The sequence below is a fragment of the Flavobacterium xizangense genome, assembly GCF_054075145.1.
On the sequence record NZ_JBSIPG010000007.1, the window covers coordinates 1 to 56,096 of the forward strand.

The window sequence follows — 56,096 nt, forward strand, 5'->3', positions numbered from 1 at the left end:
ATTGGAGCGGATAGCGGGAAACAGCTCCTTATATGCAATCCAAAATTCCGTTTTTTTACTCTTATATATAGTATAGCGTCCTATACACATATATATGTATAGAAAAAAAACAAACCCGGCAGGTTTTCAAAAACTGTCGGGTTGCATGAATAAAATATACCATTCTGTATAGTAATCATTTTATACATATATAATAGAGCAATCTTCTCAATATATATTGTGTGTATTTTTGTAATACGTTATATTTGCATTCACAAAATTATAAACAATGATCAAGATTACTTTACCCGATGGGTCAATTAGAGAGTTCGCTCAAGGCGTAACTCCAATGGAGGTCGCTAAAAACATTAGCGAAGGTTTTGCACGAAATGTGATTTCTGCATCTTTTAATGGTACAACTATTGAAACCGAAACTCCATTAACGACCGATGGTAATCTTATATTATACACTTGGAATGATGCTGAAGGCAAAAAAGCTTTCTGGCATTCGACTTCACACGTAATGGCTCAAGCTCTTGAAGAATTATACCCAGGAATCAAACTAACTCTTGGACCTGCGATTGCTAATGGTTTTTACTATGATGTAGATTTTGAAGACCAAAAGATCTCTGAGGCTGATTTTAAAAAGATTGAAGATCGCATCTTAGAAATTTCAAGAGGAAAGTATGATTTCAAAATGCGTCCTGTAAGTAAAGCAGAAGCTTTAGAAATGTACAAAGACAATGTTTACAAAACTGAATTGATTTCGAATTTAGAAGACGGAACTATTACATTTTGTAACCATGCTACTTTTACTGATTTATGCCGTGGAGGGCATATTCCCAATACTGGAATTATAAAAGCTGTCAAAATCATGAGTGTTGCTGGTGCATACTGGCGAGGTGATGAAAAAAACAAACAGTTGACTCGTGTTTACGGAACTTCTTTCCCGAAACAAAAAGATTTAACGGAGTATCTTGAACTTCTTGAAGAAGCAAAACGTCGTGATCACCGTAAATTAGGAAAAGAATTAGAATTATTCGCTTTCTCACAAAAAGTTGGACAAGGTTTGCCTTTATGGTTGCCTAAAGGTGCTGCACTTAGAGAACGTTTAGAACAATTCTTAAAGAGAGCTCAAAAGAAAGCAGGTTACGAGCAAGTTGTGAGCCCACATATTGGTCAAAAGGAACTTTATGTTACTTCTGGACACTATGCAAAATATGGCGCTGACAGTTTTCAGCCAATTCATACTCCGGCAGAAGGTGAAGAGTTTTTATTAAAACCAATGAATTGTCCTCACCATTGTGAAATCTACAATGTGAGACCTTGGTCATATAAAGATTTACCTAAACGTTATGCTGAATTTGGTACTGTATATAGATATGAGCAATCTGGTGAATTACACGGGTTAACTCGTGTTAGAGGATTTACTCAGGATGACGCTCACATTTTCTGTACTCCAGAGCAATTGGATGAAGAGTTCAAGAAAGTAATTGACCTTGTATTATACGTATTTGGTTCGTTAGGTTTTGAAAACTTTACAGCTCAAATTTCTTTGAGAGATCAAGAAAATAGAGAAAAGTACATTGGTACAGACGAAAACTGGGAAAAAGCTGAGAATGCTATTATAAATGCCGCAAGAGACAAAGGCCTAAATACAGTTGTTGAATATGGTGAAGCTGCTTTCTACGGTCCGAAACTGGATTTCATGGTAAAAGATGCACTAGGAAGACAATGGCAATTAGGAACAATTCAGGTGGATTATAACCTACCTGAGCGTTTTGATTTGACTTATAAAGGTGCTGATAATGAATTACATCGACCAGTTATGATTCATAGAGCTCCTTTTGGATCTATGGAACGTTTTATAGCAATTTTACTAGAACACACTGCAGGAAATTTCCCACTTTGGCTAATGCCTGAACAGGCTATTATCTTGTCTTTGAGCGAGAAATATGAAAATTATGCTAAAAAAGTTTTAGATTTGCTAGAAAATCACGAAATTCGCGCCCTAATTGACAATCGAAACGAAACAATTGGCAAGAAAATTAGAGATGCAGAAATGCAAAAAATCCCATTTATGCTGATTGTAGGCGAGGAAGAAGAGAAAAACGGTACTATTTCTATTCGCCGACACGGACAAGAAGGAAAAGGTAACATTACAGTTTCTATTGAAGAATTTGCTTCGATTGTAAACGAAGAAATAAAAAAGACATTAAAAGTTTTTACAGTTTAACTTAAATTATAAAGCCATAGCAATAAGAAGCAACAGAGGTTTTCAACCTCGAGTAGAAAAAAAGGACGCACACAGGATAAATAACAATATTCGTGGTGTACAAGAAGTAAGACTAGTGGGTGAAAACATCGAACCAGGTGTTTTTAAACTTGCAGATGCTTTGCGATTAGCAGATCAGTTCGAATTAGATTTGGTTGAAATCTCACCAAACGCTGAGCCGCCGGTTTGTAAAATCATGGATTACAAGAAATTTGTTTACGAACAAAAGAAACGTGATAAAGCTCTAAAAGCTAAGTCAACTCAGGTTGTAGTAAAAGAAATTCGTTTTGGTCCTCAAACAGATGAGCATGATTATGAATTTAAAAGAAAAAATGCTGAAAAGTTCCTTAAAGAGGGAGCTAAATTAAAAGCATTCGTATTCTTTAAAGGACGTTCTATCATCTATAAAGACCAAGGGCAAATTTTATTATTGCGTTTGGCTACAGATTTGGAAGAACATGGTAAAGTTGAAGCAATGCCAGTTTTGGAAGGAAAGAGAATGATTATGTTCATTGCTCCTAAGAAAAAGAAATAAGTCTTAAAGTACAAAGTCTTAAAGTCGAAAGTCATAAACTGACTTTTGACTTTTGCTTTGAAAACTTTCTGATAAAGAAATAAGTAAGTAAGAATAAATTAAAACACTAGGAAAAATGCCTAAAATGAAAACTAAATCTAGCGCTAAGAAACGTTTTAAAGTTACTGGTTCTGGAAAGATTAAAAGAAAGCATGCTTTTAAAAGTCACATCTTGACTAAAAAATCTAAAAAACGTAAATTAGCTTTGACTCACTCAGCGCTAGTTCACTCAACAGATATGAAAAGCATCAAACAACAATTAAGAATTATCTAATAATTCTTTAGGTTAAAAAATTATTTATATAACCTTGGAGTATGGCCATTAAGTTCCTTTGATTCAATTCAGGACGCCTGCTACAAAAACACATTAAAATTATGCCAAGATCGGTAAATTCAGTTGCTAAAAGAGCAAGAAGAAAAAAAATAATGAAGCAAGCCAAAGGTTTCTTTGGAAGACGTAAAAACGTTTGGACAGTTGCTAAGAATGCAGTAGAGAAAGCAATGTGCTACGCTTACCGCGATAGAAAACAAAACAAAAGAAATTTCCGTTCATTATGGATTCAACGTATCAACGCTGGAGCTAGATTAGAGGGAATGTCTTATTCTCAATTCATGGGGAAAGTTAAAGCTAACGGAATCGAATTGAACCGTAAAGTTCTTGCAGATTTAGCTATGAACCACCCAGAAGCTTTCAAAGCTATTCTTAATAAAGTAAAATAAAACGTTTTATAAACTCAATTTAAGATTACTTACTTATTATAGAAAACCATTCGTTAACGCGAATGGTTTTTTGTTTTTGTAAAGCCTTCAAATATACCCGATATATAAAAATAAAATTAAAAAGTAACTTTGCACAAACCAAACCAGTATTATGTACCAACAGCTTTTTGATCATATTGGAAAATTCATTGTTTTAGAATCTTCAGAAATTGATAAATTAGAATCAACTCTTAATCTTTCGAAAATTAAAAAAAAAGAACATGTATTAAAAGAAGGTCAAATCTGCAACACTATATATTTTATAGTTAAAGGTTGCATGAGACAATATATTATCAACTCAAAAGGTGCAGAACAAACATTACAATTTGGCATTGAAAACTGGTGGATTACAGATTACCTGAGCTACCACAATCATATTCCATCCAGCTTTTATTTACAGGCAGTAGAAAACACAGAAGTGATTGCTATCGAGAAAACTGTATTGGAAGCACTTTTGATTGAAATTCCGAGTCTAGAGCGATACTTTAGAATTGTATCTCAAAAAACATTTGGCGCAATGCAAATGCGCATTAAATTCTTATTCACCATGTCGGCTGAAGAAAGATATCATCATTTTAACGATCACTTCCCAGAATTTGTTCAACGCGTTCCTCAATATATGATTGCATCTTATTTAGATTTTTCAGCAGAATTTATGAGCAAAATTAGAGCAGGAAAAGTCTGATTCGTATTTCTTGAAGTAGTTCAAGTTTTTACAAGCATACATTACTAACCTTTGTAATGAACTTTTAAAACATATAAAAATGAAATCAAGAATCGTTATTCCGCAAGTTGCACCTGAAGCTTACCAAGCCATGTTAGGTCTAGAAAAATATATTGCTTCTACTTCTCTATCTCCAGTGCATAAAGAGTTAATCAAAATTAGAGCATCGCAAATAAACGGCTGTGCTTACTGTATAAACATGCATACGGCAGATGCAAAAAAAATAGGCGTAACAGAACAACGCATTTATTTGTTAAGCGCTTGGCGTGAAGCTGATTTTTACAGTGAAGAGGAAAAAGCAATATTAGCACTTACTGAAGAAATAACATTAATTAGTAATCACGTTTCAGAAGAAGTTTATCAAAATGCTGCAAAGTTATTTGACGAAAAATATCTTGCCGAAATCATTTTAGCTATTATTACAATTAATGCCTGGAACAGAATTGGAATTGCTACTGGAATGAGAGCAGAATAATTTTATAAAGATAAAATTTACAACAAATTCACACGTACACGCCCTTCAATTGAAGGGCGTGTTTGTATATGCCTGTAAATGAGATTTCGAAATTTATTTTTTTTAACCTAAAACAAAATACCGTATTTATACGTGGTCGTAAGAAATATAATTTTCTATTTTTGGCGCATGGTTTCAAAAAGAATACGATTTTCTTGGCCTATTTTGTTTGTCCTTCTGTTGGTTTTTGCTTGTCAGAAGAAAAAAAACAGTACAGAGAAAATCACAAATAATAAGGTCGAAATAGAAAAAATAATTAATGCTGCTGATTTATTTTATAAGAATAAACAGCTCGATAGCGCATTTTATCTTTACAATAAAGCAAGAGCAAACTGTAACCAAAACGAAGATGCTAAAAACTATGTTTACTGTATGTATTACATGGCCGAAATTCAACAAGACCATGAAGACTTTATTGGAAGCACTATCACAGCGACAGAAACATTTCCTTTTTTAAATAAAATTACTGATTCTGAATACGTATGGAATATCTATAGTGTTTTAGGCAGAAATTATTATTATACGTATGATTACCCAAATGCTATCTACTACTATTCAAAAGCATTTGTTTTAAAAAGTAATCAAATTAATAGACTTGAAGCAAAAAATAATATTGCCGTTATTTATACAAAACAGCAAAAATTCAATAAAGCCCTGCAAATTTTTCTTTCAATAAGTAAAGAAAAAATCATACAACAAAACCCTGCATATTATTCAAAAATACTCGATTATATTGGGCATTGCTATTATAGACTTAAGGATTCTAGAGCACTGTCTTATTTTCAAAAAAGTATTAAAATAAAGTCTAAAGCAAAAGATCAAGATGGCCTTGGCCGAACTTATTATAATCTTGCTGACTATTATGAAAAAGAGAATACTGCTTTATCGATGAAGTATGCAAAATTAAGTTACGAAAATTTCACTTCGGCCGGCAATATTGATGATTGTTTACTTGCCCTGAAATTGATCATAAATAATAGTTCAGAAATAGAGACAAAGAAAAACGCACTTATTTATATAAAATTAGTAGATAGTATTTATGAAGTCAGACAAAAGGCAAAAAATAAATTTGCAAAAATTAAATATGATTCTAAAAAAGAAAAAATTGAAAACTTAAAGCTCAAAGCTCAGAAAATTAAAAATGAACTTCAAATAGAAAAACAAGAAAGAAGAAATATCATTTCATACGTCATAATCACAGTAGCATTATGCCTTATTACCTTTCTTTATTTTTATTTAACCGCACGAGCAAATCGCGAAAAAATCAAAGCGACCTATCAGAGTGAAACTAGAATGTCAAAAAAATTGCATGATGAATTAGCTAATGATGTCTATCATGCTATGGCATTTGTAGAAAACAGAAACCTTTCTGTTGAAGAAAACAGTACTCATTTACTGAAAAAGTTGAATGATATTTATTCCCGAACGAGAAATATTTCAAAGGAAAACAATCCCATTTTAAATGATCAAAATTATACTTTCCAGCTTAAAGAAATGATTTCGAGATTCGACACTACCAATGTAAATCTTCTAATAAATGGTTTGGACGCAATTTCGTGGAGCAAAGTCGATAAAACAAAAAAAATATCAATTTACAGAGCCATACAAGAATTACTTGTAAATATGAAAAAACATAGTGAGGCCAGCTTAGTTACAATAACTTTTAAAGAAAAATACAATACTATTATAATCAATTATACCGATAATGGGAAAGGAATAGACACAACCAAAATGATTTTGAAAAACGGCTTGCACAATATGGAAAATCGAATTCATAGTATTCAAGGTGAAATCGATATTCATTCAGAGTTTGGAAAAGGTTTTAAAGTTCTAATTAAATTCCCATTATGATGATTAAGAACTTGATTCGTTTTTTTCAAAAAACATACATTGCTTTTTACTTGCTATTCTTTTCTATAGTTTTGGCAACAATTTTTTCTATACAATTTTCTCAGGCAAAAGATCTGCAGATAAAATACATCAAAAAAGACCGTACAGCCGAAATAAAACAAATGCAAGAAAAAGCATTTACTTTTTTTAATTCAGGAAAACATGATAGCGCATTTTTTTATTTCAATAAAACACAGTTATTATGTGAGCCAAAAACAGATTATGCAGATTATTATGTTGAATCACTAAACTATATGGTAGAAATATTGCAGCGATATGGCAATTATTATGAAGCAGAAACTACACTTATAAAAGCATTTCCTTACTTAGAAAAAACAAGCAATATAAAATATGCTGTTAATGCTTATACATTTATGGGCTATAACTATTTGTATACATACGATTACGAAAAGGCATTATATTACCATAAAAAGGCATTAAAAAAAGCAGTATCCACCTTCAGAAAATCACGAATATTATCTGAAATTGCTTTTGTCTATATGCAACAAAAAAAATATCAAGAGGCTATAAATTTATTAGAACCAATAGTTAAATATAAAATTGAAGATAAAATAACCCCTTCAAAGACAAATTATCAACGTTCAGCTATTTTATATAATCTAGGACTTTCCTATTTATATCTCGGAAATCATAAAGAACAAGCATACAAATGCTTCAATGAAAGCTTAAAAATAACACTAACACTGAACGATGATTATGAACTAATTGGCAGTTATCATTCTTTTTATAAATATTATGAAAAGTACAACAATCCAAAGCTGAAAAAAATTAATGCCGAGAAAGCTTACTATTGTGCAAAAAGAGCAAAATCCTCGACAAATGAAATTAATATGTTAGCCCAACTTATTGAGGCTGATGATGCCAAAAACTCTAAAAAACATTGGAAAGTTTATATTAGAAAAATTGACAGTCTTATTGTTAGCAGAAAAAAAGCCAAAAATCAATTTGCTGATATTATATACAACTCAAAGAAAGATAAAGAAGAAAATCTAGAATTAAAAAATCAAAAAGCAGAAAAAGAACTACAACTAGAAAGGCAAAAAAATCGCAATATTATTTTATATATTTCTATTGGATTTGTTCTTTCAGCATTCCTATTTTTATTATTGCATCTTTTCAGAAAAAGTAAAAAAGAAAAAAACGAAGCTATCTATATAAGTGAAGCCAGAATTTCTAAAAAATTAGATACTGAACTTGCTAACGACCTGTATCAAACCTTAATTTTAATCAAAAAAGGAAATTTGGAACGGAATGAAAATAAAGATCAGCTTTTAAATAATCTTGAAAATATATATTCCAAAACTAGAAATATTTCTAAAGAAAACAGTTTTATTACCACTGATGAAAATTATGTTTTTGAATTAAAAGAAATGATTTCAGGTTTTAAAAGTGAAAAAGTGAATATTCTGCTCCAAGGTTTTGATTCTGTTCGCTGGCATCAAATTGAGAAAAACAAAAAAATAATTCTCTACAGAGTGCTTCAGGAAATACTTCGCAACATGAAAAAACACAGTGAAGCAAGTTTGGTTAGTATTACAATGAAAATATCTAATAGTATTCTAACCGTTTTATATGCAGATAACGGTGTCGGAACAACAAATAATCCTCTAATTCTTAAAAATGGTCTTCAAAATGTGGAAAACCGTATAAAAACTATAAAAGGAACTATTACTTTTGACAAAAATTCTGACAAAGGTTTTAAAGTAAGTTTTACATTCCCAATTTAAAAGAAAATTATATGTTCAAAAAAGTTTTAGTTGCCGAAGATTTAGACAGTATAAGCATAGCTGTAATTCAAGTACTTGAAGACTTAAAAGTTCCTGTAATCGATCATGTAAAATATTGTGATGATGGTTTATTAAAAATAAAAAAAGCAATTGCTGATAATGCTCCTTATGACTTATTAATTAGCGATTTATCATTCAAGCCTGACCATAGAAAAAATCAGCTGATCAGTGGCGAAGACCTTGTTGAAGCTGCTAATAAAGTACAGCCGAATTTAAAAAAAATCATTTTTTCAATAGAAGATAAATCCTATCGCATAAAATCGTTATTCAATGATTTGGGCATTAATGCATACGTATCTAAAGGCCGAAATAGTATAGAAGAACTAAGAAAAGCTATCGAGAAAGTTTATCAAAATGAAGAAAAAATAGTGTCATCAGATTTATCTTTTAGTTTTAACGACAAATCTTTAATCGAAATTGAATCGTATGATATTTCAATTTTATCGCTTTTAGCAAAAGGCTATATTTTAGAGCATATTTCAAATGAATTCAAAGCGCTGTCGATAACTCCAAACGGAACCAGCAGCATCGAAAAACGAATCAACAAATTAAAAATATACTTTAAAGCCAATAATAATGTTCATTTAATTGCTATTGCAAAAGATTTTGGTTTGGTTTAATTAACATTCTGATTACGGTTTTCCGTAAGGAAATGCCCTTTTATACTCATAAATTTGTGTACAAATCTAGTAACCAACCAATGAAACCTAACTATCGCATTAATTTTTTAGCAAAAATTAATACAACCAAAAACAGAATTATTATGAAAACAATGCTTCTTTGTATCTTTTTATCAGTAAGTTTTGCATTTGTATCTGAAAAAGCAGGTGGTTATGAAATTGAATGGAAATTGATTTTTATACCGGCACTACTCGTTTTGCAAATCATCATTATTTCGACCGCATTAAAAAACCGATACAAAAAAAATTAATCTCTTTTAGTCAAAACTTGTAATGCTTATATTTGAATTTTTAAATTTCAAATGAAAACCATTTTAAGCATTGTTCTTTCTTTTTTTACGTTCCTTTCTTTTTCACAAACAAAAATTTTGTCGTGGAATTTAGAAAATTATGGAAAATCAAAATCTGAATCTGAAATTAACTTTATTGCAAATGTAGTTCTCGACTACGATATCATTGCCATTCAGGAAGTTGTTGCCGGTTATGGCGGTGCTCAGGCCATTGCAAAACTTACTTCTGTTTTAAATGAAAAAGGCTCAAAATGGACTTATGCAATTAGTGACCCAACAAGCAGCAGCAGTTATAAAGCCGAACGTTATGCTTTTATCTGGAAAACAAGTAAAGCAAAATTAAGAGGAAAACCTTGGCTTGAAAAAAAGTATAGTTTAGAAATTGATCGCGAACCCTATTACGCCACATTTGAAATTGGCAAAAAGACTATCACTTTAAGCAACTTTCACGCCATCACCAAAAGCAAAAACCCAGAAACCGAAATAAAATATTTTAAATTTATACCTAACTCCTACCCTGATTCGAATTTGATTTTTATGGGTGATTTTAATTGTCCGCAATCACATACGGTATTTTTTCCATTGAAGAAAATGGGATATACTTCTGCTTTAATAAATCAGAAAACGACATTAAAACAAAAATGTAAAAATACCGAATGTCTTGCCTCTGAATTTGACAATATATTTTACAAAACAGCAAATCTTAATCATATAAATTCAGGCATAATTCCATTTTACAAAAAGTTTAATTCATTGGCAGAAGCCCGAAAAATATCCGATCATCTACCAATTTGGCTAGAATTTTCTTTAAATTAATTTAAGTCTTAAGTTTTTTCTTTTTTGCCGCAGGAAACAAAACGTTGTTCAAAATCAATCGGTAACCCGGAGAATTAGGGTGCAAATCTAAAACCGTTGGCGGGTCTCCAACTTGGTGTTGGAAATCTTCAGGATCATGTCCTCCAAAAAAAGTAAACATTCCTTTTCCTTTTTCTCCATGAATATATCTTGATTCGCCATTTAATTCGCAGGTTCCCATTATTAAAACATTAGATTTAACTAATGCTGTATCAAACGAAGTCGTCTGTCCCATAAATCCTTTAACCAGCTGAGTGTGGTTTTGACATAACATACTCGGAATTGGGTCCCATTTTGCTGAAAACTCCATCAATGTAAAATAATCTTTTTCCATTGGAATTTTGCGTTTTAGTGTCATATCAATATCCGAAAACTCATAAACTTCAGGCCTTCTTTCTAAAGTGAAATTTTTAAAAGCAAATGAATTTCCATAATCTAATTTTGACTGATAATTAGAATCACTAGGATCACCATCAAACATAGCTTCACAAATATCAACACCATCCGCAGCAAGTGCAATATCAAAACTATCTGTTGCTGAACACATAGCAAACATAAAGCCGCCTCCAATTACAAAATCCCGAATTTTCTTGGCAACTGCACCTTTTTCCTGCGAAACTTTAGCATAACCTAATTTTACAGCCAAAGCCTCGGCATCTTTTTTCTGATCAATATACCAAGGCGTATTTTTATATGCTGCATAAAATTTACCATATTGACCTGTAAAATCCTCATGATGCAAGTGAAGCCAATCATATAATAAGAGTTGATCACTCAAAACTTCTTCATCATATATTGGGGTAAAAGGAATTTCGGCATAAGTCAAAACTAAAGTTACGGCATCATCCCAGGGCTGTTTTCCTTTTGGAGTATATACCGCAATTTTTGGAGCTTTTTCCAAAATAACCGATTCCATATTTTGAGACGGACTGGAAATTTCATTTAAAATTGCCGCCTCTTCACTATCAGATAAAACTTCAAAGCTTACTCCTCGAATTTTACATTCCTTTCTAATTTCTTCGGCATCAGGCAATAAAAACGAGCCTCCTCTATAATTAAGAAGCCAGCTTGCCTTATAATCTTTACTCAAACACCAATAGGTAATTCCGTAAGCTTTAAGGTGATTTTGCTGAGTCGTTTCGTCCATGGGAAGTAAAATAAAGGACGCCTTTGCAGAAAACGAAAGCAATACTATAAAGATAAAAACTAAACTCTTCTTCATTAAAAAATTATTTTAGTAAAGATATAAAGGAAGCTTGTAAAATACTATAGTTCCCCTTGTTTTATGATTGGAGAATAGTTAAAAAAAATAACTTTTTAAGTGCAAGAATATAAAAACAGGTATAAACACCTATTTCACAAAACCAAATTCTGATTACATTTGGTATCCCAAATCATTGAGATATAAATCAATGAAAACGAAAAATATGAAATTTAACGAAAGTAATAACCAGCCAAAAGGATTAAATGTCATTCAAAAAATTGGGATCTGCGTACTAGTTCTTACTATCATTTTGTATTATGTTCTGTCAATACAATTTCTAACAGCCTAAAAAAATTAGAGCGTCAAAACAGCAATTTCATTTTGTATTGCATAGACAACTAATCCAGCAATATTTCTTGATTCAGTTTTAAGAAGCAAATTATTGCGATGCCCTTCGACAGTTCTTGGACTTAAAAAAAGATGTTCTGCAATTTCAGTAGTTGTTTTTTGCTGACAAATGAGTTGAAGAATTTCAATTTCACGAGGAGAAAGAAAACTCGTTTCCAGATTGACTTTAGATGTTTTAGACGAAACTATCGTTTCCTGAATTATTTTTAATACATTCTCATTATAATAAAATCCTTTTTTTGCAACTTCATTAATCGTATGTATCAAATCCTTTGGGGTTGTGTTTTTTATAAGATAGGCAACAGCGCCAACCTGAATCATATTTGCTATAAATGATTTTGTATCGTAGCTGGTAAGGGCAATTATTTTAATATCCGGATAAGATTTACGAATAATTTTTGTTGCTTCGACACCATTGAGAACTGGCATCTTTAAATCCATTACAATAATATCCGGTTTTATTTCGCTTTCTTCTAAGCTGGCAAGAAGTTCTTCACCATTTGATGCTTCAAAAATAATTTCGATATTTTCTTCTCTCTGCAACAAAAAGGCAATTCCTTTTCGAAATAAAACTTCATCATCAACTAAAGCAATTTTAACAGCAGCTTTCATTTTTTATTCTGTTTTTTGGTCATTTGGTTTGCCGAATTTACAAAATATGTAGCAAACAATAACTTATGAAAGCCAATATGTCGATTTAAAACTACAAATAACACAACATTTTAACTTAAAATGTAAAACTTGCAACAAAACCTTTGTTTTTTTCTGAAGAAATTTGAATAGTTCCTTTAAGGAAAGAAATACGGCTTTCAATATTTTTCATTCCAAGGCCTTTTTGATTTTCCTCATTTTTACTATCAAAACCAATTCCGTTATCTTGATAATTGCAAGTCGAAATCCCATTATCATTAGAGAAAGAAATTTTGATTTCAGTTGCCTTACCGTGTCGAAGTGAATTATTCATAAATTCCTGAAGAATTCTAAAAATATGCAAATGACGGTCAAGATCTTTTTCATCAAAATCAATTTCATTTTTATAATACACTTTTACAGCTTTACTGGTTTCAAACTCTGCACATAATTCTTCCACGCCTGCGTTAAGTCCAAATTTTTCAAAAACAGGAGGCAATAAATTGTGTGCGATTTTTCGGGAATTTTCTAAAGCTTTAGCAGTAAGGTCAATAATATTTTCCGTTATTTCTCTAATTTCAGATTCCGTTAAATTTGGCGCAGATAATAAATGGGTATTTAAAGAAACAATATTTAGTTTAGAACTAATATCATCATGAAGATCTTGTGCAATTCGTTTTCTTTCTTCTTCCTGAGTAACAATAATGGCGTGTAATTGTTCTCTTTGATGAAAAATTTCAAGGTCTCTTTTTTCTAGTTCTTTCTGAGTTATTTTTTTTCGCGAAAAATAAAAAAACAAGATCAAAACAAGGCCCATTAAAAAAAATGAAACACAGCTGAATATTGCGGTTGCAACAATTTCGGATTCTGGGATTGCTTTTGGACTCATAAGTTTTAATTAAATTGTTTTTTCTTAAAAAAAAACCTTTAGCATAATTTAATAAGCCAAAGGTTTTAAATTTTAATCTATGATTTGCGCTTTTTTCCCTTTAAAATAACTTACTTTCCATTCGTACAAGAAAAACAAATGATAAACTATTACGAAGATCGCATTTAAGGTCCAAGTTATCATATTAAAATCTTTACTGAATTTCGTTGTTAGGTTTCCTATCAGAAATAAAATTGTACTCGCAAAGAGATACAATAAAATACCCATATTGATAAAATAGAATTCTTTCTTTTCATCCAGCATATTGTAAAAATGGAATACAGCGTAAATAATCAATAAGAAAGAAGTAATAAAAATTTCATATAAATTGAATTTTAAAAACATCTCCGGTTTTAATATATATTGAATTATTAAAGTTGATAAAACCAAAACAAAAGCAATTTTAATTATTTTTTGTTGAAAGGGATCTTTTACCAATTTTAAATAAAAAAGACTTAAAACGCTAAATTGTCCAATGAAATATACATGAGATAAAAACAAATTTCCTATACCTTTTAAAAGGCATATTTTTGCAGCTATCTGTACGCATAAAATAACAAACAGATAAATTGTAAAGACTTTATAAGCCTTATTTTTTTCGGGAAACTTTATAGCATATAAAATAAAATTGAGCAATAATAAGATGTATCCAAAGTTTATAAGAAATGAATGCATATTATTGATTCATTGGGCTGTTTGGATCAGCGGTAGCAGGTGGGCTTGGCTCTGAAAAATCATAAATACCATCTCCTCCATCATAAGCTTTGGCAGCATCTTTATAACCTGGAATTTGGTCTTCATAAATGCCCGTTTCTTCATTATAAGTTGTTCCAACGAACATTAAAGTTTGTAGGCCTTTATCGTTAATTCCAATATAAGCTCTAGCAGCATCAATTCCTTGTGCTAAAACTTTTTCTAAATTAACTTTCGGAATTAAAAACGAATTAACACGCTTCTTAGCAGCTTCTTCGTCAGATTGTTTTTTCCAACTTGCTACCCAAGTTTGAGCTACTTCTAGAGTAATTTCAGTGTCTCTTTCAGGTAATCTTTGATTTGCCATAATATATAATTTGTTTATTGGTTACAGTTAATTATGCGATTGTTTAGCAATCGATTCGCTAATCTACTGAATTTTATTAATAAATTTAACATTAAGACATAAAAAAAACCTTATGAAAAGGTTTTAAATTGTATTTAGAATGGCACATCACTGTCATCGTCGTCGTCATTCAGATTGCTTCCAAAAGCTTCGTTCGCAGAAGGAAGATTTTTAGTGATAAATGGATTATCGTCATGATTCATTTTTGAAGGTAAATCATCAAATCCACCGGTAAATTCTTCAAGGTTGTCGAACTTACCTAAATGTCCTAAGAATTTCAAACGAATATTCTCAAGTCCACCATTACGGTGCTTGGCTATAATAAACTCAGCCTGACCAGCTGTAGGTGATGCCTCATCATCATCCCATTCTTCAATTTTATAATATTCAGGACGGTAAATAAACGATACAATATCGGCATCCTGCTCAATCGCTCCAGATTCACGAAGATCTGAAAGCAAAGGGCGTTTGCTAGATCCACGCGTTTCAACAGCACGCGACAACTGCGAAAGTGCAATAACCGGCACGTTTAACTCTTTTGCCAATGCTTTTAAGTTTCGGGAAATTGTCGAGATTTCCTGCTCACGGTTTCCTCCGCCTTTACCGCTTCCTCCGGCAGTCATTAACTGCAAGTAGTCAATAATAATCAATTTAATTCCATGCTGAGAAGCCAAACGACGACATTTTGCACGTAAGTCAAATATCGAAAGCGAAGGTGTATCATCAATAAACAGTGGAGCTTTTTCTAAATTTTTAACTTTAGTACTTAATTGCTCCCATTCGTGTTTTTCTAATTTTCCAGTTCTTAATTTTTCTGAAGACAATCCTGTTTCCGAAGAAATAAGCCTTGTAATTAACTGAACCGATGCCATCTCCAGAGAAAAAATCGCAACCGCGTGTCCAAACTGAATACTGACATTTCGCGCCATCGAAAGTACGAAAGCCGTTTTACCCATACCCGGACGAGCTGCAATAATAATCAAATCCGAAGGCTGCCAACCGGAAGTTACCTCATCTAATTTTTCAAAACCAGTGGCGATACCACTTAAACCTTCTTTTCCAGCAATCTCTTCAATACGCTTTTTCGCTTGAAGAACTAAACTCTGCGCAGTTTCAGAACTACGCTTGATATTTCCCTGAGTTACTTCATATAATTTAGATTCAGCCTTATCAAGCAAATCGAAAACGTCGGTTGTTTCATCATACGATTCTTCGATAATTTCAGAAGAAATCCTAATCAAACTTCTTTGAATGAATTTCTGAAGAATAATACGTGAGTGGAACTCGATATGCGCAGAAGAAGCAATTTTCTGTGTAAGCTGAATCAAATAAAAATCGCCTCCCGCTACATCTAATTTTCCATTTTTCTTTAACTGCGTCGAAACAGTCAATAAATCGATTGGCTGTGTTTCAGTGAAAAGCTGTAAAATCGCCTCAAAAATATGTTTGTGAGCGTCTTTATAAAAAGCATCAGGCTGCAAAATATCAATTACATCATCTACCCCCTTTTTATCAATCATCATAGCACCAAGAACAGCCTCTTCAAGATCAATTACTTGCGGAGGAAGTTTTCCTTTTTCAAGATTAATAATAGTGGTTTTATCTACCTTTACAGGGTTTACATTTTTGAAATTTTCCATATAGCGAAAGTAACAAAATTTAAAAAAAAATTGTTATCGAGTTATAACTATTAATTGTTTATAAATATGCTTTTTTTGTTCATAACCAAAAAAAAATCCGAAACTGTAAGGCTTCGGATTTTTAACTAAACTGTAAGAATTTACTCTTTATACTCGCCCATATTACTATATTTGTCCATTCTTTGGGCAATTAGCTCGGCTGTTGATAAGTCTTTCAATTCGTTATATCCTTTGGTAATGTATTCTGCTACTGTTTTAAAAGTAGTTTCGCGATCATAGTGCGCTCCGCCTAGTGGTTCAGGAATTACATCATCAACTAATTTTTGTTTTTTCATGTCAGATGAAGTCAATTTCAAAGCATCAGCAGCACGTTCTTTGTACTCCCAGCTTTTCCATAAAATTGAAGAACAAGATTCTGGTGAAATTACAGAATACCAAGTATTTTCTAACATGTAAACTTTATCTCCAACACCAATTCCTAAAGCTCCTCCAGAAGCACCTTCACCAACAATAATGGTGATAATTGGCACTTGTAAACGAACCATTTCGAAAATGTTTCTTGCAATTGCTTCACCTTGACCTCTTTCTTCAGCTTCAAGTCCTGGATATGCACCAGGAGTGTCAACTAGAGTAAGAACCGGAATCCCAAATTTCTCTGCCATTTTCATTAAACGCAAAGCTTTACGATATCCTTCTGGGTTTGCCATACCAAAATTACGGTACTGACGTGTTTTTGTATTAAAACCTTTTTGCTGTCCAACAATCATAAACGACTGACCGTTTATTTTTCCAAGACCACCAACCATCGCTTTATCATCTTTAAAACCTCTATCTCCATGAAGCTCTAAAAAAGTATCACCGCAAATTGCTCTGATATAATCTAAAGTATAAGGTCTGTTTGGGTGCCTTGACAATTGTACACGTTGCCAAGCCGTAAGGTTTTTATATATTTCTTTCTTAGTTTGCTCTAATTTTTTGTTGATTTCCTTGCAAGTTGCTGTAACATCAACCTCAGATTCTTTTCCAATTACAACACACTTTTGCAACTGTTCTTCAAGTTCTTTGATTGGAAGCTCAAAATCTAAATATTCCATGGATTTTTGAATTTTGTTTTTAAATCGAACCGCAAATATAAAAATATTATATCATTGGCATAGTTAATTGTTAGTAAAGTATCAAATTGTGATTTAAAAGATAAGTAAACTATTACACTTCTTTCTTATTTTTATAATGTTTAAAAACACCATTTAAGATAACTGTAATGATGATTATTACGGCTCCTATATAAAACTCAGTGCTCATTTTTTCTTTTCCGCCAAGAATAAAATAGGCCAGCATAATTCCGTAAACTGGCTCTAAATTAGTCGTTAACATTACTGTATAAGGCGTTAATCGCTGCATAACTTTTACAGATGCCGTAAAAGCATAAGCAGTACAAACTGATGCCAAAATAAACAGCCACATCCAGTTATTTAATGACAAAGAAAAAAAATCAGCAGAAAATTTTCCTTGCACTAAAAAATACAAAGTGATAAAGAAAACTCCTGCGCCAAATTCATAAAATGTAATTACAGAAGGTTCATGATCTGAGATTAATTTTCCGTTCATTAGCGTAAATAACACGCCTAGAATTATTGCTGCCAAAGCATAATAAACACCTGTAAGATATTTAATTTCAACCTGCAAGATCAAAGCAAGGCCTGCAATAATAATCAATCCGAAAAAAACTTCATAAAACAATATTTTTCTTCCGTAAAAAAGCGGTTCCAGTAATGAGGCAAAAAAAGCGCCTAAAGAAAATATCGAAAGTGTTATAGATACATTGGAAACATGAATGGCTTTGAAAAAGAAAATCCAGTGCAATGCAATCAATAAACCAACAAATATCAACTTAAAAAGCTCTTTTATTGGAACCTGAAAAGATTGTTTTTTGTAAATAATAAATGCTCCCAAAAAAATCATGGCAAGAAGCATTCTGAACCAAACCAAATTTTCAGCATCAATGGTGATTAAAGCGCCTAAAATGGCTGTAAAACCCCAGATAAAAACAATTAAATGAAGATTTAAATAACTTTTTAAATTATCGTTTCGCATTACGTAGTAGGTAAACTGCTAAAATTCCAAAAACAATATTCGGGAACCAAACAGCTAATAAAGGTGAGAATGTAGATTTTTCGGCGAGGGTTCCAAATATTTTATCGAAGAACACAAATGAAAAAGCAATTGCAATTCCGATAGCCAAATTAGTTCCCATTCCGCCACGACGTTTCATAGAAGAAACTGCAACGGCTATAATAGTTAAAATAAAGGCAGAAACCGGTACACTGTATTTTTTATAAAGTACCACCAGATAAGTATTAATATTTCCTGAACCTCTTTTTCTTTCTTTATCAATAAAATCAATCAATTTACCAAGAGAAAGTGTTTCGGCGATATAAACAACCGGTGTCAAATCGGCCAATTCAAATTTGAATTTCTGCTCTTTTTCGGGAACTTTTTCGATTATATCATTTAGTTCACCAACCGTTCTTTTGGTGTAATCGTATAAAATATATGTTTTCTTTTTTGGATCCCATTTAATTCGGCTTGCTGAAATTTTATAGGTCATTTTTTCTTTCTCAAAATGTTCCAGCGTAAAATTAAATGCTGTTTTTGACTCCTCATTGAAGCTATTTACATAAATAAAATCATGATCATTAAGCTGGCGGTAAACGTTTGTGTTTTCGCCTCGCATTAATTCTTTTCCGTTTCCTTTTAAATAGGTATATCTAAAATTATTAAAACCTTCACTTGCAGCCGGGACAATAAAAAATCCCATCAAAAGCACAAAAATCGAAACTATTGAAGCTCCAATAATATAAGGTCTCAAAAAGCGGGTAAATGAAATTCCTGAACTTAAAATCGCAATAATCTCTGTGTTATTTGCCAATTTTGAAGTAAACCAAATTACCGATAAAAACAAAAATATCGGAAAAAGTGAATTTGCAAAATAAATAGTAAAGTTGTAGTAATAGAACGCAATATCCATAAACGGAATCTTGTTCTCCAGCATTTTATTCACCTTTTCAGAAACGTCAATTACAATTCCAATCGGAATAAATAATAAGATCATCACCGAGAAAGTGGCTAAATATCTTTTTAAAATATACTTATCTATTATTGTCAGCATATATTTTTTTGTTTCAAGTTTCAGGTTTCAAGTTTCAAGTTACATACAGCAACTTGAAACTTGAAACCTGAAACAATTTTGAACTTTTTTAGAGCCTTTGGCTCATATTTTTAACCATCATTTCTTTCCATGGTCTAAAATCTCCGGCTAAGATATGTTTTCTCGCTTCACGAACCAACCACATATAAAAACCAAGATTATGAATCGTAGCGATTTGCTTTCCTAAATATTCGTTAGCAGCAAATAAGTGACGTAGATATGCTTTTGTATATTCTGTATCTACAAAAGTATGCCCCATTTCATCGATTGGAGAAAAATCAGCTTCCCATTTTTTGTTTTTGATGTTGATTGTTCCGTTTGCTGTAAACAACATTCCGTTTCTTGCATTACGCGTTGGCATAACACAATCAAACATATCAATTCCTAACGCAATATTTTCTAAAATATTAATTGGAGTTCCAACACCCATTAAATAGCGAGGTTTATCTTCTGGAAGAATTTCGCAAACTACTTCTGTCATTGCGTACATTTCTTCAGCTGGCTCACCAACTGAAAGCCCACCAATTGCATTTCCTTGCTGACCAGAGTTAGCAATATATTCAGCCGACTGACGACGTAAATCTTTATAAGTACTTCCCTGAACAATCGGGAAAAATGTTTGTTCGTAACCGTATTTATAAGGTACTTTTTCCAAATGATTAATACAACGATCCAACCAACGGTGTGTCATGTGCATTGAACGCTGTGCATATCTGTAATCGCAAGGATAAGGTGTACATTCATCAAATGCCATAATAATATCAGCACCAATGGTACGCTGAATTTCCATTACATTTTCTGGAGTAAAAAAGTGATATGAACCGTCAATATGCGATTTAAACTTCACTCCTTCTTCTTTAATTTTTCTGTTTGAAGAAAGAGAATACACTTGATATCCGCCAGAATCAGTTAAAATATTACGATCCCAATTCATGAATTTATGCAATCCTCCCGCTTTTTCAAGAATTTCTGTCTGCGGACGCAAATATAAATGGTAGGTATTTCCAAGAATAATATCCGGATTAATATCATCTTTTAACTCACGCTGATGCACCCCTTTTACAGAAGCCACCGTTCCTACAGGCATAAAAATAGGAGTTTCTATAACTCCATGATCAGTAGTAATACTTCCCGCTCTCGCTTTCGACTGCGGATCTTTTTGTAATAAATCGAACTTCATCTGTTTCTTTTTTCAGTCGGCAAAGATAAGTTAATTTCAGGGAAATTTAAGTAATTAGATCATTTGTCGATTATAAAATTGAGTTAATTAAAAAACAATATGAAACCTAAACTTCAGAAAAATTTAAATTTGAATAAAATCAATTAAAAACAGTGTGCAAATCGGTCAGATTGAACGAAGTCAAAGTCCTCGCAATGCATATCCATCACAATAATAAAACAAAATGAGAATGGCGTCAAATTGACTTTGATTTTTTTTTACAAGCCCAGAATGCAGAGCAAAATTAAAAGAAAACAATATTCAATTAATAACATGGAACGAGATTGCTGCAATTAGATAATTTGTCAATTAGAAAATGAGATAATTCTTTATACTTAATGTAAATATTGCAATTTTCTGATTTCTAAAATATAACAAATCAAATTCATTGATTTCATAACTTTATAAAACACTTAAAATTTAGAAATCATGATAAATTCAGAAGATAAAAACACCGCAAACGAAGATCAAATTGAAAGAAATCTGGAGAATTTAGATTATCCAGCAAACGAAGATATTTATAATCAGGAAGACAAACTTGAGGATATTGATCCAGAAGATATTTCCAGCGAAAGAATCATTAATCAGAACAATCACGAATGGAAACAAAACAGTGACAAACTCGGCGATGATCTTGATGTCCCAGGAGCTGAACTTGATGATGATGAGGAAGAAATTGGTTCAGAAGATGAAGAAAACAATTTTTATAGCGAAAGCGATTCAAATTAATTTTCACATCAAATTTTCTGCAACTATTTTTACGCCGCAAATTAAGTGTGTTTACAACATTTAAAATCGTTGTCATGCATTTAATTCGCGGTTTAATTTTTATGTACAATTATCAATATCTCGAATTTTACCTGAATCTGATAAAAAAAGCGCAAAAAAATTTAACAATTGGAGCAAACTAAAGCAAAAAATGATTTGTCTCCCCGCAAAATAACCTTTACTTTTGCTTCAGTTTAAAATTTTACATATAAAATGAAGCCTAACACACAACAATTAAGCGATTTAACGATCCAAGTAAGAAGAGACATTCTTAGAATGGTACATGCTGTAAACTCTGGACACCCAGGTGGTTCATTAGGTTGTACTGAATTTTTGGTAACACTATATCAAAATATTATGGACCGCAAAGAAGGTTTTGATATGAATGGAATTGGAGAAGATTTATTTTTCCTTTCAAACGGACATATCTCACCTGTTTTTTATAGCGTTTTAGCACGCAGCGGTTATTTTCCAGTTTCAGAACTTGCTACTTTTAGATTATTAGATTCTCGTTTACAAGGACACCCAACAACTCACGAAGGCTTACCTGGAGTTCGTATTGCATCTGGTTCATTAGGACAAGGTTTATCTGTAGCTCTTGGAGCGGCGCAAGCAAAAAAATTAAACAACGACAATCACATTGTATATAGTCTACACGGAGACGGAGAATTGCAAGAAGGTCAAAACTGGGAAGCTATCATGTATGCTTCTGCTAAAAAAGTAGACAACATTATTGCAACTATCGACTTAAATGGAAAACAAATCGACGGAACAACTGACGAAGTTTTGCCAATGGGAAGTATTCGTGCTAAATTTGAAGCTTTTGACTGGGATGTTTTAGAAATTAAAGAAGGAAACAGCATTGATGCAATTCTTGCTGGTTTAACTGATGCTAAATCAAGAACAGGAAAAGGAAAACCAGTTTGTATTTTATTACATACAGAAATGGGTAATGGAGTTGATTTTATGATGCATACTCACGCATGGCACGGTAAAGCACCAAACAATGACCAATTAGCAAATGCTTTGGCTCAAAACATTTCAACTTTAGCGGATTATTAAAAAGTGCTCAGTCTCAGTAGACAGTTTTCAGCTTAAACTTGTCAATTAGAAACTTAGCATCTCAAAAGAAACAAAATGAAAAAATACGAAAATACAGGAAGTAAAGATACTCGTTCTGGTTTTGGAGCGGGAATGACTGAACTAGGTCAAAAAAATGAAAACGTAGTGGCGTTATGCGCAGATTTAATTGGATCATTGAAATTTGATGAATTCAAAAAAAATCACCCAGAGCGTTTTTTCCAAATCGGAATTGCGGAAGCTAACATGATTGGAATTGCTGCAGGTTTAACAATTGGAGGGAAAATTCCGTTTACAGGAACTTTCGCGAACTTCTCTACAGGAAGAGTTTACGATCAAATTCGTCAATCTGTTGCTTATTCAGACAAAAACGTAAAAATCTGTGCTTCTCACGCTGGTCTTACTTTAGGAGAAGACGGCGCAACTCACCAGATCTTAGAAGATATTGGTTTAATGAAAATGTTACCAGGAATGACTGTAATCAATACTTGCGATTACAACCAGACTAAAGCTGCAACTTTAGCTTTAGCAGATCACCATGGTCCTGCTTATTTGCGTTTTGGACGCCCAGTTGTACCAAACTTCACTCCTGCTGACGAACCATTCGTAATTGGGAAAGCAATTATGCTAAACGAAGGAACTGATGTTACTATTATTGCAACTGGCCACTTGGTTTGGGAAGCTCTTATTGCTGCTGAAAAATTAGAAGCAAAAGGAATTTCTGCAGAAGTAATCAACATTCACACTATAAAACCTCTTGATGAAGAAGCTATTTTAAAATCGGTTGCAAAAACAAGATGTGTAGTTACTGCAGAAGAGCATAACTATCTTGGAGGTCTTGGAGAAAGCGTTTCGGGAGTATTAGCTTTACACAATCCAACTCCACAAGAATTTGTGGCAGTACAAGATAGTTTTGGAGAATCTGGAACTCCAGAGCAATTAATGGAAAAATACAAATTAAACAACCAAGCGATTGTTGAAGCTGTAGAAAGAGTTATTAAAAGAAAATAATTTTTACTTTTCTTACTTTATAAAAAAAACCTCGAAATTGAATTTCGAGGTTTTTTTTTGTATTTCTATTTTATCGTAATTATTTTACGCTATGGTGATTTTTATCAACATGAATCCTTAATCTTCCTGGAGAAGTATAATCACCTCCAAATGCAGGAATACCATATGTTTCAGTCTCATCAATATTTGGTGTACTAGGATTATCCGGAATTGGGTCAAAAGGATAATACTTGCTTATACCGGTAACTGGAGCGTCAGCAGGTTTTGTAGTTTCAAAACGAGTAGTATAACCATCTCCATCATCATCAACATCCAAGAAATCTGCGATTCCGTCTCCATCAGTATCATCAGCCAATCCTTCTGGTGTTTTTGGGAATCTTACTAAATCTCTAAAATCATAAAGATAGCCATCATGATTAATATCCTCAAAGTAGTCAGGAATACCATCTGGATCGGCAGTCACAGTCGTTCCTACAATTTTTATATCGTGATCCATTCTTTGGAGACCAAATAATTTAAAACTAAACACCAAAGGAGAATATGCAGGTATCTTATCTTGTGCAGAGGCATAATACGCTAATCCTGAAGGCAAGAACATTACACCTGCTCCAAAATTATCATACGTTATTTCACCATTTGCTGCTGTAGTAGATGTTCCTGTTTTAAACTGAGGAAAAATTTCTCCCCAACCATCAATTACAGCGCCTTGCGTGTACACAAACAAATCAAAGCTAACACCATATCCATATGAAGTATCAAACACAGTTCCATCTAACAAAGTACCTTTATAAGAAGCAAAAATCTTATCTGTATTTGCTGGAGAATCGCCAGTTCCTTTTCTTAATTCTAAATAATAAACCTCGTAATTTACATCACGATTATAGACTTTTCTAATTTTCAAAGGATATGTCTTCTGATCCCAGATTGAAGTCTGCGTACCACCTGCTGGAATTTTTTCTATTACAACATCATAGTTAGCACTAACATCCTTAATATAATTCGTCTTTAAATATTTAATTATAGAGTCATTATCTTTCAAATATTGTTCTTTATAATCTCTTACTTCAACTGTAGGTTCATCATCATCACTCTTATTACAAGAAACCATGGCAATACCAGCGAGCAATAAAATAAAATAATATTTAAATTTATTCATTATTGTTAATTTTTTAGGTGCGCAAGATACAATATTGATTTATTTTTGTAAAGAATTTAACTTCGATTTTAGAAAAATTATGAGAATAGATAAATACTTATGGTGCGTGCGTTATTACAAGACCCGAAACATGGTCACTGAAGCATGCAAAAAGAACCACATCACAGTAAATGGGCAAGTTGCTAAACCTTCTAAAGAAGTTTTTCCGACAGACAAAATCACCTTTAGAAAAGATCAGATTACGCAAATAATTACTGTACTTGACATTCCAGAAAGCCGCGTTGGCGCAAAACTTGTTGATATATACCGAAAAAATGAAACTCCACCTGAAGCTTACGCGCATTTAGAGTTACTAAAACTTTCTAAAGAACATTATAGAAAAAGTGGAACAGGAAGACCAACAAAAAAAGACAGAAGAGATATTGACGAATATGGAAATGAAATTTTTGATGAAGACGAAGAAAATGACATTTAAATTTTAATTCTAAACTTCAATTTCCAAAAAACATAAAAAATTAATTTTCCAAAATTGGAATTTGGAATTTAAAAACCGCAATTCATAAATTTGTACATTAGCAAAAAATAAAATCATGAGCAAAAACATCATCTTAACAAATCAGGAAATCGAACACAAAATCAAACGTATTGCCTATCAAATTTACGAGACATTTGTTGACGAAGAAGAAGTCGTTATTGCCGGAATCGCTTCAAACGGATCTGTTTTTGCCCAAAAAATCGCCACTGCCCTAAGCAATATTTCGACGCTGAAAGTTTCAACCTGCGAAGTTAAAGTTGACAAACAAAATCCACAATTGCCAATTCATACTTCTTTAACTAAAGAAGAATATCAAAATAAAGGATTAGTATTAGTTGATGATGTATTAAACTCAGGCACAACCTTAATATATGCTGTTCGTCATTTCTTAGACGTTCCGCTTAAGAAATTCAAAACAGCAGTACTTGTTGACAGAAATCACAAAAAATATCCTGTAAAAGCAGATTTTAAAGGAATTTCCTTATCAACTTCTTTATTAGAGCATGTTCAGGTTGTTTTTGATGAAAATGGCGATAATTACGCTTTCTTAAGCTAGGATTTCCAAAATATCCTCAACCGTTTCTTCGACTGATTTATCATCAACCGACACTTTATGCTGTGCATGGTTATAATAAAAACTTCTGTCGAACAAATGTTTTGCAATAAACTCTTTCATTTCGTCCTTTTCCATATTCGCAATCAGCGGACGTTTGCTTTTGTTTTGGGCTAATCTATTATATAAAGTATCAATTGATGCTTTTAAATATATAGATACTATATCATCATTTTGAAGCAGTAAATGATTATTAGCATAACATGGGGTTCCTCCACCAAGACCAATAATATAATTTTCTGAAGATTTTAATAATTCCAGAAACATTTCATGCTCTAATTTTCTAAAATAAATCTCTCCATGTTGTTCAAAAATCTCATTTATGGACAAATTTGTTCTTTTTTCAATGCAAGTATCTAAATCGAGAAACGGAATTTTTGTAATTTTTGACAAGTTTTGGGCAATTGTTGACTTTCCGCAACCCATATAACCTAACAACACTATTTTTTTCATATTAATAAAACCTTATAAACTAAGACATTGGCAACTTTTCGTAAAAAAAGACAAATTTATAATAAAAATGCTTGGAAACTTCGAAAATAACTCCTTATATTTGCACCCGCATTCAAGAAACGAATATGACTCGATAGCTCAGTCGGTAGAGCACATCACTTTTAATGATGGGGTCCTGGGTTCGAGCCCCAGTCGGGTCACAAAATTTGTGATTAACAAAATAAGTTTCTTGAAAGCAATGACTCGATAGCTCAGTCGGTAGAGCACATCACTTTTAATGATGGGGTCCTGGGTTCGAGCCCCAGTCGGGTCACAAAGGTCGGGTAAATTATTTTACTCGGCCTTTTTTCTTTTTAGGCCACGTGGAGAAACGGTAGACTTGCCATCTTGAGGGGGTGGTGCTCGTAAGGGCGTGTGGGTTCAAATCCCACCGTGGTCACTAAAAAACATTAAGCTTATTTTACTGTAAAATAGACTTTTACAAATTATTGTAAAAAAGCATTAAAAAAAGGCTTCATAACCTAAATAAAGTGCTTATATTTGCACCCTCATTAGAGAAAACAATGACTCGATAGCTCAGTCGGTAGAGCACATCACTTTTAATGATGGGGTCCTGGGTTCGAGCCCCAGTCGGGTCACAAAACAAAAAAACCTATTTCATTTCGAAATAGGTTTTTTTTATGTCTTTTTTACTTTTACAAAAAATCTATTTTTCATTTCCAACTACTCCTTGCAATGAATCCGGAATAGCAATATTTTTTATCATATTTTCCCTCACTAACTTTTATGATCAAAACTCAAAACCTCTTTCAAAACCCATTCGTTATTGATCAAAAGATAAACATGAGTAAATTTTGCTTCACTTGTAAATACATCTGGCTTATTTATTTCTCTCAAATAAAAATCATGAATTCCGGTCTGAACAACTCCGTAAAGCTTTCCTTCACTATAAAGCGGATACACGTCTAAACTTTCCGGCTTTACTTTTCTGATTGGCTTTTGCGAACCTTTTCCACAAATATTCTTTTTTACATTTTCTAAAAAAGTCTTTTTATCCTGAATACCTCCCTGATCATGATAAAAAACCAAATCGGGATGAATCGCCTTTTCCAAAAAAGCAATATCACATTGATTGAAACTCTTTTCAAAAAAAATACTGTCATGTTTTTTCAAGGTCAAAAACAATTCAGAATCTTTTGCTGCCTGAGCAGAAACACCCACCGAAATATGGAATAAAAATAATGCGAGAATCTTTTTCATATCTAAATTTCTTAGTTGTTATTATTTATAAAAACTTTCATTTCAATAATTTCTTTAAAAGTAAAACAAACCAATTAAAAACAATTTTTTAGAAGCAAAATTTTTCATTTCTCAACAATTTCAAGGATCCACTACACATCCTTCATCATTAACAACACATTTTCAAATAATTACAAAAAAAATATTTGTTAAAGTATTTGCGTAGCCAAATGACTTCATATATATTTGTAGCCAAATAACTTCATAAAATGAATTTAAGACGAGATGTATTTCAGGCAATAGCCGATCCGACAAGGAGAACTATTCTACTTTTAGTGACTTCACATTCAATGACTGCCGGTGCAATCGCATCAAACTTTGATACGGCACGCCCAACAGTCTCAAAGCATTTAAAAATTTTGACCGAATGCGAATTATTGCAACAAACGCAAAATGGACGAGAAGTTTATTACACTATAAATGCAAAAAAAATGAAACAAATAGCCGATTTCATAGAACCCTTTCGCCAAATGTGGGATGATAGATTTAACAAACTAGAAGATATTATGAAAAACTATAAACCAGAAAACTAACTATTATGGAATTAAAAACAAAAATAGAGGCACAGGAAAGCAAACAGGATTTAGTGATTACACGAGAATTTGATTTACCTGTTGCATTGCTTTTTAAAGCTTATGAAGAAGCCGAAATTGTAGCACAATGGATGGGAACGAAAGTTTTAAAACTAGAAAGTAAAAAGCATGGCGCTTATCAATTTGAAACAAGCGATGCAAACGGAAATGTGGTTTTTAGCGCAAATGGCGTAATTCATGACTTTGTTTCAAATCAAAAAATCACCAGAACATTTGAAATGGAAAATTCTCCTTTTACTGCACAATTAGAGTTTTTAGAATTTGAAGCATTAAAAGATAACCGCAGTAAACTTACTATGCAAATAGTCTATAAATCTAATGAACTTAGAGATCAAATGTTGCAATTACCATTTAAACAAGGCTTGAATATGGCTCATAATCGATTAGAAGAAATTTGCAATAAACTAAAATAACTTATCATGATAAAAAGAAACAAGATTATCTATTGGGTTGCTACGCTTTGGCTAGCGTTAGGAATGACAGCAACCGGAATCGTACAATTAATGCAGTCAAAAGACGAAACAGATCGAATGTCGCATTTGGGTTATCCAATTTATTTGTTAACTTTATTAGGCTTTTGGAAATTATTAGGTGTTATGACAGTTCTAATTCCTAAATTTCCATTATTGAAAGAATGGGCTTATGCTGGCTTTTTCTTTGTAATGTCTGGAGCAATATTTTCGCATTTTGCAGCAAATGACAACGCAAAAGATTTTTTTGGACCAACACTTTTAATTGTCCTAACAGTAATATCCTGGTATTTTAGGCCAACGGACCGAAAACTCATTAACGCTTAAACTTATAAAAATGAACCCGAAAGTTGATTTTTTCTTTGACAAAGCCACAAAATGGCAAGAAGAATTGGAACAAATGCGAACCATTGCGCTTGAATGTCAGCTTACTGAAGAATTAAAATGGGGCAATCCTTGCTATATGTACCAAGATAGCAATGTTGTTTTGATTCATGCTTTTAAAGATTATTGCGCTTTTTTATTTTTCAAAGGCGCTTTGCTAAAAGATACTGACGGAATTTTGATCCAACAATCTGAAAATGTTCAGGCAGCACGTCATATCCGATTTACAAGTTTGAAAGAAATTGTTGATTTGAAACCTATTCTAAAAACATACATTTATCAAGCAATTGAAATTGAAAAAGCAGGTTTAAAAGTTACTCTGAAAAAAACTTCAGACTTTCCTGTTTCAGAAGAATTTCAAGCCAAACTAGATTCAGATCCAAAACTTAAAAAAGCATTTGAAGCTTTGACTCCGGGCAGACAAAGAGCTTATTTGCTTCATTTTTCTCAACCAAAACAAGCGAAAACGCGAGAAGCAAGAGTTGAAAAACACACTCAGAACATTCTTGACGGAAAAGGTTTAAATGATTAATTTTCCATTGCAACAAAACCAAATCAAAATGACATCAAAAGATATTTTAACACAGCTAAAAGCTCTTGGCGACGAAAAGGTATTTGCCCAAAATAAAAAACGTGGCGCCAGCGAAAATCAATTTGGCGTTAAAATGGGCGATATTCGAACATTGGCAAAAAAAATCAAAATTAATCACGACTTAGCGCTTGAACTTTGGGACACTGAAAATGCCGATGCCCGATTTTTAGCTATTTTGATCATCGATCCCAAAAAGCTTTCAAATGAACAAATTGCCAAAATGGTTTCTTCTGAAAAATTCGTTCATATTGCCGATTGGTTTTATTCGTATATAATTAAAGATTATTCAGATAGAGAAACATTGCGCAAAGCCTGGATGCATTCAGCTGATGTGATGCTCGGCCGCGCTGCATGGAGCCTTACCAGCGGATGTGTTGCCCGTAATCCTGATGTTTTAGATTTACCAGCTTTGCTAAACCGAATTGAAAACGAAATGCCGACCGCTGCACCAGAAGTTCAATGGACTATGAATAGCACATTGGCACAAATTGGAATCAAATTTCCCGAATATAGAGCTCGTGCTTTAGCCATTGGAGAAAAACTGGGCATTTACAGAGATTATCCAACTTCAAAAGGCTGCACATCTCCTTTTGCTCCAATATGGATCAACGAAATGGTGCGCCGACAAGAATAAAAATCAAAAAACATTGAAATGAAAAATAAAATTTCGCAAGAAGAACAAGAACAGATCATTAGTATTTTGAAAGCTCGTTTTGAAAAAAACTTAAGCCGTCATGCCAATATTGAATGGACAAAAGTAGAAACAAAACTTATTGCTAATCCAGAAAAACTTTGGTCGCTTCTTCAAATGGAAAAAACCGAAGGCGAGCCTGATGTTGTAGCTTACGATAAAAATACTAACGAATACATTTTTTTTGATTGTGTTACCGAAAGTCCAAAAGCACGAAGAAGCCTTTGCTACGACAGAAAAGCGCTTGATTCAAGAAAAGAGCACAAACCCAAAAATAGTGCTGTAGAAATGGCTGCAGAAATGGGAATTGAAATTTTGAACGAAGAACAATATCGCCAGTTGCAGGAACTTGGGAATTTTGACAACAAAACTTCGAGCTGGATTGCAACACCTGAAGATGTTAGAAAATTAGGAGGTGCTGTATTTTGTGATTTCCGTTACGGAAGAGTATTTCTTTATCATAATGGTGCCGAATCTTATTATGCGGCAAGAGGATTTCGTGGTTGTTTAAAAATATAATTTATATTACAATTATTTTACAAAAGTAGTTCTCTCACAAAACAAATCTTTCTTAAATTCGTTTGGAAATAATTAATCACTAATCCCAAATTAGTTTATGAAAAACCTACTACTAGTATCTTTTGTTATGATCACCTGCGCTACATGGGCGCAATCTGCAACGGCTTATTTTGACAAAGCCATGAAAAAAGCTGAAGCCGGAAACACAAAAGGTGCCATTGCCGACTACACAAAAGCCATCAGCATGAATTCTAAATTTGTTGAAGCTTACCAAAATCGAGGTGTAGCCAAACTCAAACTTAATGATTTGAAAGGCGCTTTGGCCGATTTTAGCAAAACAATCGACTTAGACAGCATGAATGCCGATGCTTTTACAGGAAGAGCCAACGTAAATTATAAATTATTGAATTATCAGGATGCTATTAACGACTGTACTTCATCACTTGGCTTAAACCCAAAAGATTATATTGCTTATAATTTAAGAGGCCTTGCTTATAATAAACTTGGTGACAAAAAAAATGGCTGCAAAGATTTTTCAAAGGCTATTGAATTAGGCAGTCAGAGTGCTATAAAAAACAGAGCTACATTTTGTAAATAAAACGCAAAACAACAGAAGCCATTTGTAAAAACCAAAATACAAATGGCTTTTGTTTTAGAAAGACTTCAAAATTTAAAAATATTCCACAAAAGATATTTATAAATTTGCTCTTCAATTAAATTTCTATGGCGCTTCTTAAAAAAATAAACAACAACGTTCAAACCGATAAAAATTCTGGATTTGGAACAAATGCAGAAAGCTACGGCGGAAGATTTGTAAATAAAAACGGAACTGCTAATGTTGAAAAAAGAGGCATGCATTTATTGCAACGCATCAGCTGGTACCACACCATGATTGATATGCCAAATTGGAAATTCATGCTGATCCTATTTAGTTTTTACATTGTCATCAATTTTATTTTTGCCGTTATTTATTATGTTATTGGCATTGAACATCTTAACGGAATCGAGCAGTCACAAAGTCTTTTGACGCAATTTGGACAAGCTTATTTTTTTAGTGCACAAACTTTTACTACGGTTGGTTATGGACATATTAGTCCGACAGGATTTTTAACGAGCGCCCTGTCTGCCGCCGAAGCATTAATTGGATTATTAAGCTTTGCAATTGCAACAGGTTTATTTTTTGGAAGATTCAGCAAACCTACCGCATTTTTAAAATTTTCTCATAATGCTTTAATTTCGCCTTATGGAGAAAACAAAGGTTTAATGATTCGACTTGTACCTTTTAAAAACACCAATTTTACTGATGCCACTGCAAAAATAACTTTAGGATTGAGCCTTGAAGAAAATGGCGAAAGAGTAAATAAATTCTACAATCTGGAACTGGAATTAGACCGAATCAATGCGCTTACACTAAGCTGGACATTAGTGCATCCAATTACAAAAAACAGTCCTTTGTATAATTTTACCGAAGAAGATTTCAAAAAAACACATGGCGAAATTGTAGTTTTTATTACCACTTTTGATGATATGTTTAGCAACACAGTTGCAGCCCGAACTTCATACACTTTTGACGAAATTATATACGGCGCAAAATTTGTAACTATGTACAACAGAAGCAAAAACGCATCCAAAACAATTCTTCATCTGGACAAATTAAATCAGTATGAGACTACAAACTTTCAATAATCGAGCATTTTGACGAAGTTTTAGAGGTTTTTTCATATTTTATTTTATTTTTGTTTATTCAACAATTAAAAATGGTAAACAATATAAAAACAGTTTTCAGTATAAAGGACCTTGAAAACTTATCTGGAATTAAAGCACATACAATTCGTATTTGGGAAAAAAGATACAACATTCTTGAACCAATGCGAACTGATACCAATATCAGACTATATAATTTACAAAACCTACAAAAGCTTTTAAATATTACCTTACTGCACGAGTACGGCTATAAAATATCTAAAATAGCAACTTATCCTGAAGAGAAAATCCCGCAGTTAGTGCGCGAAATTATCTCAAAGAAAAATTCGCAAAATTACGCGATCACCTCTTTTAAAATGGCTATGATGAATTTTGACCAGGAATTGTTCTTCAATACTTTTGACTGGCTCATTTCAGAAAAAAGCTTTAAAGAAGTTTTCAAAGAACATTTTCTTCCATTGTTGAAAGAATTAGGATTGTTATGGCAATCTGAAACCATAACTCCAGCAAATGAGCATTTCATGAGTCATTTGATCAAGCAAAAGATTTTAATTTATACCGAAAGTCTCCAAATATTAAAGCCTACCAAAACAGATCGAATTTTTGTTCTTTCATTGCCTTTAAATGAAATTCATCAAATTGGCCTTTTGTATTTACAGTACGAAATTTTATCAAAAGGATACAAAACTATTTATTTAGGCGAAAGTATGCCAATTGAAAATCTTCAGGATTTAACACGTCATTTTGAAAATATCACTTTCGTTTCTTTTATGACGGTACAGCCTGATCGCTCTGTTATTAATCAATATGTGAAAACAATGGGACAAAAACTCTTATTGAAAAACAATGAAATCTGGCTTATGGGTAATATGGTTGAACATATTGATCAATCTAATTTGCACGAACGCATTCGTATTTTTGATTCGATGGAAGAAACTATAGAAGAAATTTAATATTTTTGTTTAAAGTTTTTGTATATTTGTTAAACAAATGGCAAAAACAATAATCATAATAGGATCTGGCTTTTCTTCATTAGCCGCTTCATGTTACTTGGCACACCAGGGTAACAAGGTAATTATTTATGAAAAAAACCCAACAATCGGTGGTCGTGCGAGACAATTCAAAAAAGACGGTTTCACCTTTGACATGGGACCAAGCTGGTACTGGATGCCGGATGTTTTTGAACGTTTTTTTCAGGACTTCAACAAACAAACTTCTGATTATTATGAGTTGATAAAACTAAATCCAGCCTATAGGGTTTATTTTGGAACAAATGATTTCATCAGCATTTGTGATAATTTAGAAAAAATCAAATCTACTTTTGAAACTATCGAAAAAGGAAGTGCAAGCAAACTTCAGGACTTTATCGATCAGGCAAAAAGCAATTACGATATTGCAATCAAAGATTTGGTTTATCGTCCCGGAGTTTCACCTTTAGAATTAATTACGCCAAAAACCGCATTGAAACTCAATCAGTTTTTAAGCAATGTCAGTCAGGATATCCGTAAGAAATTCAAAAATGAAAAATTAATTCAGATTTTAGAATTTCCTGTTTTATTTCTCGGAGCAAAACCAAACAAAACGCCATCCTTTTACAATTTCATGAACTACGCCGATTTTGGTTTGGGAACCTGGCATCCAAAAACAGGAATGTTTGATGTAGTTCGCGCCATTGAAAAACTAGCCCTCGAACTTGGTGTAACAATCAAAACCAATTCACCAATTGAAAAAATAATCGTTGAAGATAAAAAAGCAACCGGAGTTAAAATCAACGGAGAAATCATCAAAGCCGACATTATTTTAAGCGGTGCCGATTATCAGCATACCGAAACTTTATTAGAAAAAAACCATCGTGCGTATTCTGAAAAATATTGGGAAAGTCGGGTTTTCGCCCCTTCTTCTCTACTTTTTTTTATTGGTTTCAATAAAAAAATAGAAAACGTTTCTCACCATGCTTTATTCTTTGATGTTGATTTCGATCAGCATGCAAAAGATATTTATGATAATCCAAAATGGCCAGAAGCACCATTATTTTACGCTAATTTCCCATCAAAAACGGATTTAACCGCTGCACCAAACGGAATGGAATCAGGTTTTTTCTTAATTCCCCTTGCACCCGGAATTGAAGATAATGAAACACTCCGGGAAGAATACTTCGAAAAGATAATCACTCGTTTCGAACAGCTTACCAAACAAGAAATAAAAAACAACATCATATTTAAAAAGTCATTCTGCAAAAATGATTTTGTAACAGATTATAACGCTTACAAAGGAAATGCGTATGGAATGGCCAATACTTTATTGCAAACCGCTTTTTTAAGACCAAAACTAAAAAGCAAAAAAGTACGTAACTTATATTTCACGGGACAATTAACTGTTCCTGGCCCAGGGGTTCCGCCTGCTTTAATTTCGGGAAAATTGGTTGCTGAGTTAATTCAAAAATCTTTTAGATCTTAAAAAAATGAAATCATTATTCGACGCCGTTTCTTTCAAATGCAGTAAGCTGATTACGCAAAATTACAGTTCCTCTTTTTCATTGGCTGTTAAAATGCTTTCGCCAAGCATACGCGATGCCATTTACAGCATTTATGGTTTTGTTCGCTTTGCCGACGAAATTGTAGATTCATTTCACGATTATGAAAAAGAATATCTTATCGATGATTTCGAAAAAGAATATTATAAAGCAATGGAATTGGGAATAAGCCTAAATCCCATTTTAAACTCATTTCAGCACACTGTTAAAGAGTATAATATTACAGATGACTTAGTTCAGGCGTTTTTGCGAAGTATGAAACTCGATCTTATAAAATCATCTTACAACACACAAACGGAGTATGCTGACTATATTTATGGCTCTGCCGATGTTGTCGGTTTGATGTGCCTGAAGGTTTTTGTTGCTGGAAAAGAGCACAAATACGAACAATTAAAAGATGAAGCAATGCGTTTGGGTTCAGCATTTCAAAAAGTAAATTTCCTTAGAGATTTAAAAGATGACAATCTGATTTTAAATCGAACTTATTTTCCAGGAATCAACCTCAACAATTTCAACGAAGCTGCAAAAGAACAGATTATTAAAGAAATTGAAGAAGATTTCCGCATCGCCTATCAAGGAATTGTAAAATTGCCTATTGAAGCAAAATTTGGCGTTTACACAGCTTATGTTTATTATAAAAAACTACTTACAAAGCTAAAAAACACACCACCGCATGAAATTAGAAATTCACGAATTCGGGTCTCTAATTATACAAAAGCGGGACTTTTAGCGCAGTCTTTTGTGACTTATAAATTAAAACTAGTTTAAAAATTAAGACCAAAGCATGTCATCCTGAGCGAAGTCGAAGGACCACGAGAAGCTCGACAAAGATTGGACTCTCGTTGCGGAGTTACTTGCGGTCCTTCGTCTTGGCTCAGGATGACAAAAAAGAAAAAAAATCTTTAGAGTTAATCTTTTATAATTTAAAGCTAAACTCGCAAAAAATAAAATTATAATTTTAAAACATCAACATTTATAAAATGATTTCTTTTTTAATCTTTATAGGAGTTTTCATGCTCATGGAATGCATTACCTGGCTTACACACAAATACGTAATGCATGGGTTTATGTGGTATTTTCACGAAGATCATCATCAGCCAAAATACGAGCATACTTTTGAGCGCAACGACATTTTCTTTGTCATTTTTGCGACTCCAAGTATTATTTTGTTCTATTTTGGTGTTCAGGGCGGCTTCAATTATTTGTTTTTTGTGGCTTGCGGAATCACTGTTTATGGCGTTTGTTATTTTTTAATTCACGATGTTTTGATTCATCAGCGCTTTAAATGGTTCAAAAACACTAAAAACAAATACCTAATCGGACTCCGAAAAGCGCATAAAATACACCATAAACACCTTAATAAAGAAAAAGGAGAATGTTTCGGAATGTTGTTTGTACCTTTAAAATATTATAAAATGTAGCATATTTTAAACGTTTACTAATAGTCGATTATTTTAGGAACAATTGATTCAACAAGAAAATGAAATTATACAAAATAGAAACCGTTCAGTTTGTAAATTCAAGTATTGAAGATTGCTGGGATTTTTTCTCAAGTCCAAAAAATCTAAAAACCATAACGCTAGACAATATGAGTTTTGAAATTCAGGATTTTGATAATAAAAGAATGTATCACGGACAATTAATCACTTACACCTTAAAACCGCTTTTGGGAATTAAAATTTCTTGGGTGACCGAAATTACAGCCTGTAAGGAAAATGAATATTTTATAGACATTCAACGTTTTGGCCCATACAAATTATGGCATCACAAACATTTTTTCGAACCAACAAAAGATGGCCGTACAAAAATGACAGATATTGTTCATTATGCTCTTCCACTAGGGATTTTAGGCAGTTTCATGAACACCATAATTGTAAAAAACAAACTCAAAACAATCTTCGATTTCCGACGTAACAAAATTGAAGAATTATTCAATTCACAAAAACAGCCTCAAATTACCCAAATTAACGGCAAGCAAAAAAGCATTTAAAGGTTTAAACACATAGAACCATAGTTTTTATAACTCAATAAAAGCATTTGACTTGCATAAATAAATATGGAGATACTTGAGAGCTATGTGTTAAGAAACTAGTTTCTTTTTTTTTTCAATCTTAAATCAAAAAGATAATCTATGTTTTTATGTGTTAAAAATGAACACACAATACAAATATTCGTCAAGCGAAAATTATACAAATGAGAAAACAAAAAGTTTCTTTTTTCTGGTTCAGACGCGATTTGCGTTTAGAAGACAATACCGGATTATTTCACGCCTTACAGTCAGATTTTCCTGTAATTCCTTTATTTATTTTTGATGTTGACATTTTGGATAATCTCCCAAAAAAAGACGCCAGAGTAACTTTTATTTACGATTCACTTCAGAAAATAAATTCACAGCTAATCGAAGTTGGTTCTTCAATTCTAATCAAAAAAGGAAAAACAACAGAAGTCTGGAAATCAATTATTGAAGAATATGACGTACAAAACGTTTTCTTCAATAAAGATTACGAGCCTTTTGCAATTAAACGCGACAATTCAATTGATTCTCTTTTAAAAGAAAACAAAATCGAGTGTTTCTCTTTTAAAGATCACGTAATTTTCGAAGAAAAAGAAATCACAAAATCAGACGGAAATCCTTATACAGTTTACACTCCTTATAAAAACAAATGGCTCGAAAAATATCGTTTTTTAGGGTCAGCTCCCGAATATGATTCTACTCCATTTCAATCTAATTTTTTCAAAAATCAATTTTCATTTCCAGAATTATCAGAAATTGGTTTTGAAAGAAGCCTTGTAAAAGTACAGCCACATAATTTAACCCAAATTGCCAATTATAAAGAAACGCGAGATTTCCCTGCTTTAGACAGTACTTCATATCTTTCTCCACATTTACGTTTTGGAACCGTGAGTATTCGAAAATTAGTAAATTGGGCCAACCGAAAAAATCAGACTTTTTTAAGTGAATTAATTTGGCGGGAATTCTTTATTCAAATACTGTTTAGTTTCCCGAATTGTGTCAATCATAATTTCAAGTCAGCTTACGACGGAATTCAATGGCGTAATAATGAAGAAGATTTTAAACGCTGGTGTGCCGGAACAACAGGTTATCCAATGGTCGATGCAGGAATGCGTCAACTTAACGAAACTGGTTATATGCACAATCGTGTTCGAATGGTTGTAGCTAGTTTTTTATGCAAACATTTACTGATTAACTGGCAATGGGGAGAAGCCTATTTTGCCGAAAAATTATTGGATTTTGAATTAGCATCCAATGTAGGAAACTGGCAATGGGCTGCGGGAACGGGTTGTGATGCCGCACCTTATTTCAGAGTTTTTAATCCCGAAATCCAACAAAAGAAATTTGACGAAAAAGGCGAATACATCCGAAAATGGATTCCTGAATTTGATTTTGGTTATAATGAACCAATGATTGATCACGCTTTTGCGAGAGATCGTGCGATTGCGACTTATAAAGCTGGAATTTTGAAATAAGTTTTTTTTTGTTTCAAGTTTCAGGTTTCAGGTTAACAAACAATACGAAAAAAAATTTATCAAAGTTTAAAACTTTAACAAAGTTCTATAGATAAAGTTGAGCCAACTTGAAACCTGAAACTTGAAACAAAAAAAACAAAATTTAGTACTTCAAATAATTCTCCACCACAATTTTCGCCTTCAAATCAAACATTAAATTGTAAAGTCCAAAGAAAGTACGGTTCATGTAAATAAAATGCTTAGAACCACGATTTCCATTCATTTTTTTCAAATTAGTATCTTCAGAAAAGCGTTTTCCTAATACAGCAATCGCGTTGAAAAAAGTTTCATCAGCAAAATCGAAAGTTTCATTCTGGAAAGGCTTAGTAAAAAGCGATAATAAATCATGGAACATCTCCGTGAAATATTCAACTTCTGCTGGCGTATCATCTTCACGAAGAATTTCTAATTCGTATAACTTATCATTAAAAAGCTTCTCGTCAGTAATTACATTTTTATTGATTAACTCAAAATACGGTGTATAAAACTCTTCTGGGATTTGTTTCATACAACCAAAATCCAATGCAATTAATTGATTTTGATCATCAACCAAAAAATTTCCTGGATGCGGATCTGCGTGTACTTTTCGCAAAACATGAATTTGGTACATATAAAAATCCCAAAGCGCCTGTCCTATTTTATCGCTAGCTTCCTGATTTGCATTTTTTGTCGTAAATTCTGAAAGATGAATTCCGGTCATCCAGTCCATCGTGATAATTTTCTCTGATGAAAATTCTGGATAATAGTTCGGAAAAGCGATGTTTTCAATTTTACTGCAAGCATCAACAACTTCCTGACTTTGTTTTAATTCCAATAAATAATTCGTTTCTTCAATCAATTTGTCTTCGACTTCTTTGAAATATTTATCCGAATCTTTCCCCTGAAGATTAAACATTCTAATGGCAATTGGTTTTACCAAAGCCAAATCAGAAGAAATACTGTTTGCAACTCCTGGATACTGAATTTTAACAGCCAGCTTTTTGTTGTTTTTCTTCGCCAAATGTACTTGGCCAATGCTCGCTGCATTTATAGAATTCGGATTGAAGTCGTCAAAAATTTCATATGGCGTTTTTCCGAAATTACTTTTGAACGTTTTTAAAACCAAAGGAGCAGAAAGCGGCGGAACAGAAAACTGAGAAAGCGAGAATTTCTCGACATAAGCCTGAGGCAGGAAATTTTTGTCCATACTCAACATTTGAGCAACTTTCAGCGCGCTTCCCTTTAAACTTTTTAATCCGTCATAAATATCCTCTGCATTATTTTCATTTAATTTATCTCGGGTCAAATCTGGATTAACTATTTTTTCTGCATAATGTTTTACATAGTTTACGCCAATTTTAGCACCGGTCTGAACCAGTTTTCCCGCTCTTTCTATTTTCGAAGTTGGTATATAATCGATTGTTTTCATTGTTTGCTGTATATTTTTTCTTTAAAGAGAAATTTTCCAAGATCAATCAAATGATTCATTGGCGCAACATTCATCAATTCGAAGGACGCATTCACTGATTTTTCGATGAAAATATCAGTTTTTTCAAAAGCAGCAGATTCATCATCCATCCAGAATTTTATGGTCAGCATTAACTGCAACCAAGCCGATTCCTGAATGGCGCTTTCCTGAAATTTTTGAAGTTTTTCCAGCTCCAATCTGTAATCATCAGTTAGAATTTCTGAAACATATTCTTTAAAACTGTTTCTGAGTGTTGTCAGCTGAACTAAATTTTTAAGTGGATTTCTGTCGATTTTAAGCGATTGAAGAACATAACTTCTGTTGGCAGTCAAAATTTCGAAGAAAGTATAATAAAAACTCAGCATTTTATTTTTCATATCATAGTGCTGATATTCTTCGTTTTTGTGAAGCAAGTTGACTGTGTTTTCAAAAAACAGTCGAAATATTTCTTTTTCTAAACCTTCTAATGTCCCAAAAAAAGCATAAAATTCCGCTTCTGTAAAATCATTTTCCTTCGCAAAATGAAAAACGGATTTTGGTTTTTGGCCTTTTTCTAAAACTTCATTCATGTATATTGAAACGAGATCATCTTTGGTAATTACCTTTTTTTTAGTCGCCATTTTATTAAAATTTAGAATTTGCCATAAAGGTAAACATTGTTTAAGTACCTTTACTAATCATTAAACAAGAAGTACTGTTAAATATATTATAAACTATTATGGCTCAAAATGTTTTAATAACCGGCGGAACAGGATTTATTGGTAAGCACCTAGCCGATGTTCTTATAGACAATGGCTTTTCAGTGTCTGTTTTGAGCCGATCTGAACAAAAAAACACACCATCTATTACGTATTACAAATGGGATCTCAAAAGAAATTTTATTGAGAAAGAAGCCGTTCTGAATGCTGATTATATTGTACATCTCGCCGGCGAAGGAATTGTTGAAAAAAGATGGACTAAAAGACGCAAAAAAGCAATTTTAGAAAGCCGAACAAAACCTATCGAACTTATTTTTTCAATTTTGAAAGAAAACAACAAAACAGTAAACGCATTTGTTTCTGCATCTGCAGTTGGAATTTACGGGGCAATTACCAGCAACAAAATTTGCAATGAAGAAACGCCGCCCGCAAATGACTTTCTGGGAAGAACTTGCCAGGTTTGGGAAAATACCACCGATAAAATAAATACGCTCGGAATTCGAACGGTAAAAATCAGGACTGGAATTGTTTTTGCAAAGGACGAAGGTTTCTTAAAAAAAGTTGTTCCGAGTTTCAAATCGGGTTTTGGTGCGGTTTTAGGTTCAGGAAAACAATATTTGCCCTGGATTCATATTGATGATTTAGTTCAAATTTACCTAAAATCAATTACCGATGAACGTATACATGGTGTATACAATGCCTGTATTACCGATAATACAAGAAATTCGGGGTTTTCAAGAACATTAGCAACTATTTTAGGTTACACGATCTGGCTTCCTAAAATACCCGCTTTCTTCTTAAAAATTGCACTTGGAGAAATGAGTAAAGCGGTTTTAAAAGGTCAACGAGTTTCATCACAAAAAATACAGAAAACAGGATTTGAATTCCAGTTTACAGATTTAGAGCGAACACTTCGCAGTTGCCTGCAATAACATACGACTCAGACTCTACAAATTCTTGAGGTGAATTGCTGCTACCCATTTATTTTAAAACCAAAAGAATTTGTAAAGATCTTCGTCAATTTTTATTTCATGATTCCCGTTAAATCCGTCTGGACGGTTTTTGAAATTTTGTTGGCTACAACATAAGGAATTTCGATGTTAAAATCTTCTACAGAAATTGGAAAATTTGACACAATTTGAATTCCTTCAGGAACTCTTTTCATCAGCGCTTTTACAGCAATTATTTTCGATTTCCCATGCAGGTACAGTTTTCCTTTAATGTCGTATTCTCTTTCAGTTTCATCGATATTTTTTAGGTCGAATTTTTCGATTTTGCCTTTAAAAACTGCTTTTGGATAACGATGGCTTTCAATATAATTATCGTTAAAATGTTCCTGCATTAAATCCATTTTAAAACGAAAATCTTTGATAATAACAGTACATATAAGTGTACTTGTTTCAGGCTCAAGAACAAGAGTTCCGAGCTTATTTACCGCTTTCACTTCTTCAAAAAAAGGAACAGAAGCTTCAAAATTTACAACCGCTGAATTGGTTTTAAATTTATCCTGAGCAAGCAAAGAAAATGCGGTAAAAAGTAAAATTAATAAAGTAGTTCTTTTCATAATCGTCATCATTAAACAATTATGTCATTCGATTTTTTTATTTTAAGAAGAGAAAATCAGAACTTAAGATAATAGCTTAAAAAAATAGAATGGCAGTACTCCGTGAGATATTCCTTAACCTAATAATTGTATACTTAAAGTTACGAAATTTCTATTTACAAAGTTCTTGAACTACTGCTAAAAATTTGTGAATATTTTGGATGAAAAATTAGTACAGTGAATTATGAAGTACCCATGGGACAAAAAAAGATTGTGTTCTATTATATTTCTGTCAATATATAATCTCTACGAGATATTCCGTTAGGAATTAAATATTGGTAGAAAAAAAACATATAAACATCGCTATTTGTCCCATAGGGACTTTACCTCAATTTTATTACTGAACAGGCGTGCAAATTTCAATCAAAAATCCTTCGGGATCACGTAAATAAGCCACAACCTGCCCCCAAGGTTTTTTCGTTGGTTCTGTTATTAAAACGGCTCCAAAAGAAGTTGCTTTTTGTACTAATTCTCCAACATCATCCGTTATAAAACCGATCTCAATTGCAAAAGGCTTATTTTCTAAATTACTTTGAATGAAGCCGTCTTTTAAATTTTGGTTTGCTAATTTTTTTGATGCAAATGAAAGTGTGGTTTCTCCTGTGATTAATTCGCCATAATCATTGTCTGGGCTAATAAATCTCCTTGTAAATCCAAAGGCATTTTCATAAAATTCAATTGCTTTTTCGACTTCTTCAACATATAATATTGTATATCCAAACTTTACCATTGTGTTGTAATTTTAATGTTATAACCTAAAGATAGACAATCTAACTGATTTCTAATAGAACATTATATTTATCCAAGCTTGCTAAATCTTCGATAGAACTCACATTGGCAACTTTTTCATGCTCTTCAACTTCTTTTTTTGTTTCAATATGTTTGATGGCTTTTCTAAAGCGGCGTACTTCTTCCAGGCTTGATAAAATAAGCCCCGGAACCTGAACGCTTTTACCTTCTTTATCTTTTGCAACCATTGTAAAGTAAGACGAATTGCAATGTTTTATTACGCCAGTCTGAATGTTTTCTGCTTCTACGCGAATTCCAACAACCATTGAACTTCTTCCTACATAATTTACAGAAGCTTTCATAGTTACCAATTCTCCTACTTCAATAGGTTTTAAAAAGTTTACTGTATCGACAGACGCGGTTACGCAATAATTCCCACTGAATTTTGATGCCGATGCAAACGCAATTTGGTCCAGTAATTGCAAGATATATCCTCCATGAATTTTACCGCTAAAGTTGGTATGCGATGGCAGCATTAATTCTGAAATACTAATTTTTGATGATGAAACGAGTTTGAAATCTGTAGCCATGTTTTTGTTTTTTGGTATGTTTGTGTTGATTTTTAAACCCATAGAATCATAGATTTTATAATTAGAAAAAAGACGTCTCACTTCCATAAACAAGCATAGTGCTATGTGTTAGAAACGAGTTTCTTTTTTTATGCTCTCTACATAAGATAAGACCTATATTTATATGTGTTTAAAATATTTATACTTTGTTTAATTCAAAAATTGATTTTCGTCTTCATTTGAGGCTCTTGCAATAATACTTTCAGGAAGCGACTTTTTTGCCTTTGCACCCATTTTTTTTAGTCTTTCAACGCTTGAAATCAAGTTTCCTTTTCCGTCGACCAATTTATTCATAGCGCTTTCGTATTCAGTTTTGGTATCTTTGATTTTATTTCCAATTCGGACCAAATCGCTCACAAAACCTTCAAATTTATCATAAAGTGCTCCTGCTTGTCTCGCAATCTCAAAAGCATTTTCCTGTTGCTTCTGATTCGTCCACATGCTATCAATTGTGCGCAAAGTCGCCAATAAAGTAGTCGGAGTTACAATTACAATATTTTTATCGAAAGCTCTATTATATAATGTAGAATCTTCATTCAAAGCAATTGCAAAAGCAGGTTCTATCGGGATAAAAAGCAAAACAAAATCTGGACTTTCAATTTGATATAAATCGTGATAATTTTTGTTTCCCAGTTGCTCGACATGTCTTTTTATAGAACTGACATGTTCTTTTAGAAAATCAATTTTCAATATTTCCGATTCTTCGTTAACCCATTTTTCGTAAGCTACCAGCGAAACTTTAGAATCGACGATCATCTTTTTCCCATCGGGCAAATTGATTACAACGTCGGGCAGCACTCGGGCTCCTTCTGTGTTGGTAAAACTTTGCTGTACTTCATATTCGCGTCCTTTTTCTAAACCTGATTTTTCTAAAACACGTTCCAAGACCAATTCGCCCCAATTTCCCTGCATTTTAGTATCGCCTTTCAAAGCTTTGGTCAAATTCAGGGTTTCCTTGCTCATTTGCGCATTCATTTCACTTAAGCCAATAATCTGCTGGCGCAACGCAGCATGATAATCGATACTTTCTTTATGCGTTTGTTCGACTTTTTTCTCAAATCCCTGAATTTTATCCTGAAGGGGCAACAGAATGCTTTTCATGTTTTCGCTGTTCTGTTCTGTAAATTTAGCCGACTTTTCTTCGAGAATTTTATTTGCCAGATTTTCAAATTCTTTGGTGAATTTTTCCTGAAGCTCTGTTATTTCAACTTTCTGTTCTTTATGGCGTTCCCACAAATTTTCAAAATCGACTTCTTTTTTTGAAAGCTGAATTGCCAGACTGTCTTTTTCTGTTCGGATATTTTCTTTTTCAGTATTGATTAATTGAACTTGTTTCTGAAAATTATTTCTTTCCATTTCAAGCTGTTCTTTTTGCTGTTGTAGCTGATTTAAATTGGCATTTAATTTTTCTTCCAAACTCGCTTTCTCCGCATGAGATTTGGCCGACATTAAAAGTTTTCCTAAGTAAATACCTAAAAATAGAGCAACGATAAAAGACAATAAAATGGGAAGAAAGTCCAACATACCTAAGTTTTTTTTAAGTAAAAGTACGCAATAATACGTAGTAGTAAATCTTTAAAATTAAAATTTCACGAATTCGCATCTATTCTAAATTAAATCATCATTTTGAAAAAAAAATAAAAGAAAAAACAAATTTCTACGCAACCTTTTTATAACTCAGCCATCTACAAAATATAACCTATTAAAATAATACAATGAAAAAATTAATGTTGAGCTTATTTATAGCTTTTGGATTGAGCGCATGCTCGCTTGGAAATGATGATATGAATGTTGATTGCGGTGCAAATACAGAGTTAGGATTTACTGGTTTTCCTCTTTTATGCAATTATGCCATTAAAACTTTACCTGAAAATCCAGCAGCCGTTGTTGTAACAAGTCAAGATAAAATGGAAGCACTTTTTACAAAACACGAAAATACTTGTCCGGTTGCTACCGATGCTAATATCGATTTTACTAAAAACATGCTAGTTGGTATTTTTTCAGGAATGAAAACAACAAGCGGTTATACTATAAAAATGACTTCGATTGTAGAAAACAAATGCGAAATGGTGATCAGTTACTATGAAAGCGGACCACAGTCAGGAGAAAATATTTCAACAAGTACAACATATCCTTCAGATTTTATTTTGATTCCAAGATCAGGTAAAACCATTATTTTCAATAAGACAACTGAAACTCCGGATAATATTATTATTGGAAGCTATTTTGGAAATTGTACAGGATCTGATTGTCAAAACTTTTATCAGTTAAATGATTTCAATATTTTAAAATTATTGAGCACAGCTTCAGGAAATTTCAACTTCGACCAATCAGCTTATTCTGCAAAAACTAAAAGAGGTGAATATACTGCATTTGGAAAAATTATTCCTTCAGAAATTTTAAACTTAAAAGGACAAACCAAAACGTACGGATCTCCAGATGCAGCAGATCAAGGTGGTATCTTTTTCCAATGGAAACAAGGTGCAACTACAACTAAAATTTTCATAGACAACAACGATACTGCTGATCAAAGTGCAGATATCAAAGCTTTCAAAAAAGCAATCAAAGATAAAATCACAAGTTTAAAATAATCTGATTATGAAGAAACATTTTTTATTTCTTATAGTTTTTGGACTTTTTACTACCGCCTATTCAATTGATTCTTCCAATTTAAATTCGGGCTCAATTGTGAATACTTGGATTTGGGAAAAATCGATCGGAGGAGCGAGTAACCCTTACACAGCGACCCCAAAAACTGCTGGCTTTACAAAAAAAGTAATTTTTACTCCTGAAGGAAGAGTTATCACCTATAAAAATGATGTAGAAATCAGAAACAGTTCTTATGAAATAGGAAAAGGAATTGGTTTTTCTGATCATGCAGAACACGACCTAATTACCTTTGAAGGGAAAACATACGTGATAGAAAACCTTGACAATCAAAACCTAACCATTGTAAGCAATAATCAAGATGCTGCACGCAGTATCTTCAAAAGGTAGTTTTTTAAGTATATAAAAACTATTTTTGCAAAACCAAACAATACCACTTTTTTTGAAAGACGATTTAGAAAAATACATTAGGCTCTGCATACAGAATAACCGGGAGGGACAGCTGAAAATCTATCAGCTGTTTTCGCCGGTTCTATATGGTATTTGCTTAAAGTATATGAAAAATGAAGATGATGCTAAAGATGTTTTTCAAGAAGCATTTGTAATTGTTTTTCAAAAAATAAGCCAATATAAATTTGAAGGAAGTTTTGAAGGCTGGCTAAAACGAATTTTCATCAACAAACTCATTGAAACTTTAAATAAAAAGAAAAAAGAAAGTTTCTTTTTAGATGTTTTTGACCCTGATACTGATTTTATCGAAGAAGAAGAATTAGAAACGATTCCGATAGAAAAAGAAAAACTATTAGAATATATTCGGGATTTACCCGATCAATACCGGACGGTTTTCAACTTATATGTTTTTGAACATATGAAACATAAAGAAATAGCCGAATTATTGAAGATTTCAGAGGGAACATCAAAATCAAATTTAAACAGGGCAAAGGGAATTTTGCAGAAAAGGATTTTGAGCATAAAAAATTTTAAAATAGCATGAAGAAGCAAAAAATAGAAGATATTTTTTCATCATTGGAAGACTTTTCGAGTGTTCCGCCACCAGAACTTTGGGCTGGTATTGAGGAAAAATTAGACAAACCTAAAAAGAAAAAAAGAGTAATTCTTTGGTGGTCGGCTGCGGCATGCTTATTATTATGCTTATCACTTCCTGCAGTTCTGTCTGATTCGGGTAATAAAATTGGTAATGGTACTTCTGTAGAAAAAAACAATGTAGTTCTTGATGAAAATAAAAATGGTGAAAATCATGAAAAACCGACTTCAACAGAAGATCAAAATTCGGAAAACAATAAAGAAGAAATTTTAAAACCAGATTCTGAAAAGGTTACAAACTCTAGAAACAATTCGATTATAAATCAAACGAAAGAAACAGCAGTTGCTGAAAATAATTCAGAAACAGAAAATGCTTCTAAAACTGCACGTTCAAAATCAAATGTTTCAAAATCAAATGTTTCAAAATCAAATGCTGTAAACAGCAATACAAATCAGGCTGTCGCCGAAGGAAAAACGGCTAACGAGAAAAATAATCCGCTATCTGTAACTGGAAATCAAAAACCAAACTCAGAAAAACAAATTTCGAATCAGGCAGTTGCAGTTCAAAATTACAATTCAGCGAAAGAAAATAGATTTAATTCAGCTGAGAAAAATCAACTGAATGCTTCAGAAACTCAGAAATTAAACGCTGAAAAAAGCAATTCAAATCAGGCTGTAGCAGTTAAAAGTTACAATCCAGAAAAACAAAATAGATTTAATTCAGCTGAGAAAAATCAGTTTAATACTTCTGAAAATAAAAAATCAAACAACGAAAAAGGAAATACGAATCAAGCTGTTGCGTTTAAAAATTACACTTCAGGAAAACAAAACGGATTTAATTCTGCTGGAAAAAATCAGTTTTCTGAAAATGAAAAAAGAAATCTTGACAACGTTTTGGCTGAAAAAACATTTACAAGCAAAACAACGAATTCATTTAATGCGACTTCAAAAAATCAACTTCCAAATTCTATTTTTGAAAGCAATTTAAATTCGAATGCAAATAATCTTGCTTTAAATACTTCGAAAACAAATTCAACGGAAAGAAAGCCAAATATGCTGAGTGAAAATAAAAAGGAAACTTTAGATAAGACTCAGAAATCGGAAAATGTAATTGCTGATAAAACACAAAAACGCGATTCAAAATTTAATGATATTTTGAGCAAGAAGGATTCTGTGCAATTAGCTGAACTTCAAAATCTAGAAAAAGGAATCATTACTCCTGAATTGAAAAAAGAAAAAGGAAAAGAAAAAGATCCAAAAACCACTGCAAATAAAGAAAAATGGGCGGTTGAAGTTTTTGCAGGAGTAGCAAGTTCTGAAAACTATAAAAATGATAAAACGCTGGGCAACGTCAATGATTCTAAACAAAGCAATAGTTACGGAGTAAAAACAAAATACAAGCTCAACAAAAAATGGACTGTAGGTTCTGGATTTAAAATAAATGAATTAGGACAAAGTGTTGCAAATGTTTCATATATTAGCACGAAAAATAATGCATTTTTAGGAACCAGCGATTATTTAATACAAAATGCGACCGTTCCTCAGATTGCAACAAACGAAAGTTATGTACTGGTTTCTAATACCACAAAAAATGCACTGAAAAGTGATAACATTCAGAGTGGAAACTTAGATCAGAGCTTGAAATATATCGAAATGCCGTTAGAGGTTTCGTATGCTGTTTTCTCCAAAAACAAAGCAAGTATCAGTTTAAATACGGGCGGTTTTGTTGGAAAACTAATTTCAAACAGCATTGCTATTGATGGAAATTCGATTGGCGAAAACGCAAACGCAAATGAGTTCGTTTACGGTTCAACTTTGAGCAGTACAGTCCAATATCGAGTGTATAAAAAAACAAATATTTTTGTAGAACCAGCTATGAATTATTATATTAATCCTTTGAGCAGTCAGTCTTTCAATCAATTCCAATGGGGGTTGAATTTTGGATTGAATGTCTCATTTTAAAAAATTTATTAACTATTTAAACCCCAAAATCAACGTAACCCCCTAAACCTACATAATTTTGAAAACAAGCCTAAAAGCCAGTCTTCTCAAAATGATCGTAAAAAACCATTGGTCGAACCACAAATCTTTCCCCAAGGATTTAATTTTAGCCAAAGAACTGGTTTATGATTGTTTTGATTTTGATTGCACTCAGCCGCAGCAGGAAAGTGAAAGCATTGATTATAGTGCCTACCGCTTCCTGATGAATGAAAAACATGTTTGTTATCGTGAAGCTAAAATCACTCCAGCAAAAACTGGGCAGTTTGTCACTTTGTGGAAACGAAGCAGACTCGGAGTTATCGAGCCTTTTGATCATTCTGATACCATCGATTTTGTCATTGTAAGTGTTCGAAAAGATAATCTTTTGGGACAATTTATCTTTCCAAAAAATGTTATGCTGGAAAAGGCCGTTTTCTCTTCAAAAACAGAAGAAGGAAAAAGAGCCATCAGAGTTTATCCGCCTTGGGATGAAACTGAAAGTAAACAAGCTAAAAAAACGCAGCAATGGCAATTGGATTATTTTTATCCAATAGTTCCTGAACCTGATTTTGACGCTTTTAAAAAATTGATTTCCTATTAATAAAAAAGGCTGCCTGGTTAAACAGACAGCCTTTTTCACTTTTATATTTTAAAGTTAAATTGCAGTATAACCTCCATCTGCAATAATATAACTTCCAGTTGTAAAAGAGGATTTTTCAGAGCTCAAAAACACAACCAGATCTGCAACTTCCTGAGCAGTTCCTAGTCTGTTCATTGGTGCTTTTGCCGCAACGGCATCCATCAAATTTTGAGTCAGATTGTCTTTCAGTAAAGCCGTTTCGATATAACCCGGCCCAACAGCATTACAGCGAATATTTTTTAATGCATATTCAGCCGCAATATTCTTAGTCAATCCCACTACTCCATGTTTTGATGCTGTATAAGCAGGACTGTTTGGCGCTGCAACCTGACCATGAATTGAGGCAATATTAACGATGCTTCCACCGCCATTTTTTTCCATTTGCTCTAACTGATAGCGACACGCATAAAAAACACCACTCAAATTAAGCGCAATTACACGATCCCAGACATCAGGTTCGTATTCGCTGGTTGGTTTTGCTGGCCCGCCCATTCCGGCATTATTGCAGGCAATATCAAGTCGGCCGTATTTTGAAACTGTCACCTCCACCATATGTTTATTATCCATTGCGCTCGACGAATCTCCTTTTACAAAAAAAGCCTCGCCTCCACTGTCTTTTATAATTTTTACAGTTTCTTCACCATGTTCAACATTTATATCCGAAAGGACCACTTTTGCTCCTTCCCGAGCATAAGCTTCTGCAACCGCGCGCCCAATTCCTGAACCACCACCAGATACAAAAGCCACTTTGTTTTCTAAAAGTGCCATATTCTTGTAATTTTAAATTGTCCTTACAATTTACGAAGATATCACGCAACGACAGCAGCAAAACCGGAGTTTAAAATAACATTAACTTGATATGCTAATCAAATGTTATTTAACCCTAAAACGACTTCTTTTTAAGAAAAAATCCGTAATGTTTTAATTCTCTCCATCCAATTTCATATTTCCACGATCTTCATGACTTTCGGGATTTGAATTTGGATAACGGTTTGGTGTAATATCTGAATTACGGTCTTTATTCTCGACTGTTTTTTTAGCTTGTTCATCTGTTGCTACACCCCGATTTACGTTTGGATTATTTGGGTTTATTTCATTGGCAACTTTTTTGATTTTCTCATTTTCGTTTCTTGCTCTTTCCACAACTTCTTTATTTCCCTCTTTATCTGCAACAACTTCTTTTTTCAAATTAACAGATTCTGATTTTCCATCGTGTGAAACATTTTTGCCTTTTGTATCATCTACATTTTTCTGTACTCCATTTATTTTTTTTGAGCCTAAATTATTCGTTTCCATAACTTTTACTTATTTAGCGTTCTTTCTATAATGTTACGAATTCCTCACTTGAAAAATTTACGACTTGATCTTGCTTTTGTTTTATAATTGCCATCTTTTCGAAATTTATTACCTTTAATGATAGCAACTTAACATTCAAATTATTATGAATTTCTTCAAAATCAAAACCTGTTGGTCAAATGCCGAATTTATTCTTATAAAATTATGTTTGGCTTCAGTCTATATTTTAGTCGGAAGCTATTTTCATGAATTTTTCCAAAACTATTATAAGGTTTTGCTTGTCATTTTCGGGATAAATGTAATTTGGTTTGTGTATCAATGGCTCAAAAAAATGAAAGCTTAAAAACTTTACCCATTAATTTTGCCAAAGAAACTATCTTTGCAAAAAAATAAAAATGCACAGACACTTCATTCTTTTTAAACCGTACGGCTATTTGAGCCAATTCATTTATGAATTAAAAAGAAAGAAAAAGCTGTTGGGCGAATTGCACGATTTTCCCGAAGGAACAATGGCAATTGGAAGACTAGATGAAGATTCTGAAGGATTGCTTTTGCTGACAACCGACGGTAACATGAGCGAACTCGTTCGAAGCAAAAAAGTTGACAAAGAGTATTATGTTCAAGTTGATGGATTAATTACTCCAGAAGCGATAGAACAATTGCAAAAAGGTGTCGAAATTGGACTTGATGGTGGCAAATACAAGACAAAACGTTGTAAAGCATCTATTGTTACCGAAATTCCGGATTTTGGGCCACGAGCTAAAAAAATTCGGGACGAACGTCATGGTCCAACTTCCTGGGCATCAATTACAGTCAGAGAAGGAAAATTTCGTCAGGTCCGAAAAATGACTGCTGCAGTTGGCTTTCCAACATTACGCTTAGTACGAGTTCGGATTGGTAATGTATATTTGCAAAACCTAAAAGCGGGAGAAGTTCTTGAAGTTTCCGATTTTCAATTAGATAATTAGAAAATATGGCAATTAGATAATACTGAAAACTCATAATTCATAACTCATAATTCATAACTCAAAAAAATGCTAAACGTTGTTCTTGTAGAACCTGAAATACCTAACAATACTGGAAACATTGGAAGATTATGCGTTGGTACAGAAAGCCGACTTCATTTAATTCACCCTTTTGGATTCGTAATCAATGACAAAAACCTGAAACGTTCCGGATTGGATTATTGGGTGCATCTCGATGTAACCGAATATCAAAATGTAGAGGAATGGATGCAACAAATTCCAGATAAATCTCGTGTTTTTTTAATGAGTTCGCATGCCGAAAAATCATATTTAGAAACTGATTTTCAAGACGGCGATTGGCTGGTTTTTGGGAAAGAAAGTGTTGGTTTAAGCAAAGAAGTTTTGGCTTTATTTGAAAATCATTTAACAATCCCGATGTCAAAATTGATTCGTAGTTTTAATATTGCGAATTCTGTGGCTTTTGTGGTTGGAGAAGCTAAGAGACAAATTGGAATAAAAAAAATTTAATCGTTTATTTGTTTAGCTGTCTAATCAAAAAATCAGAACGTTATATATGATTGAAAAATTATTATTCAACTTAGAAGTTATACTTATCGATTTTTTTTCTGCATATGGGTTACTGAGTATTATCTACTTAATTCTTTCAATATTCATCAAAAATCAATTTCTTCAAAAAATTAATAGTCAGTCAAACCGTTTTATTTCTTTTACTGGAATTATTTATTTAATTATCTGGCTAACTGCAACAATAGTCGAATTGAATATTATAGACCAAGAAAACAAAAATTATTTGATCAACAGGATGTTTGGCAAATATTGGTTTGGATTTTGGCTTCAACCTTTACTATGGATTTCTATGAGCCAACTTCTTAGAATTAAAGCAATCGAAAAAAACATTCTTTTAAAATTAATTTTCAGTCTTTTCTTTATTCTCTCAATTGAAAAAATAGTTATCATTACTTCTTCTTTTCATAGAGATTATTTACCAAGTTCATGGACAATATCATCTAACATTTATTCTACAAATATATTTCTTGAGCTATTAATTAAATTTTCCATTTTTCTAATTGCTGTTGGAATCTTCACAATGATTAGCCAAAAAATTAATGATTTAAAAGCGATCAAAATCAAACAATAATTAACTTTTATTTTTTTGACATAAAAACATTATGACCAACACCATAACCGTAGAACAAGCTTTAAAAAAAGGCAGATGGCAATTGAAATATTTGCCTATGATTGTAACTTTTGGCATTATTGGAGGAGGAATTTACCTTTTCGATGCAAAAATAGTTGGAGGTTGGATCATTCCTATAGGTTTTTTATTAGGGTTCATATCTGGCTGGTTGGTATGGAGTTATTATGTAAATATTTGGAAAGTATGGGCATATGAAAATGTACGCAATATTCACGAATTACAGCGAAAAGCAGTTGAAGAAAAATTAATTTGGCAAAGTGGAAGCTGGTTTGAAAAAACTGAATTTAAAAATTATCAGCAAAAGCAGAAATTAAAACAGTTAGAGAAAAAATTTCTTGAAAAAGACATTTTCAAAGATGACATTTCAGTTCCAAAAGAAACACTAATTTTTTATTCAAGAATTACTATTCTTTTTTTATTAGTACTTTCTCTAGTAATGAACATATCGGGTATCTACTTTCTATATGAGAAAGAATATTTAGGATTATTTTTCTTAGGAATAGGTGTTTATTTAACTTATGATAATGTTAAAAAATTAAGAGACAAAAGCCCTCAAATTATAATTAATGCCGAAGGAATAAAACTTAAAGATGAAAAACTTGTTAAATGGAATAACGTCCTAAATGACAGAGTTTTTACCGAAATAAGAGGGAAAAATTCCACAACCTATTTGGCATTTAATCACGAAAAGATTGATATTGGAGAATTGGACATAAAAACTAAGGACTTAGAAAAAATGCTTCATGTGTATCGTGTCCGTAATGAAAACACTCTTTAGGTCACAATAAATTTTCCTTTTTCTGAATCAAAAATAATATGTTCATCTTTGAATAAAGACGCAAAACTTCCATTCGAAATTAAATTACACGGCTGATCTTGTACTATATTTTCTGGCGTCATGACAATCATTTCATCACTTAACTGAATTGCAAGATCAATATCGTGGGTAGAAAACAAAATGCATTTTTCTGTTTCCTGCGTCAGTTTTTTCAATAATTTGAATAACGAAACTTTATGAAGCAAATCAAGATGGGTTGTTGGTTCATCCAAAATAATCAAAGGCGTATCCTGCGCAAGCGCGCGCGCAATTAAAACCTTCTGCAATTGTCCGTCGCTTATTTCAAAATGCTTCTTTTTTGCTAAATGCGTGATTTGAGTTAAGGCTAAAGCTTGATTAACTTTTACAACATCTTCAGGAGTTAAAGTTCCAATCCAATTCGTATAGGGCTGACGTCCCAACGCAACCAATTCAAAAACAGAAAGATTGCTTGGCGGTAGTTTTTCGGTTAAAACCAAACTTAAATTCTGCGCTAATTCTAAAGGCTTGAATGCCGAAATATTTTTTTCATTCAAATAAACATTTCCAGACAATGGTTTTTGGATTCCGGTAATTGTTCTGAGTAAAGTCGATTTTCCAATTCCGTTTGCTCCAATCAAAGTAATGAGTTTTCCTGATGCTAAATTTAGATTTAGATGCTCAGCAATGGTCGTAACTCCTTTCTTGGATTTGTATCCAATATTTAAATTTGAAGTAGTTAAAATGTTTTTCATTTTTAAAGATTCTGAGTTACTAAGATCCTAAGCTTCTAAGTTTAAAAATAATCCGTTTAATCTGTGCAATCTGTGGCTAAACAAATTACTGAAAATTTCTTTTTCGGACTAAAAGCCAAATTACAACCGGCGCACCAATTATAGAGGTTATCGCATTTATTGGAAGCGTTACATCAAATCCTGGCATTTGTGAAACGATATCACAAAACAGCATTATTATAGATCCAAAAAACAATGTACTCCAAAACAATATTGTATGATTGCTTGTTTGAAAAACCAGTTTTGCAATATGCGGCACTGCAAGTCCGATAAAAGCAATGGGGCCTGCAAAAGCCGTAATACTTCCTGATAAAATACTCGTAGCAAATATGATGACCAACCTTGCTTTTTTAAAGTTCAACCCCATGCTTTTTGCGTAATTTTCGCCCAAAAGCAATGCATTTAAAGGCTTGATACTACTTGCGCTTAAAAGCAAACCAATTCCGACGCAAACTGTCAAAATTCCGATGGTTCCCCAAGAAAGATTTCCAAGACTTCCCATTGACCAAAAAGTGAATTTTTGAAGTTGTTCTGCTGTACTAAAATACGTCAGGACACTCACAATTGCCGATGTAAAACTCCCGAACATCAAGCCCACAATCAAGATTGCCATTGTGTCGCGTAATCTCTGTGAAACTACTAAAACCAAAAGCAAAACTAATGTACTTCCAAAAGTAGAAGCAATAACAATTCCGTATGATGACAATGCTATTACCTGTAAAAAAGAAGGCAAAAATCCTGCTCCTAAAATTACAAAAGCAACACCCAAACTTGCGCCTGAACTCAATCCTAAAACATACGGGCCTGCTAACGGATTTCTAAATAAAGTCTGCATCAAAAGTCCGCTGATTGAAAGTCCTGTTCCAACTAAAACCGCCGTAATTGCTTTTGGCAAACGATAATTGATAATAATATATTCCCAAGTTGATTTTGTCGCTTGTCCGCCTGTTAAACTCGTAAAAACTTCCTTTAGCGGAATCGTAACAGATCCTAAACTGATGCTCGCAAAAAACATAAGCAAAAGTCCCAAAGACAA

63 protein-coding genes and 4 tRNA genes (1 of these 67 running past the window's edge) are annotated in these 56,096 nt (G+C 32.8%); 44 read left to right on the plus strand and 23 right to left on the minus strand.

The window, feature by feature from the left end; genetic code table 11:
• Positions 1-268: 268 nt before the first annotated feature.
• The 11 genes from thrS (at position 269) to ACWA1B_RS15735 (ending at position 10,309) form a co-directional block, all read left to right on the plus strand.
• Positions 269-2,215 (plus strand): threonine--tRNA ligase, encoded by a 1,947-nt coding sequence (thrS, locus tag ACWA1B_RS15685; protein ID WP_456908467.1) that lies wholly within the window; start codon positions 269-271, stop codon positions 2,213-2,215.
• 22 nt (positions 2,216-2,237) lie between these two features.
• Complete coding sequence (gene infC / locus ACWA1B_RS15690) at positions 2,238-2,789, plus strand: translation initiation factor IF-3 (RefSeq protein ID WP_081909355.1); 552 nt, start codon at positions 2,238-2,240, stop codon at positions 2,787-2,789.
• A 115-nt stretch (positions 2,790-2,904) separates the two neighbouring features.
• Positions 2,905-3,102: a 50S ribosomal protein L35 gene (gene rpmI / locus ACWA1B_RS15695; protein ID WP_007810722.1), complete on the plus strand. Its 198-nt coding sequence runs from the start codon at positions 2,905-2,907 to the stop codon at positions 3,100-3,102.
• A 101-nt stretch (positions 3,103-3,203) separates the two neighbouring features.
• A complete protein-coding gene (rplT, locus tag ACWA1B_RS15700) occupies positions 3,204-3,548 on the plus strand; it encodes a 50S ribosomal protein L20 (protein ID WP_035649542.1) in 345 nt (114 codons plus the stop codon).
• A gap of 151 nt (positions 3,549-3,699) precedes the next feature.
• The gene (locus tag ACWA1B_RS15705) at positions 3,700-4,272 is read left to right on the plus strand and encodes a Crp/Fnr family transcriptional regulator (RefSeq protein ID WP_456908469.1); all 573 of its coding nucleotides are present in this window, start codon (positions 3,700-3,702) and stop codon (positions 4,270-4,272) included.
• A 79-nt stretch (positions 4,273-4,351) separates the two neighbouring features.
• A complete protein-coding gene (locus ACWA1B_RS15710) occupies positions 4,352-4,786 on the plus strand; it encodes a carboxymuconolactone decarboxylase family protein (protein ID WP_456908471.1) in 435 nt (144 codons plus the stop codon).
• Positions 4,787-4,954: 168 nt separating this feature from the next.
• Entirely contained in the window at positions 4,955-6,676 is a 1,722-nt protein-coding gene (locus ACWA1B_RS15715) for a tetratricopeptide repeat-containing sensor histidine kinase (RefSeq protein ID WP_456908473.1), read from the plus strand.
• Entirely contained in the window at positions 6,673-8,463 is a 1,791-nt protein-coding gene (locus ACWA1B_RS15720; RefSeq protein ID WP_456908475.1) for a tetratricopeptide repeat-containing sensor histidine kinase, read from the plus strand. The genes ACWA1B_RS15715 and ACWA1B_RS15720 overlap by 4 nt, the downstream gene beginning before the upstream one ends.
• An 11-nt stretch (positions 8,464-8,474) precedes the next feature.
• Entirely contained in the window at positions 8,475-9,143 is a 669-nt protein-coding gene (locus ACWA1B_RS15725) for a DNA-binding transcriptional response regulator (protein WP_456908476.1), read from the plus strand.
• Between the two features lie 143 nt (positions 9,144-9,286).
• Positions 9,287-9,454 (plus strand): hypothetical protein, encoded by a 168-nt coding sequence (locus tag ACWA1B_RS15730; RefSeq protein ID WP_456908478.1) that lies wholly within the window; start codon positions 9,287-9,289, stop codon positions 9,452-9,454.
• A 51-nt stretch (positions 9,455-9,505) separates the two neighbouring features.
• On the plus strand, positions 9,506-10,309 hold the full coding sequence (locus tag ACWA1B_RS15735) for an endonuclease/exonuclease/phosphatase family protein (protein WP_456908480.1): 804 nt from the start codon (positions 9,506-9,508) through the stop codon (positions 10,307-10,309).
• Position 10,310: 1 nt separating this feature from the next.
• Here the strand turns inward: ACWA1B_RS15735 and ACWA1B_RS15740 are convergent, their stop codons facing one another.
• From ACWA1B_RS15740 to tgt, 10 genes are all read right to left on the minus strand, one after another.
• Complete coding sequence (locus ACWA1B_RS15740; protein ID WP_456908482.1) at positions 10,311-11,570, minus strand: asparagine synthetase B; 1,260 nt, start codon at positions 11,568-11,570, stop codon at positions 10,311-10,313.
• A 336-nt stretch (positions 11,571-11,906) separates the two neighbouring features.
• A complete protein-coding gene (locus ACWA1B_RS15745) occupies positions 11,907-12,572 on the minus strand; it encodes a response regulator (protein ID WP_426484072.1) in 666 nt (221 codons plus the stop codon).
• Between the two features lie 115 nt (positions 12,573-12,687).
• Positions 12,688-13,479, minus strand: coding sequence for a sensor histidine kinase (locus ACWA1B_RS15750; RefSeq protein ID WP_456908484.1), 792 nt, complete (start codon positions 13,477-13,479; stop codon positions 12,688-12,690).
• A gap of 72 nt (positions 13,480-13,551) precedes the next feature.
• A complete protein-coding gene (locus tag ACWA1B_RS15755; protein ID WP_456908486.1) occupies positions 13,552-13,863 on the minus strand; it encodes a hypothetical protein in 312 nt (103 codons plus the stop codon).
• Between the two features lie 331 nt (positions 13,864-14,194).
• Positions 14,195-14,578, minus strand: coding sequence for a hypothetical protein (locus ACWA1B_RS15760; RefSeq protein ID WP_456908488.1), 384 nt, complete (start codon positions 14,576-14,578; stop codon positions 14,195-14,197).
• A 134-nt stretch (positions 14,579-14,712) separates the two neighbouring features.
• Positions 14,713-16,257, minus strand: a complete 1,545-nt coding sequence (gene dnaB / locus ACWA1B_RS15765; RefSeq protein WP_456908490.1) for a replicative DNA helicase — start codon at positions 16,255-16,257, stop codon at positions 14,713-14,715.
• Positions 16,258-16,397: 140 nt separating this feature from the next.
• On the minus strand, positions 16,398-17,351 hold the full coding sequence (locus ACWA1B_RS15770; protein WP_456908491.1) for an acetyl-CoA carboxylase carboxyltransferase subunit alpha: 954 nt from the start codon (positions 17,349-17,351) through the stop codon (positions 16,398-16,400).
• Positions 17,352-17,463: 112 nt separating this feature from the next.
• On the minus strand, positions 17,464-18,351 hold the full coding sequence (locus tag ACWA1B_RS15775; protein ID WP_456908493.1) for a DMT family transporter: 888 nt from the start codon (positions 18,349-18,351) through the stop codon (positions 17,464-17,466).
• Entirely contained in the window at positions 18,338-19,426 is a 1,089-nt protein-coding gene (locus ACWA1B_RS15780) for an LptF/LptG family permease (protein WP_456908495.1), read from the minus strand. The genes ACWA1B_RS15775 and ACWA1B_RS15780 overlap by 14 nt, the downstream gene beginning before the upstream one ends.
• Before the next feature lie 88 nt (positions 19,427-19,514).
• Positions 19,515-20,645 carry a tRNA guanosine(34) transglycosylase Tgt gene (gene tgt / locus ACWA1B_RS15785; protein WP_035649585.1) on the minus strand — a complete coding sequence of 377 codons (1,131 nt, stop codon included), beginning with the start codon at positions 20,643-20,645 and terminating at the stop codon, positions 19,515-19,517.
• 468 nt (positions 20,646-21,113) lie between these two features.
• Here tgt and ACWA1B_RS15790 point away from each other — a divergent pair, with 468 nt between their 5' ends.
• The 3 genes from ACWA1B_RS15790 to ACWA1B_RS15800 all read left to right on the plus strand — a co-directional run bounded on the left by ACWA1B_RS15790 (position 21,114) and on the right by ACWA1B_RS15800 (position 23,543).
• Positions 21,114-21,413, plus strand: a complete 300-nt coding sequence (locus ACWA1B_RS15790; RefSeq protein ID WP_456908497.1) for a hypothetical protein — start codon at positions 21,114-21,116, stop codon at positions 21,411-21,413.
• A gap of 252 nt (positions 21,414-21,665) precedes the next feature.
• Positions 21,666-22,514 (plus strand): transketolase, encoded by an 849-nt coding sequence (locus ACWA1B_RS15795; RefSeq protein ID WP_456908499.1) that lies wholly within the window; start codon positions 21,666-21,668, stop codon positions 22,512-22,514.
• 75 nt (positions 22,515-22,589) lie between these two features.
• Positions 22,590-23,543, plus strand: a complete 954-nt coding sequence (locus tag ACWA1B_RS15800) for a transketolase family protein (RefSeq protein WP_456908501.1) — start codon at positions 22,590-22,592, stop codon at positions 23,541-23,543.
• Between the two features lie 79 nt (positions 23,544-23,622).
• Here the strand turns inward: ACWA1B_RS15800 and ACWA1B_RS15805 are convergent, their stop codons facing one another.
• Complete coding sequence (locus tag ACWA1B_RS15805; protein ID WP_456908503.1) at positions 23,623-24,699, minus strand: FKBP-type peptidyl-prolyl cis-trans isomerase; 1,077 nt, start codon at positions 24,697-24,699, stop codon at positions 23,623-23,625.
• Positions 24,700-24,778: 79 nt separating this feature from the next.
• Here ACWA1B_RS15805 and ACWA1B_RS15810 point away from each other — a divergent pair, with 79 nt between their 5' ends.
• Together ACWA1B_RS15810 and ACWA1B_RS15815 are read left to right on the plus strand one after the other, a co-directional pair.
• Positions 24,779-25,174, plus strand: a complete 396-nt coding sequence (locus ACWA1B_RS15810) for an RNA-binding S4 domain-containing protein (RefSeq protein WP_426484059.1) — start codon at positions 24,779-24,781, stop codon at positions 25,172-25,174.
• Between the two features lie 115 nt (positions 25,175-25,289).
• A complete protein-coding gene (locus tag ACWA1B_RS15815; protein ID WP_426484058.1) occupies positions 25,290-25,790 on the plus strand; it encodes a phosphoribosyltransferase family protein in 501 nt (166 codons plus the stop codon).
• On the opposite strand, the gene ACWA1B_RS15820 is transcribed toward ACWA1B_RS15815, so the two are convergent.
• Entirely contained in the window at positions 25,782-26,300 is a 519-nt protein-coding gene (locus tag ACWA1B_RS15820; RefSeq protein ID WP_456908506.1) for a shikimate kinase, read from the minus strand. The genes ACWA1B_RS15815 and ACWA1B_RS15820 overlap by 9 nt on opposite strands.
• Positions 26,301-26,427: 127 nt before the next feature.
• On the opposite strand from ACWA1B_RS15820, the gene ACWA1B_RS15825 reads away from it, so the two are divergent.
• The 4 genes from ACWA1B_RS15825 to ACWA1B_RS15840 all read left to right on the plus strand — a co-directional run bounded on the left by ACWA1B_RS15825 (position 26,428) and on the right by ACWA1B_RS15840 (position 26,938).
• Positions 26,428-26,500 (plus strand) — tRNA-Lys (locus tag ACWA1B_RS15825).
• Positions 26,501-26,540: 40 nt separating this feature from the next.
• Positions 26,541-26,613 (plus strand) — tRNA-Lys (locus ACWA1B_RS15830).
• Positions 26,614-26,656: 43 nt separating this feature from the next.
• A tRNA-Leu gene (locus ACWA1B_RS15835) sits at positions 26,657-26,739 on the plus strand.
• 126 nt (positions 26,740-26,865) lie between these two features.
• Positions 26,866-26,938 (plus strand) — tRNA-Lys (locus tag ACWA1B_RS15840).
• 139 nt (positions 26,939-27,077) lie between these two features.
• Here the strand turns inward: ACWA1B_RS15840 and ACWA1B_RS15845 are convergent.
• Complete coding sequence (locus ACWA1B_RS15845; RefSeq protein WP_456908508.1) at positions 27,078-27,560, minus strand: nuclear transport factor 2 family protein; 483 nt, start codon at positions 27,558-27,560, stop codon at positions 27,078-27,080.
• Between the two features lie 248 nt (positions 27,561-27,808).
• Between ACWA1B_RS15845 and ACWA1B_RS15850 the strand changes: the two genes are divergently transcribed.
• The 14 genes from ACWA1B_RS15850 to ACWA1B_RS15915 all read left to right on the plus strand — a co-directional run bounded on the left by ACWA1B_RS15850 (position 27,809) and on the right by ACWA1B_RS15915 (position 38,574).
• Positions 27,809-28,132 carry an ArsR/SmtB family transcription factor gene (locus ACWA1B_RS15850; protein ID WP_456908510.1) on the plus strand — a complete coding sequence of 108 codons (324 nt, stop codon included), beginning with the start codon at positions 27,809-27,811 and terminating at the stop codon, positions 28,130-28,132.
• Positions 28,133-28,137: 5 nt separating this feature from the next.
• Positions 28,138-28,605, plus strand: coding sequence for an SRPBCC domain-containing protein (locus tag ACWA1B_RS15855; RefSeq protein WP_456908512.1), 468 nt, complete (start codon positions 28,138-28,140; stop codon positions 28,603-28,605).
• Between the two features lie 6 nt (positions 28,606-28,611).
• The gene (locus ACWA1B_RS15860; RefSeq protein WP_456908514.1) at positions 28,612-28,989 is read left to right on the plus strand and encodes a DoxX family protein; all 378 of its coding nucleotides are present in this window, start codon (positions 28,612-28,614) and stop codon (positions 28,987-28,989) included.
• Between the two features lie 10 nt (positions 28,990-28,999).
• Positions 29,000-29,578 (plus strand): YdeI/OmpD-associated family protein, encoded by a 579-nt coding sequence (locus ACWA1B_RS15865; RefSeq protein ID WP_456908516.1) that lies wholly within the window; start codon positions 29,000-29,002, stop codon positions 29,576-29,578.
• Positions 29,579-29,606: 28 nt separating this feature from the next.
• Positions 29,607-30,272, plus strand: a complete 666-nt coding sequence (locus ACWA1B_RS15870) for a DNA alkylation repair protein (RefSeq protein ID WP_456908518.1) — start codon at positions 29,607-29,609, stop codon at positions 30,270-30,272.
• Between the two features lie 18 nt (positions 30,273-30,290).
• Positions 30,291-30,848, plus strand: coding sequence for a DUF4256 domain-containing protein (locus ACWA1B_RS15875; RefSeq protein ID WP_456908519.1), 558 nt, complete (start codon positions 30,291-30,293; stop codon positions 30,846-30,848).
• A 97-nt stretch (positions 30,849-30,945) separates the two neighbouring features.
• Positions 30,946-31,446: a tetratricopeptide repeat protein gene (locus ACWA1B_RS15880; protein WP_456908521.1), complete on the plus strand. Its 501-nt coding sequence runs from the start codon at positions 30,946-30,948 to the stop codon at positions 31,444-31,446.
• A gap of 125 nt (positions 31,447-31,571) precedes the next feature.
• Positions 31,572-32,534, plus strand: coding sequence for an ion channel (locus ACWA1B_RS15885; RefSeq protein WP_456908523.1), 963 nt, complete (start codon positions 31,572-31,574; stop codon positions 32,532-32,534).
• Positions 32,535-32,605: 71 nt separating this feature from the next.
• A complete protein-coding gene (locus ACWA1B_RS15890; RefSeq protein ID WP_456908525.1) occupies positions 32,606-33,505 on the plus strand; it encodes a MerR family transcriptional regulator in 900 nt (299 codons plus the stop codon).
• A 37-nt stretch (positions 33,506-33,542) separates the two neighbouring features.
• Positions 33,543-35,009: a phytoene desaturase family protein gene (locus ACWA1B_RS15895; RefSeq protein WP_456908527.1), complete on the plus strand. Its 1,467-nt coding sequence runs from the start codon at positions 33,543-33,545 to the stop codon at positions 35,007-35,009.
• Positions 35,010-35,013: 4 nt separating this feature from the next.
• Positions 35,014-35,853, plus strand: coding sequence for a phytoene/squalene synthase family protein (locus ACWA1B_RS15900; protein WP_456908529.1), 840 nt, complete (start codon positions 35,014-35,016; stop codon positions 35,851-35,853).
• 212 nt (positions 35,854-36,065) lie between these two features.
• The gene (locus ACWA1B_RS15905; protein WP_456908531.1) at positions 36,066-36,506 is read left to right on the plus strand and encodes a sterol desaturase family protein; all 441 of its coding nucleotides are present in this window, start codon (positions 36,066-36,068) and stop codon (positions 36,504-36,506) included.
• Positions 36,507-36,565: 59 nt separating this feature from the next.
• Positions 36,566-37,075: an SRPBCC family protein gene (locus ACWA1B_RS15910; RefSeq protein ID WP_456908533.1), complete on the plus strand. Its 510-nt coding sequence runs from the start codon at positions 36,566-36,568 to the stop codon at positions 37,073-37,075.
• 203 nt (positions 37,076-37,278) lie between these two features.
• Positions 37,279-38,574: a cryptochrome/photolyase family protein gene (locus ACWA1B_RS15915; RefSeq protein WP_456908535.1), complete on the plus strand. Its 1,296-nt coding sequence runs from the start codon at positions 37,279-37,281 to the stop codon at positions 38,572-38,574.
• A 142-nt stretch (positions 38,575-38,716) separates the two neighbouring features.
• Here the strand turns inward: ACWA1B_RS15915 and ACWA1B_RS15920 are convergent, their stop codons facing one another.
• Both ACWA1B_RS15920 and ACWA1B_RS15925 read right to left on the minus strand, forming a co-directional pair.
• Positions 38,717-40,021 carry an ABC1 kinase family protein gene (locus ACWA1B_RS15920; RefSeq protein ID WP_456908537.1) on the minus strand — a complete coding sequence of 435 codons (1,305 nt, stop codon included), beginning with the start codon at positions 40,019-40,021 and terminating at the stop codon, positions 38,717-38,719.
• Positions 40,018-40,680: a TetR family transcriptional regulator C-terminal domain-containing protein gene (locus ACWA1B_RS15925; RefSeq protein WP_456908539.1), complete on the minus strand. Its 663-nt coding sequence runs from the start codon at positions 40,678-40,680 to the stop codon at positions 40,018-40,020. The genes ACWA1B_RS15920 and ACWA1B_RS15925 overlap by 4 nt, the downstream gene beginning before the upstream one ends.
• Positions 40,681-40,778: 98 nt before the next feature.
• Here ACWA1B_RS15925 and ACWA1B_RS15930 point away from each other — a divergent pair, with 98 nt between their 5' ends.
• Positions 40,779-41,690 carry a TIGR01777 family oxidoreductase gene (locus tag ACWA1B_RS15930; RefSeq protein ID WP_456908541.1) on the plus strand — a complete coding sequence of 304 codons (912 nt, stop codon included), beginning with the start codon at positions 40,779-40,781 and terminating at the stop codon, positions 41,688-41,690.
• 92 nt (positions 41,691-41,782) lie between these two features.
• On the opposite strand, the gene ACWA1B_RS15935 is transcribed toward ACWA1B_RS15930, so the two are convergent.
• From ACWA1B_RS15935 to ACWA1B_RS15950, 4 genes are all read right to left on the minus strand, one after another.
• Positions 41,783-42,322: a YceI family protein gene (locus ACWA1B_RS15935; RefSeq protein WP_456908543.1), complete on the minus strand. Its 540-nt coding sequence runs from the start codon at positions 42,320-42,322 to the stop codon at positions 41,783-41,785.
• 376 nt (positions 42,323-42,698) lie between these two features.
• A complete protein-coding gene (locus ACWA1B_RS15940) occupies positions 42,699-43,091 on the minus strand; it encodes a VOC family protein (protein WP_456908545.1) in 393 nt (130 codons plus the stop codon).
• A gap of 40 nt (positions 43,092-43,131) precedes the next feature.
• A complete protein-coding gene (locus ACWA1B_RS15945; RefSeq protein ID WP_456908546.1) occupies positions 43,132-43,680 on the minus strand; it encodes an acyl-CoA thioesterase in 549 nt (182 codons plus the stop codon).
• 189 nt (positions 43,681-43,869) lie between these two features.
• Positions 43,870-45,243 (minus strand): DNA recombination protein RmuC, encoded by a 1,374-nt coding sequence (locus ACWA1B_RS15950; protein WP_456908548.1) that lies wholly within the window; start codon positions 45,241-45,243, stop codon positions 43,870-43,872.
• 191 nt (positions 45,244-45,434) lie between these two features.
• Between ACWA1B_RS15950 and ACWA1B_RS15955 the strand changes: the two genes are divergently transcribed.
• Genes ACWA1B_RS15955 through ACWA1B_RS15975 form a run of 5 tightly spaced genes read left to right on the plus strand, consistent with a single transcriptional unit; the run spans position 45,435 to position 49,951 of the window.
• Positions 45,435-46,310, plus strand: coding sequence for a protease complex subunit PrcB family protein (locus ACWA1B_RS15955; protein WP_456908550.1), 876 nt, complete (start codon positions 45,435-45,437; stop codon positions 46,308-46,310).
• Positions 46,311-46,317: 7 nt separating this feature from the next.
• Positions 46,318-46,716, plus strand: coding sequence for a hypothetical protein (locus tag ACWA1B_RS15960; protein WP_456908552.1), 399 nt, complete (start codon positions 46,318-46,320; stop codon positions 46,714-46,716).
• A 52-nt stretch (positions 46,717-46,768) separates the two neighbouring features.
• A complete protein-coding gene (locus ACWA1B_RS15965) occupies positions 46,769-47,320 on the plus strand; it encodes an RNA polymerase sigma factor (protein ID WP_456908554.1) in 552 nt (183 codons plus the stop codon).
• A complete protein-coding gene (locus ACWA1B_RS15970) occupies positions 47,317-49,332 on the plus strand; it encodes a hypothetical protein (protein WP_456908556.1) in 2,016 nt (671 codons plus the stop codon). Before ACWA1B_RS15965 ends, ACWA1B_RS15970 begins: the two co-directional genes overlap by 4 nt.
• Positions 49,333-49,390: 58 nt before the next feature.
• On the plus strand, positions 49,391-49,951 hold the full coding sequence (locus tag ACWA1B_RS15975) for a MepB family protein (RefSeq protein WP_456908558.1): 561 nt from the start codon (positions 49,391-49,393) through the stop codon (positions 49,949-49,951).
• 54 nt (positions 49,952-50,005) lie between these two features.
• On the opposite strand, the gene ACWA1B_RS15980 is transcribed toward ACWA1B_RS15975, so the two are convergent.
• Positions 50,006-50,758, minus strand: a complete 753-nt coding sequence (locus ACWA1B_RS15980) for an SDR family NAD(P)-dependent oxidoreductase (RefSeq protein ID WP_456908560.1) — start codon at positions 50,756-50,758, stop codon at positions 50,006-50,008.
• Between the two features lie 153 nt (positions 50,759-50,911).
• The gene (locus ACWA1B_RS15985) at positions 50,912-51,286 is read right to left on the minus strand and encodes a hypothetical protein (RefSeq protein WP_456908562.1); all 375 of its coding nucleotides are present in this window, start codon (positions 51,284-51,286) and stop codon (positions 50,912-50,914) included.
• A gap of 395 nt (positions 51,287-51,681) precedes the next feature.
• On the opposite strand from ACWA1B_RS15985, the gene ACWA1B_RS15990 reads away from it, so the two are divergent.
• The 4 genes from ACWA1B_RS15990 to ACWA1B_RS16005 all read left to right on the plus strand — a co-directional run bounded on the left by ACWA1B_RS15990 (position 51,682) and on the right by ACWA1B_RS16005 (position 54,248).
• On the plus strand, positions 51,682-52,254 hold the full coding sequence (locus tag ACWA1B_RS15990; RefSeq protein WP_456908564.1) for a pseudouridine synthase: 573 nt from the start codon (positions 51,682-51,684) through the stop codon (positions 52,252-52,254).
• Positions 52,255-52,320: 66 nt separating this feature from the next.
• Positions 52,321-52,779, plus strand: coding sequence for a tRNA (cytidine(34)-2'-O)-methyltransferase (locus ACWA1B_RS15995; RefSeq protein ID WP_456908566.1), 459 nt, complete (start codon positions 52,321-52,323; stop codon positions 52,777-52,779).
• A 46-nt stretch (positions 52,780-52,825) separates the two neighbouring features.
• Positions 52,826-53,410, plus strand: coding sequence for a hypothetical protein (locus ACWA1B_RS16000; RefSeq protein ID WP_456908567.1), 585 nt, complete (start codon positions 52,826-52,828; stop codon positions 53,408-53,410).
• Between the two features lie 97 nt (positions 53,411-53,507).
• Entirely contained in the window at positions 53,508-54,248 is a 741-nt protein-coding gene (locus ACWA1B_RS16005) for a hypothetical protein (protein WP_456908569.1), read from the plus strand.
• Here the strand turns inward: ACWA1B_RS16005 and ACWA1B_RS16010 are convergent.
• Both ACWA1B_RS16010 and ACWA1B_RS16015 read right to left on the minus strand, forming a co-directional pair.
• Positions 54,245-55,021, minus strand: a complete 777-nt coding sequence (locus ACWA1B_RS16010; protein WP_456908571.1) for an ABC transporter ATP-binding protein — start codon at positions 55,019-55,021, stop codon at positions 54,245-54,247. The genes ACWA1B_RS16005 and ACWA1B_RS16010 overlap by 4 nt on opposite strands.
• 85 nt (positions 55,022-55,106) lie before the next feature.
• Positions 55,107-56,096 carry the 3' portion of a FecCD family ABC transporter permease gene (locus ACWA1B_RS16015; protein WP_456908573.1) on the minus strand. Its footprint extends 39 nt past the window's final position, so the window shows 990 of its 1,029 coding nt (coding positions 40-1,029); its start codon lies beyond the right edge, outside the window; the stop codon is at positions 55,107-55,109.

Bases quoted from the DNA above. Each gene is read 5' to 3' on its own strand.
- ACWA1B_RS15740 (WP_456908482.1), bottom strand. From the start codon at position 11,570: ATGAAGAAGAGTTTAGTTTTTATCTTTATAGTATTGCTTTCGTTTTCT.
- ACWA1B_RS15890 (WP_456908525.1), top strand. From the start codon at position 32,606: ATGGTAAACAATATAAAAACAGTTTTCAGTATAAAGGACCTTGAAAAC.
- tgt (WP_035649585.1), bottom strand. From the start codon at position 20,645: ATGAAGTTCGATTTATTACAAAAAGATCCGCAGTCGAAAGCGAGAGCG.
- ACWA1B_RS15960 (WP_456908552.1), top strand. From the start codon at position 46,318: ATGAAGAAACATTTTTTATTTCTTATAGTTTTTGGACTTTTTACTACC.
- ACWA1B_RS15845 (WP_456908508.1), bottom strand. From the start codon at position 27,560: ATGAAAAAGATTCTCGCATTATTTTTATTCCATATTTCGGTGGGTGTT.
- ACWA1B_RS15905 (WP_456908531.1), top strand. From the start codon at position 36,066: ATGATTTCTTTTTTAATCTTTATAGGAGTTTTCATGCTCATGGAATGC.
- ACWA1B_RS15810 (WP_426484059.1), top strand. From the start codon at position 24,779: ATGAGAATAGATAAATACTTATGGTGCGTGCGTTATTACAAGACCCGA.
- ACWA1B_RS15820 (WP_456908506.1), bottom strand. From the start codon at position 26,300: ATGAAAAAAATAGTGTTGTTAGGTTATATGGGTTGCGGAAAGTCAACA.
- ACWA1B_RS15795 (WP_456908499.1), top strand. From the start codon at position 21,666: ATGAAGCCTAACACACAACAATTAAGCGATTTAACGATCCAAGTAAGA.
- ACWA1B_RS15745 (WP_426484072.1), bottom strand. From the start codon at position 12,572: ATGAAAGCTGCTGTTAAAATTGCTTTAGTTGATGATGAAGTTTTATTT.
- ACWA1B_RS15920 (WP_456908537.1), bottom strand. From the start codon at position 40,021: ATGAAAACAATCGATTATATACCAACTTCGAAAATAGAAAGAGCGGGA.
- ACWA1B_RS15870 (WP_456908518.1), top strand. From the start codon at position 29,607: ATGACATCAAAAGATATTTTAACACAGCTAAAAGCTCTTGGCGACGAA.
- ACWA1B_RS15925 (WP_456908539.1), bottom strand. From the start codon at position 40,680: ATGGCGACTAAAAAAAAGGTAATTACCAAAGATGATCTCGTTTCAATA.
- ACWA1B_RS15755 (WP_456908486.1), bottom strand. From the start codon at position 13,863: ATGTTTTTAAAATTCAATTTATATGAAATTTTTATTACTTCTTTCTTA.
- ACWA1B_RS15970 (WP_456908556.1), top strand. From the start codon at position 47,317: ATGAAGAAGCAAAAAATAGAAGATATTTTTTCATCATTGGAAGACTTT.
- ACWA1B_RS15715 (WP_456908473.1), top strand. From the start codon at position 4,955: ATGGTTTCAAAAAGAATACGATTTTCTTGGCCTATTTTGTTTGTCCTT.
- ACWA1B_RS15860 (WP_456908514.1), top strand. From the start codon at position 28,612: ATGATAAAAAGAAACAAGATTATCTATTGGGTTGCTACGCTTTGGCTA.
- rpmI (WP_007810722.1), top strand. From the start codon at position 2,905: ATGCCTAAAATGAAAACTAAATCTAGCGCTAAGAAACGTTTTAAAGTT.
- ACWA1B_RS15760 (WP_456908488.1), bottom strand. From the start codon at position 14,578: ATGGCAAATCAAAGATTACCTGAAAGAGACACTGAAATTACTCTAGAA.
- ACWA1B_RS15980 (WP_456908560.1), bottom strand. From the start codon at position 50,758: ATGGCACTTTTAGAAAACAAAGTGGCTTTTGTATCTGGTGGTGGTTCA.
- ACWA1B_RS15995 (WP_456908566.1), top strand. From the start codon at position 52,321: ATGCTAAACGTTGTTCTTGTAGAACCTGAAATACCTAACAATACTGGA.
- ACWA1B_RS15800 (WP_456908501.1), top strand. From the start codon at position 22,590: ATGAAAAAATACGAAAATACAGGAAGTAAAGATACTCGTTCTGGTTTT.
- ACWA1B_RS15725 (WP_456908476.1), top strand. From the start codon at position 8,475: ATGTTCAAAAAAGTTTTAGTTGCCGAAGATTTAGACAGTATAAGCATA.
- ACWA1B_RS15850 (WP_456908510.1), top strand. From the start codon at position 27,809: ATGAATTTAAGACGAGATGTATTTCAGGCAATAGCCGATCCGACAAGG.
- ACWA1B_RS15950 (WP_456908548.1), bottom strand. From the start codon at position 45,243: ATGTTGGACTTTCTTCCCATTTTATTGTCTTTTATCGTTGCTCTATTT.
- ACWA1B_RS15940 (WP_456908545.1), bottom strand. From the start codon at position 43,091: ATGGTAAAGTTTGGATATACAATATTATATGTTGAAGAAGTCGAAAAA.
- ACWA1B_RS15935 (WP_456908543.1), bottom strand. From the start codon at position 42,322: ATGAAAAGAACTACTTTATTAATTTTACTTTTTACCGCATTTTCTTTG.
- dnaB (WP_456908490.1), bottom strand. From the start codon at position 16,257: ATGGAAAATTTCAAAAATGTAAACCCTGTAAAGGTAGATAAAACCACT.
- ACWA1B_RS15985 (WP_456908562.1), bottom strand. From the start codon at position 51,286: ATGGAAACGAATAATTTAGGCTCAAAAAAAATAAATGGAGTACAGAAA.
- ACWA1B_RS15945 (WP_456908546.1), bottom strand. From the start codon at position 43,680: ATGGCTACAGATTTCAAACTCGTTTCATCATCAAAAATTAGTATTTCA.
- ACWA1B_RS15900 (WP_456908529.1), top strand. From the start codon at position 35,014: ATGAAATCATTATTCGACGCCGTTTCTTTCAAATGCAGTAAGCTGATT.
- ACWA1B_RS15815 (WP_426484058.1), top strand. From the start codon at position 25,290: ATGAGCAAAAACATCATCTTAACAAATCAGGAAATCGAACACAAAATC.
- rplT (WP_035649542.1), top strand. From the start codon at position 3,204: ATGCCAAGATCGGTAAATTCAGTTGCTAAAAGAGCAAGAAGAAAAAAA.
- ACWA1B_RS15770 (WP_456908491.1), bottom strand. From the start codon at position 17,351: ATGGAATATTTAGATTTTGAGCTTCCAATCAAAGAACTTGAAGAACAG.
- ACWA1B_RS15990 (WP_456908564.1), top strand. From the start codon at position 51,682: ATGCACAGACACTTCATTCTTTTTAAACCGTACGGCTATTTGAGCCAA.
- ACWA1B_RS15915 (WP_456908535.1), top strand. From the start codon at position 37,279: ATGAGAAAACAAAAAGTTTCTTTTTTCTGGTTCAGACGCGATTTGCGT.
- ACWA1B_RS16000 (WP_456908567.1), top strand. From the start codon at position 52,826: ATGATTGAAAAATTATTATTCAACTTAGAAGTTATACTTATCGATTTT.
- ACWA1B_RS15705 (WP_456908469.1), top strand. From the start codon at position 3,700: ATGTACCAACAGCTTTTTGATCATATTGGAAAATTCATTGTTTTAGAA.
- ACWA1B_RS15750 (WP_456908484.1), bottom strand. From the start codon at position 13,479: ATGAGTCCAAAAGCAATCCCAGAATCCGAAATTGTTGCAACCGCAATA.
- ACWA1B_RS15910 (WP_456908533.1), top strand. From the start codon at position 36,566: ATGAAATTATACAAAATAGAAACCGTTCAGTTTGTAAATTCAAGTATT.
- ACWA1B_RS16010 (WP_456908571.1), bottom strand. From the start codon at position 55,021: ATGAAAAACATTTTAACTACTTCAAATTTAAATATTGGATACAAATCC.
- ACWA1B_RS15805 (WP_456908503.1), bottom strand. From the start codon at position 24,699: ATGAATAAATTTAAATATTATTTTATTTTATTGCTCGCTGGTATTGCC.
- ACWA1B_RS15720 (WP_456908475.1), top strand. From the start codon at position 6,673: ATGATGATTAAGAACTTGATTCGTTTTTTTCAAAAAACATACATTGCT.
- ACWA1B_RS15955 (WP_456908550.1), top strand. From the start codon at position 45,435: ATGAAAAAATTAATGTTGAGCTTATTTATAGCTTTTGGATTGAGCGCA.
- ACWA1B_RS15855 (WP_456908512.1), top strand. From the start codon at position 28,138: ATGGAATTAAAAACAAAAATAGAGGCACAGGAAAGCAAACAGGATTTA.
- ACWA1B_RS15730 (WP_456908478.1), top strand. From the start codon at position 9,287: ATGAAAACAATGCTTCTTTGTATCTTTTTATCAGTAAGTTTTGCATTT.
- ACWA1B_RS15710 (WP_456908471.1), top strand. From the start codon at position 4,352: ATGAAATCAAGAATCGTTATTCCGCAAGTTGCACCTGAAGCTTACCAA.
- ACWA1B_RS15780 (WP_456908495.1), bottom strand. From the start codon at position 19,426: ATGCTGACAATAATAGATAAGTATATTTTAAAAAGATATTTAGCCACT.
- ACWA1B_RS15895 (WP_456908527.1), top strand. From the start codon at position 33,543: ATGGCAAAAACAATAATCATAATAGGATCTGGCTTTTCTTCATTAGCC.
- ACWA1B_RS15885 (WP_456908523.1), top strand. From the start codon at position 31,572: ATGGCGCTTCTTAAAAAAATAAACAACAACGTTCAAACCGATAAAAAT.
- thrS (WP_456908467.1), top strand. From the start codon at position 269: ATGATCAAGATTACTTTACCCGATGGGTCAATTAGAGAGTTCGCTCAA.
- ACWA1B_RS15790 (WP_456908497.1), top strand. From the start codon at position 21,114: ATGATAAATTCAGAAGATAAAAACACCGCAAACGAAGATCAAATTGAA.
- ACWA1B_RS15735 (WP_456908480.1), top strand. From the start codon at position 9,506: ATGAAAACCATTTTAAGCATTGTTCTTTCTTTTTTTACGTTCCTTTCT.
- ACWA1B_RS15865 (WP_456908516.1), top strand. From the start codon at position 29,000: ATGAACCCGAAAGTTGATTTTTTCTTTGACAAAGCCACAAAATGGCAA.
- ACWA1B_RS15775 (WP_456908493.1), bottom strand. From the start codon at position 18,351: ATGCGAAACGATAATTTAAAAAGTTATTTAAATCTTCATTTAATTGTT.
- ACWA1B_RS16005 (WP_456908569.1), top strand. From the start codon at position 53,508: ATGATTGTAACTTTTGGCATTATTGGAGGAGGAATTTACCTTTTCGAT.
- ACWA1B_RS15875 (WP_456908519.1), top strand. From the start codon at position 30,291: ATGAAAAATAAAATTTCGCAAGAAGAACAAGAACAGATCATTAGTATT.
- ACWA1B_RS15930 (WP_456908541.1), top strand. From the start codon at position 40,779: ATGGCTCAAAATGTTTTAATAACCGGCGGAACAGGATTTATTGGTAAG.
- ACWA1B_RS15880 (WP_456908521.1), top strand. From the start codon at position 30,946: ATGAAAAACCTACTACTAGTATCTTTTGTTATGATCACCTGCGCTACA.